General features: G+C 66.8%; 50 protein-coding genes (1 of these 50 running past the window's edge). 27 read left to right on the forward strand and 23 right to left on the reverse strand.

All coding sequences use genetic code 11. From position 1 onward, the window contains the following. Positions 1–32: 32 nt before the first annotated feature. Entirely contained in the window at positions 33–3,182 is a 3,150-nt protein-coding gene (locus QPK27_RS22240; RefSeq protein ID WP_290420368.1) for a penicillin-binding transpeptidase domain-containing protein, read from the reverse strand. Positions 3,183–3,367: 185 nt separating this feature from the next. Here QPK27_RS22240 and QPK27_RS22245 point away from each other — a divergent pair, with 185 nt between their 5' ends. Next, on the forward strand, positions 3,368–3,637 hold the full coding sequence (locus tag QPK27_RS22245) for a hypothetical protein (RefSeq protein WP_290420369.1): 270 nt from the start codon (positions 3,368–3,370) through the stop codon (positions 3,635–3,637). 95 nt (positions 3,638–3,732) lie between these two features. Further along, positions 3,733–4,308 (forward strand): YXWGXW repeat-containing protein, encoded by a 576-nt coding sequence (locus QPK27_RS22250; protein WP_290420370.1) that lies wholly within the window; start codon positions 3,733–3,735, stop codon positions 4,306–4,308. Between the two features lie 82 nt (positions 4,309–4,390). On the opposite strand, the gene QPK27_RS22255 is transcribed toward QPK27_RS22250, so the two are convergent. Further along, positions 4,391–6,328, reverse strand: a complete 1,938-nt coding sequence (locus tag QPK27_RS22255; RefSeq protein ID WP_290420371.1) for a S9 family peptidase — start codon at positions 6,326–6,328, stop codon at positions 4,391–4,393. A 96-nt stretch (positions 6,329–6,424) separates the two neighbouring features. On the opposite strand from QPK27_RS22255, the gene QPK27_RS22260 reads away from it, so the two are divergent. The 4 genes from QPK27_RS22260 (at position 6,425) to QPK27_RS22275 (ending at position 9,977) form a co-directional block, all read left to right on the forward strand. Then, positions 6,425–7,108: a ribonuclease HI family protein gene (locus tag QPK27_RS22260; RefSeq protein WP_290420372.1), complete on the forward strand. Its 684-nt coding sequence runs from the start codon at positions 6,425–6,427 to the stop codon at positions 7,106–7,108. After that, positions 7,105–7,776 (forward strand): HD domain-containing protein, encoded by a 672-nt coding sequence (locus QPK27_RS22265; RefSeq protein ID WP_290420373.1) that lies wholly within the window; start codon positions 7,105–7,107, stop codon positions 7,774–7,776. Before QPK27_RS22260 ends, QPK27_RS22265 begins: the two co-directional genes overlap by 4 nt. Before the next feature lie 111 nt (positions 7,777–7,887). Continuing rightward, the gene (locus QPK27_RS22270) at positions 7,888–9,132 is read left to right on the forward strand and encodes an MFS transporter (RefSeq protein ID WP_290420374.1); all 1,245 of its coding nucleotides are present in this window, start codon (positions 7,888–7,890) and stop codon (positions 9,130–9,132) included. After that, positions 9,129–9,977, forward strand: coding sequence for an EamA family transporter (locus tag QPK27_RS22275; RefSeq protein ID WP_290420375.1), 849 nt, complete (start codon positions 9,129–9,131; stop codon positions 9,975–9,977). Before QPK27_RS22270 ends, QPK27_RS22275 begins: the two co-directional genes overlap by 4 nt. Here the strand turns inward: QPK27_RS22275 and QPK27_RS22280 are convergent. Then, the gene (locus QPK27_RS22280) at positions 9,974–12,142 is read right to left on the reverse strand and encodes a TonB-dependent siderophore receptor (RefSeq protein ID WP_290420376.1); all 2,169 of its coding nucleotides are present in this window, start codon (positions 12,140–12,142) and stop codon (positions 9,974–9,976) included. The two genes, QPK27_RS22275 and QPK27_RS22280, sit on opposite strands and share 4 nt — an antisense overlap. 336 nt (positions 12,143–12,478) lie before the next feature. On the opposite strand from QPK27_RS22280, the gene asd reads away from it, so the two are divergent. Next, positions 12,479–13,285 carry an archaetidylserine decarboxylase gene (gene asd / locus QPK27_RS22285; protein WP_290420415.1) on the forward strand — a complete coding sequence of 269 codons (807 nt, stop codon included), beginning with the start codon at positions 12,479–12,481 and terminating at the stop codon, positions 13,283–13,285. A 10-nt stretch (positions 13,286–13,295) separates the two neighbouring features. On the opposite strand, the gene QPK27_RS22290 is transcribed toward asd, so the two are convergent. Further along, a complete protein-coding gene (locus QPK27_RS22290) occupies positions 13,296–14,231 on the reverse strand; it encodes a LysR family transcriptional regulator (protein WP_290420377.1) in 936 nt (311 codons plus the stop codon). Positions 14,232–14,341: 110 nt separating this feature from the next. Between QPK27_RS22290 and QPK27_RS22295 the strand changes: the two genes are divergently transcribed. The 4 genes from QPK27_RS22295 to QPK27_RS22310 all read left to right on the forward strand — a co-directional run bounded on the left by QPK27_RS22295 (position 14,342) and on the right by QPK27_RS22310 (position 16,993). Then, the gene (locus QPK27_RS22295; protein WP_290420378.1) at positions 14,342–14,938 is read left to right on the forward strand and encodes an FMN-dependent NADH-azoreductase; all 597 of its coding nucleotides are present in this window, start codon (positions 14,342–14,344) and stop codon (positions 14,936–14,938) included. Between the two features lie 135 nt (positions 14,939–15,073). Then, positions 15,074–15,943: a pirin family protein gene (locus QPK27_RS22300; RefSeq protein ID WP_290420379.1), complete on the forward strand. Its 870-nt coding sequence runs from the start codon at positions 15,074–15,076 to the stop codon at positions 15,941–15,943. Between the two features lie 96 nt (positions 15,944–16,039). Next, a complete protein-coding gene (locus QPK27_RS22305) occupies positions 16,040–16,510 on the forward strand; it encodes a hypothetical protein (protein WP_290420380.1) in 471 nt (156 codons plus the stop codon). Between the two features lie 99 nt (positions 16,511–16,609). Next, positions 16,610–16,993, forward strand: coding sequence for a nuclear transport factor 2 family protein (locus QPK27_RS22310; protein WP_290420381.1), 384 nt, complete (start codon positions 16,610–16,612; stop codon positions 16,991–16,993). A 28-nt stretch (positions 16,994–17,021) separates the two neighbouring features. Here QPK27_RS22310 and QPK27_RS22315 read toward each other — a convergent pair whose 3' ends face one another. Then, the gene (locus tag QPK27_RS22315; protein ID WP_290420382.1) at positions 17,022–17,219 is read right to left on the reverse strand and encodes a hypothetical protein; all 198 of its coding nucleotides are present in this window, start codon (positions 17,217–17,219) and stop codon (positions 17,022–17,024) included. Positions 17,220–17,485: 266 nt separating this feature from the next. Between QPK27_RS22315 and QPK27_RS22320 the strand changes: the two genes are divergently transcribed. The 6 genes from QPK27_RS22320 (at position 17,486) to QPK27_RS22345 (ending at position 24,440) form a co-directional block, all read left to right on the forward strand. Continuing rightward, positions 17,486–18,151: a hypothetical protein gene (locus QPK27_RS22320; protein WP_290420383.1), complete on the forward strand. Its 666-nt coding sequence runs from the start codon at positions 17,486–17,488 to the stop codon at positions 18,149–18,151. Between the two features lie 111 nt (positions 18,152–18,262). Next, positions 18,263–19,249, forward strand: coding sequence for a succinylglutamate desuccinylase/aspartoacylase family protein (locus QPK27_RS22325; RefSeq protein WP_290420384.1), 987 nt, complete (start codon positions 18,263–18,265; stop codon positions 19,247–19,249). Positions 19,250–19,363: 114 nt separating this feature from the next. Then, positions 19,364–19,660 carry a helix-turn-helix transcriptional regulator gene (locus QPK27_RS22330; protein WP_290420385.1) on the forward strand — a complete coding sequence of 99 codons (297 nt, stop codon included), beginning with the start codon at positions 19,364–19,366 and terminating at the stop codon, positions 19,658–19,660. Positions 19,661–19,669: 9 nt separating this feature from the next. Beyond that, complete coding sequence (locus QPK27_RS22335; protein WP_290420386.1) at positions 19,670–20,725, forward strand: alkene reductase; 1,056 nt, start codon at positions 19,670–19,672, stop codon at positions 20,723–20,725. A gap of 270 nt (positions 20,726–20,995) precedes the next feature. Further along, positions 20,996–23,674 (forward strand): aminopeptidase N, encoded by a 2,679-nt coding sequence (gene pepN / locus QPK27_RS22340; protein ID WP_290420387.1) that lies wholly within the window; start codon positions 20,996–20,998, stop codon positions 23,672–23,674. 7 nt (positions 23,675–23,681) lie between these two features. Then, a complete protein-coding gene (locus QPK27_RS22345) occupies positions 23,682–24,440 on the forward strand; it encodes a hypothetical protein (RefSeq protein ID WP_290420388.1) in 759 nt (252 codons plus the stop codon). 5 nt (positions 24,441–24,445) lie between these two features. On the opposite strand, the gene QPK27_RS22350 is transcribed toward QPK27_RS22345, so the two are convergent. After that, positions 24,446–24,820, reverse strand: a complete 375-nt coding sequence (locus QPK27_RS22350) for a hypothetical protein (protein WP_290420416.1) — start codon at positions 24,818–24,820, stop codon at positions 24,446–24,448. A 137-nt stretch (positions 24,821–24,957) separates the two neighbouring features. Here QPK27_RS22350 and QPK27_RS22355 point away from each other — a divergent pair, with 137 nt between their 5' ends. Beyond that, on the forward strand, positions 24,958–25,845 hold the full coding sequence (locus QPK27_RS22355; RefSeq protein WP_290420389.1) for an endonuclease/exonuclease/phosphatase family protein: 888 nt from the start codon (positions 24,958–24,960) through the stop codon (positions 25,843–25,845). 103 nt (positions 25,846–25,948) lie between these two features. Then, a complete protein-coding gene (locus QPK27_RS22360) occupies positions 25,949–26,395 on the forward strand; it encodes a thioesterase family protein (RefSeq protein ID WP_290420390.1) in 447 nt (148 codons plus the stop codon). 44 nt (positions 26,396–26,439) lie between these two features. Here QPK27_RS22360 and QPK27_RS22365 read toward each other — a convergent pair whose 3' ends face one another. Continuing rightward, on the reverse strand, positions 26,440–26,988 hold the full coding sequence (locus QPK27_RS22365) for a GNAT family N-acetyltransferase (RefSeq protein ID WP_290420391.1): 549 nt from the start codon (positions 26,986–26,988) through the stop codon (positions 26,440–26,442). A 364-nt stretch (positions 26,989–27,352) separates the two neighbouring features. Here QPK27_RS22365 and QPK27_RS22370 point away from each other — a divergent pair, with 364 nt between their 5' ends. Further along, entirely contained in the window at positions 27,353–28,567 is a 1,215-nt protein-coding gene (locus tag QPK27_RS22370) for a right-handed parallel beta-helix repeat-containing protein (RefSeq protein ID WP_290420392.1), read from the forward strand. A gap of 127 nt (positions 28,568–28,694) precedes the next feature. Here QPK27_RS22370 and arsC read toward each other — a convergent pair whose 3' ends face one another. Next, positions 28,695–29,048 carry an arsenate reductase (glutaredoxin) gene (arsC, locus tag QPK27_RS22375; protein ID WP_308633601.1) on the reverse strand — a complete coding sequence of 118 codons (354 nt, stop codon included), beginning with the start codon at positions 29,046–29,048 and terminating at the stop codon, positions 28,695–28,697. Between the two features lie 175 nt (positions 29,049–29,223). Here arsC and QPK27_RS22380 point away from each other — a divergent pair, with 175 nt between their 5' ends. Then, positions 29,224–29,853 carry a 1-acyl-sn-glycerol-3-phosphate acyltransferase gene (locus QPK27_RS22380; RefSeq protein ID WP_290420393.1) on the forward strand — a complete coding sequence of 210 codons (630 nt, stop codon included), beginning with the start codon at positions 29,224–29,226 and terminating at the stop codon, positions 29,851–29,853. 113 nt (positions 29,854–29,966) lie between these two features. Here QPK27_RS22380 and QPK27_RS22385 read toward each other — a convergent pair whose 3' ends face one another. The 11 genes from QPK27_RS22385 to QPK27_RS22435 form a co-directional block, all read right to left on the reverse strand. Beyond that, entirely contained in the window at positions 29,967–31,745 is a 1,779-nt protein-coding gene (locus QPK27_RS22385) for a DUF1302 domain-containing protein (protein WP_290420394.1), read from the reverse strand. 134 nt (positions 31,746–31,879) lie between these two features. Beyond that, positions 31,880–33,610: a SulP family inorganic anion transporter gene (locus QPK27_RS22390; protein WP_290420395.1), complete on the reverse strand. Its 1,731-nt coding sequence runs from the start codon at positions 33,608–33,610 to the stop codon at positions 31,880–31,882. A gap of 95 nt (positions 33,611–33,705) precedes the next feature. Continuing rightward, on the reverse strand, positions 33,706–34,287 hold the full coding sequence (locus QPK27_RS22395; protein WP_290420396.1) for a HupE/UreJ family protein: 582 nt from the start codon (positions 34,285–34,287) through the stop codon (positions 33,706–33,708). A gap of 33 nt (positions 34,288–34,320) precedes the next feature. Continuing rightward, positions 34,321–34,953, reverse strand: a complete 633-nt coding sequence (gene ureG / locus QPK27_RS22400; RefSeq protein WP_290420397.1) for an urease accessory protein UreG — start codon at positions 34,951–34,953, stop codon at positions 34,321–34,323. 22 nt (positions 34,954–34,975) lie between these two features. Then, entirely contained in the window at positions 34,976–35,641 is a 666-nt protein-coding gene (locus tag QPK27_RS22405) for an urease accessory protein UreF (protein ID WP_290420398.1), read from the reverse strand. Beyond that, a complete protein-coding gene (gene ureE / locus QPK27_RS22410; RefSeq protein WP_290420399.1) occupies positions 35,638–36,156 on the reverse strand; it encodes an urease accessory protein UreE in 519 nt (172 codons plus the stop codon). The genes QPK27_RS22405 and ureE overlap by 4 nt, the downstream gene beginning before the upstream one ends. 11 nt (positions 36,157–36,167) lie before the next feature. Next, positions 36,168–37,868: an urease subunit alpha gene (gene ureC, locus QPK27_RS22415; protein ID WP_290420400.1), complete on the reverse strand. Its 1,701-nt coding sequence runs from the start codon at positions 37,866–37,868 to the stop codon at positions 36,168–36,170. Next, complete coding sequence (locus tag QPK27_RS22420; protein WP_290420417.1) at positions 37,868–38,191, reverse strand: urease subunit beta; 324 nt, start codon at positions 38,189–38,191, stop codon at positions 37,868–37,870. Before QPK27_RS22420 ends, ureC begins: the two co-directional genes overlap by 1 nt. A gap of 12 nt (positions 38,192–38,203) precedes the next feature. After that, complete coding sequence (locus QPK27_RS22425) at positions 38,204–38,506, reverse strand: urease subunit gamma (protein WP_290420401.1); 303 nt, start codon at positions 38,504–38,506, stop codon at positions 38,204–38,206. A gap of 10 nt (positions 38,507–38,516) precedes the next feature. Continuing rightward, positions 38,517–39,359, reverse strand: a complete 843-nt coding sequence (locus tag QPK27_RS22430) for an urease accessory protein UreD (RefSeq protein WP_290420402.1) — start codon at positions 39,357–39,359, stop codon at positions 38,517–38,519. Positions 39,360–39,495: 136 nt separating this feature from the next. After that, positions 39,496–40,968 (reverse strand): GGDEF domain-containing protein, encoded by a 1,473-nt coding sequence (locus QPK27_RS22435; RefSeq protein WP_290420403.1) that lies wholly within the window; start codon positions 40,966–40,968, stop codon positions 39,496–39,498. Between the two features lie 157 nt (positions 40,969–41,125). Between QPK27_RS22435 and QPK27_RS22440 the strand changes: the two genes are divergently transcribed. The 4 genes from QPK27_RS22440 (at position 41,126) to QPK27_RS22455 (ending at position 45,149) form a co-directional block, all read left to right on the forward strand. Further along, on the forward strand, positions 41,126–42,112 hold the full coding sequence (locus tag QPK27_RS22440; protein WP_290420404.1) for an SDR family oxidoreductase: 987 nt from the start codon (positions 41,126–41,128) through the stop codon (positions 42,110–42,112). A 45-nt stretch (positions 42,113–42,157) separates the two neighbouring features. Beyond that, entirely contained in the window at positions 42,158–43,270 is a 1,113-nt protein-coding gene (locus QPK27_RS22445) for a Ku protein (protein WP_290420405.1), read from the forward strand. Positions 43,271–43,272: 2 nt separating this feature from the next. Then, entirely contained in the window at positions 43,273–43,509 is a 237-nt protein-coding gene (locus tag QPK27_RS22450; protein ID WP_290420406.1) for a hypothetical protein, read from the forward strand. Positions 43,510–43,685: 176 nt separating this feature from the next. After that, complete coding sequence (locus QPK27_RS22455) at positions 43,686–45,149, forward strand: catalase (protein ID WP_290420407.1); 1,464 nt, start codon at positions 43,686–43,688, stop codon at positions 45,147–45,149. Positions 45,150–45,412: 263 nt separating this feature from the next. On the opposite strand, the gene ligD is transcribed toward QPK27_RS22455, so the two are convergent. After that, complete coding sequence (gene ligD / locus QPK27_RS22460; RefSeq protein WP_290420408.1) at positions 45,413–48,109, reverse strand: DNA ligase D; 2,697 nt, start codon at positions 48,107–48,109, stop codon at positions 45,413–45,415. A 227-nt stretch (positions 48,110–48,336) separates the two neighbouring features. On the opposite strand from ligD, the gene QPK27_RS22465 reads away from it, so the two are divergent. Next, complete coding sequence (locus QPK27_RS22465) at positions 48,337–48,681, forward strand: hypothetical protein (RefSeq protein ID WP_290420409.1); 345 nt, start codon at positions 48,337–48,339, stop codon at positions 48,679–48,681. Between the two features lie 164 nt (positions 48,682–48,845). Then, the gene (locus QPK27_RS22470; RefSeq protein WP_290420410.1) at positions 48,846–49,787 is read left to right on the forward strand and encodes a D-2-hydroxyacid dehydrogenase; all 942 of its coding nucleotides are present in this window, start codon (positions 48,846–48,848) and stop codon (positions 49,785–49,787) included. A gap of 88 nt (positions 49,788–49,875) precedes the next feature. Here the strand turns inward: QPK27_RS22470 and QPK27_RS22475 are convergent, their stop codons facing one another. From QPK27_RS22475 to QPK27_RS22485, 3 genes are all read right to left on the reverse strand, one after another. Continuing rightward, entirely contained in the window at positions 49,876–51,198 is a 1,323-nt protein-coding gene (locus QPK27_RS22475; RefSeq protein WP_290420411.1) for an McrC family protein, read from the reverse strand. Further along, positions 51,176–53,425: an AAA family ATPase gene (locus tag QPK27_RS22480; protein ID WP_290420412.1), complete on the reverse strand. Its 2,250-nt coding sequence runs from the start codon at positions 53,423–53,425 to the stop codon at positions 51,176–51,178. Before QPK27_RS22480 ends, QPK27_RS22475 begins: the two co-directional genes overlap by 23 nt. 257 nt (positions 53,426–53,682) lie before the next feature. Next, on the reverse strand, positions 53,683–57,230 hold the 3' portion of the coding sequence (locus QPK27_RS22485; RefSeq protein ID WP_290420413.1) for a two-component regulator propeller domain-containing protein. It continues 319 nt past the right edge of the window; 3,548 of the gene's 3,867 nt are visible here — the last part of the coding sequence; the start codon falls outside the window, past its right edge; its stop codon occupies positions 53,683–53,685.

Below are 57,230 nucleotides of genomic sequence, written 5' to 3' on the forward strand. Positions count from 1 at the left end.
TGCATATGTTCGAATGAGTTCCTCGCTAACTGTTAGAACCCCTTCAGTTCCGGCGATGGCGCCGCCAGGCCGCGCAGCACGGCCGCCACCACCGGCGCCGCATGGCCGCCGCCGCTCGCCGCCGAATGGCTGACGAAGGAGGCAAAAGCGAGACGGCGGGTCTGGCCCGGCAGGCTGCCCGGCTCCAGCCAGCCCATGAACCAGACCGTGGCCAGGCCGTCGGCGCCCACCGGCGCGGTGCCGGTCTTGCCGTACAGGCCGGGGCGCAAGCCGTTGAAGGCCGGGTCGCGGAAGGCGCCGGCTGCGGTGCCGCCGTCGACCACGCCTTTCAGGCCGGCGCGGATGCGGTCCAGGCGCACGCCCAGCGCTTCGCCGCGCTGCGCCTTGGCGCTACGCCCGTCGAGCGACAGCAGCAGGCGCGGCGTCACCGTGCGGCCTTGCGCCACCGCCGCCGCCACCAGCGCCATCTGCAGCGGCGTGGTCTGCATGCGCAGGCCGATCGCCATTTGCCGCAATTCGTGGCGGCTGTGCACCGGGTCGAGGTTGGAGGCGCTGCCTTGCAGCGCGTCCCACTGCGACCAGCGGAACTCCGGCGGCAGCAGCCCGCCGTCGAGGCGCAGCGGCTCGCCGAAACCGAGCCGGCGCGCCATCGCCGCCACCGGACGCGCCGTGTCGAGCGCCCCGCTTTCCAGCTCGCGCGCGCCGGGCATGCCGCCGTCGGGCTGGCCGAACAGGGTGCGGTCGCTCAGTTCCGCGGTCCAGGCGAACCAGGTATTCACGCTGTGCGTCAGCGCCTGCGCCATGCCGAGCCGGCCGTCGGCGGCACGGGCGCCGGTGATCTGGTCGCGGAAGTTGGTGATGTGGGCGCGGCCGGTCTCGAACGGGTAGCTCGACGCGTCGGTGCGAAAGCCGTAGCCGCCGTCACGCGCCATGCGGTCGACGCTCGCCAGCGGCAGGCCGCCCAGCAGCGCGTCCAGCCGCGCGTCGTGGCGCGCGGCCTGCTCCAGACCGAGTGCGCTGACCACCTTGAAGGTCGATCCCGGCGCCCGGTGCGCGCCGCCGTCGTGCTGGAAGGCGGCGATGCGCAGCAGGCTGCGCGCCGGGTCGGCGCGGTCGAAGTCGCGCACTTCGCCCCACTGCGCCGGATCAACCGCGCCGGCGCCGCTGGAAGCCGCCGCCAGGATCTCGCCGCTGCCGGCGTCCAGCAACACCAGGCCGGCGCGCCGTTCGGATGCCGGGGCGGCGCCGCCGTGGCAGGCCTTGCCATCGAAGCTGCCGCCGCGCAGGCCGATGCAATCCAGCGCGGCCTGGGCGCGCGCCTGCATGGCGAGGTCGAGGCTCAGCGTCGCCTCATGTGCGTTGCCGCCCAAGCGCGCCAGCATGCCGGCCACGCTGTTGTCCTGGGCGCGGTGTACGCCCAGCAGCGGCGCCAGGCCGGCTTTGGCTGCGTCGCTCGACGGTGCGCCGTCCGCCCACAGCGCATTGCCGTCGCGATCCAGAAGGCGCACCGGCACCGCGGCAGGCCGGACGCTGTTGCTGCCCGCGGGCAGCGCCTGCCACGCCAGGCGACCGTCGACCAGACGCAGGTGGCGGTAAGCGGCATCCGCGTTGCCCGACAATGCGGCCAGGTCGAGCGGCTCGACCCGTACCGACATCGAGGTCGCCCCCGGCAGCGGCGTCAGCACCACGCGGCGCACGGCGGCGCCGTCGGGACAGGCGCGTCCGTCGCAGGCGCCCTGCACCATCGCGCTAGCTCCATTGGCGCTGCGCACCCGGCCCGCGACCAGCAATTCGACCGGGCCCTGGCCGGCTTTCACCGGTGCGCTCAGGGTCACCAGTCCACCGTCGCGACCGCCTTCCCAGCCGCCGACCCGGTTCCACGCTTCCCAGCCCTGCGGCAGGCGCGCGAACAGGCGCATCGCCGCCAGTGGCAGTCCACTCTCTCGCGGCGCCGGCGCGCCGGCCACGCTGGCGTGCCAGCCGGCGGCGCTGCCGGAACGTTCGCGCCATGCCACCAGCCGCCGCTCGCTGTTGAAGATACGTACCTGTTCGCGCACGAAGGCGCCGTCGGCGCGGTGGTGCAGGCGTTCCAGCAGGCGGCGGTCGCCCGCGTCCAGATTCACCTGCGACCAGCCGGGCAGCGGCGCGCGCGATGCCGGCGACGCCGCGTGCCAGGCCAGCAGGTCGCGCGGCGCCAGTTCGATCAGGCCATCGCGGCCCAGGCGCAGCAGGCCGCGGGCGCGCAGCGCTTCGAACAGGGCCTGGTCTTCCATGCCGGGGCCGGGAGTCAATGGCACCTGGTAGCTGCCGGGCGCGAGGCGCAGCGACACCGGGTCGCCCGCCGTCGGGAAAGCCTGCACCAGCGCCGGCGCGACGGTGAGCGCGTTGTCCGGCTTGCGGTAATGGGTCAGCACCAGTTCGCCGGCCTGCGGGCAAGCGCTGCTGGCCTGGCGCGCGAAGCGCAGCGCCTGGCCATTCCACACCAGCCAGCCGCCGCGGCCCAGCGCTGCCTCGCCCTGGCGCGCGCGGGTGACGCGTCCGCCGGAGGCATCGCCGGTCCAGCCTGCGGTGCCGGCGCCGGCGTCCCAGTTCAGCTTCAGGCCTTGGCCCGGCGCCGCGTTGCCGGTCACCTGCACCCGTGGCATGTCGGAACCCGGCCGCGCCAGCAGCACCGCGCGCGGCGGCGCATTGCGCGATTGCGCGATCGCGGCGGCGTCCCCGAACGGGTAACCGATGCGCAGCGGCAGCAGCACGGGTTGCGCCGGGTCGAGCGTCTGCGTGCACAGGTCGACCCGCAGCGCCGGGCTGGCCGTCATGCCGCCGGCCACCACCAGCGCAACGCCGGCTTCCTGGCTCAGCGAGACGCCCGGCTCGCGCGGCACCACGAAGTGCAGGCCGGGGGTCAGCGGCTGCAGCGCGGTCAGCGCGGCCGCGCCGGGCAAGCCGTCCTCGCCTGACGGCAGCGCGCGCGCATGCAGCGCCAGCGCCACCGCGCCACCGGCCGCCAGCACCAGCGCGCCCCATACCCAGCCGCTGGCAAGCCAGGACAAGGACGGCAGGCGGGCGGCGTGGCTGCCGGCGCCCGCTGTGCGGCGGCTGCCCGCGCGCAGGTTGCGCGCGCGCCGCCGCGCCGTCTGGCTGGCGGCCAGGAAATCGAACAGGGTGGTGAACGTGCCTGGCATGTGCTGGTCCGGATAGAAAAGTCGGCGGGCGCCCGCGCGCCCTTCGCGCAAGGCTAGCGGGGGGCATCGGAAAAGCCGCGCGGGACGATCCGGAACGAAGCTTCGGCCGCGATTTTGCGCAGGTCATGCCGCATTTTTCGCCGCCCGTCGCACGCCGCTGGAGGCCTGCCCTCACCCGGAATACAGTGACTACATCGACCACCCACCCGCAGGAGAACATCATGAACATCCTCAAGCACATGGAAGCCGCCTTCCTCGTCGCCGCCCTGGTGGCGGTGCCGGCCAGCTACCTCGGCGGCGGGATTCCAGATGCACAAGCTGACGTCAATGCCGCTGTCAAGGGCCAAGCCTATGCCGACGCGGTCGCGACGTCCGGCAAGACGGCAGTGGTAATAGTCAGCGCCAAGCGCCTGGATGCGGAAGAAAAACGCGAGATCCTGTTGGCGGCGCGCTGATCGTGTATCAAATGTAAGAACTTGCTTCAAATTCCGTCTTCGGGAATCCGGATTGCTATATTGGCGACATCCGCTTTTCGGACCTGGAGACAAACATGAAAACCGCCCTCACCATCGCAGCCCTGGCCCTGGCCGGCGCCGCTGCCTACGCTCCGCTGCCGTCACTCGCCCAGCCGCACGTGTCGGTCGTGATCAGCAGCGCGCCGCCGGCGCCGATCTACGAACGCATCCCCGGCCCGCGCCACGGCTACGTATGGGCGCCGGGCTATTGGGAGTGGCGCGGCCACCGCCACGCGTGGATCCCGGGCCACTACATCGCGGCGCGTCCGGGTTACGTATACGCGGCGCCGAGCTGGCACCAGCGCGGCGGGCGCTGGTACATGGAACCGTCGCGCTGGAACCGGCATCATGGTCCGGCGCCGGTGTATGTGGGCGGTTACCGCGGGCCTGACCGCCACGATCATTACGACCGCCACGACCGGCGCGGACATGGTCATGGCCATGGTGGGCGCGACGGACGCTGGCGCGACACCGACCGCGATGGGATTCCGAACTATCGCGATCGTGACCGCGACAACGATGGGATCAGCAACCGGCGTGACCGCGACCGCGATGGGGACGGTGTGCGCAACCGGCACGACCGGCGGCCGGATAATCCGTACCGCTACTGATAACGCAGCTGTCCACCGCAAGCCGGTAAACCGTCGCTCCTGCAAAAGCGGGAGTGGCGGTTTTCAGGGGTTTGGCTGATGGTCAAGGCTTCAGGTGCTTGTCCAGAAACGCCAGTATCTTCGCACTGGCCTCGGCCTGGTTCTTCTTCTTCGAGAACCCGTGCCCTTCGTCGCCGAACACGACGTACTCCACCTCCACCCCCTTCTTGCGCACCGCCTCGACGATCTCGTCGCTCTCGGGCTTGATCACGCGCGGGTCGTTGGCGCCCTGGATCACCATCAGCGGCTTGCGGATCTGGTGCGCATGGAACAGCGGTGAGGTCGCAATCAAGAACTCCTTGTCCTTGACCGGGTCGCCGATCTCGTCGTACAGCGCCTTGCGCTGCGCTTCCCAGTACGGCGGAATGCTCTCCAGCGTGCGCACCCAGTTGCTGACGCCGAAGATGTCGATGCCGACCTTGAACGCCTCGGGACGGAACGCCAGCGCCGCCAGGGTCATGTAGCCGCCGTAGCTGCCGCCCATGATGCCGATCCGTTCCGGATCGATATAGCCCTGGCTGGCCAGCCAGGTCTTCGCTTCGACGCAATCCCACAGCGGCTCCATGCCGTGCTTGCGGTCGTCGGCGCGGAAGAAGGTCTTGCCGTAGCCCGAGCTGCCGCGGTTGTTGATGCCCAGGACCGCGTAGCCGTGGTTGACCAGGTACTGGATCTGGGCGCTGTAGCCGCGCATGGTCTGCCCGCCGGGGCCGCCGTGCACGTACACCACCGCCGGCACTTTCGCGTTCGGCGCCGCGCTCTTCGGCTTGTAGTAGATCGACGGGATCACGGTGCCGTCGAACGAACGGAAGCGCACCACCTCGGCCTCGACCAGGTCGTCGGGGTCGATCTCGGGGCTCAGGCTGCGCGTCAGCTGGACCGTCTTGCCGCTCTTGAAGTCATGCACGTACAGGTTGTTGGGGGAGCGGTCGCCGTTCAGGTAGAAGGCCATCATGCGGCCGCTGCCCGAGAACGTCACCTGGCGCATCTCACCGCCCGGCAGCTTGGGCAGCGCCACGGCCTTGCCGCTCTTGTCATGGATGCGCACGTCGATGCTGCCGTCGCGGTTGACCACGCTGACGCGATGCTGGCCATTGCGCGAATAGCCGGTGCCGAGCAGGTCCCAGTCGGCCTTCTCGACCTCAAGCGTGGCGCCGGTGGCCAGGTCATACGCCATGATGCGCGTGAACTCGCCATCGGTGTTGGTGGTGTACAGCAGGCGCTTCGATTCCGGGTCGAAGTCGGCCGCGCTGTGGCTGGCCGGCTCCTTGTGCGGCGTGATGTGCTTCATCTGGCGCGTCTGCAGGTTGTACAGGTAGACGTCGCTGTCGGACGTGGTGTTCGGCTTGCCGAAGGCCAGCCAGTTGCCGTCGCGGCTGATGGCGCTCGGATTCATGCCGCTGTCGTTCTGGTACACCATGCTGCGCTTGTAGCTGGCGGCGTCGTACAGGTAGAGGTCGAAGAATTTCGGATCGCGCTCGTTGGTGACGACATAGAAACCGCTGCCGTCCGGCTTCCAGCCGGCGAACGACGCCTTCAGTTTGGCGCCCGGCGTCAGGTCGCGTTCCGTGCCGTCGAGTTCGCGCACGTACAGGTGGTTCTGCTCGTTGCCGCCCTGGTCGCGCGTGAACAGGATGCGGTCGTCGTTGTAGAAATAGTCGACCGCATAGGTGGTGTCGGTGGTGGAATTCGTGAGCGCGCGCGGCGTCCCGCCGCCGACCGGCATGGTGTAGGCATTGAAGATGCCGGACTGGTTGCTGCTGAACAGGATCTGCTTTTCGTCCTTGCTGAACGAGGCGCCGGTGACGGACGTCGTCGCCATGAACTGCTCGATGGTATAGCGCTTGAGAGCCTTGGCAGCCGGCTTGGCAGGCGCCGCTTTCTGTACTTTGGCGGCTTGCGCCGAGGCGAAGCCAGGGGCCAGCATGGCCCCTGCGAGCGCGGCGAACAGGGACAGTCGTACTGCATGGCGAGACGGATGCATGGATTCTCCTGAAATGAAACACGATGGACACGACCGGATGAGTGTTTCAAAAGTCTTAACTCCTGTCAATATTCTGGAATCGGTTATGCTCTCGCCATGAACGACCTCGCCACACTGCACGCCGCCGCCTTCAAGGCCGAACTCGCCGCCAGCCGGCGCCTGGCCGAGCGCGGCGGCTTGAGCGAGGCGGACGCACTGCGCCGGGTCCTGACGCTGAGCGCGGGCGTGGCCGGGCTCGAGCACCTGCTGGCCGAGCGCAGCGCGCGCCGCCTGCACGCCGAGCTGCAAGCGGCGCGGCGCCAGGCCGATGCGGCGGCGGCGCGGCTGCGCAAGGCATCTCCCGCCGCTGCTACGGCCGCTGCTACGGCCGCGTGGCGCGCCTGGTTCGATGGCTCGGCGCGTCCCAACCCGGGCCGCTGCGGGCTCGGGGGCATGCTGACCGGTCCCGCTGGCCAGCACATCGAACTCTCGCTCGACGGCGGCCATGGCAACAGCAGCGAAGCCGAATACCGCGCCCTGATCGCGGTGCTGCGCGCGGCGCTCGAACACGGCGCGCATGCACCCGTGGTGGCTGGAGACAGCCAGGTCGTCATCGACGACGTCAATGGCCCTGACTGCGCCGGCGCGCCCGCCCTGCAGCTTTACCGCGAACAGGCACGCGCGCTGCTGGCACGCCTGCCGGGAGCGACGCTGCGCTGGATCCCGCGCCACAAGAACCTGGAAGCGGACGCGCTGTCGCAGCGCGCGGTGCCGCCACCGATCATGGAACAGACAAAATGACTGATGGTAGAAACGATGTAACTGCGACCGATCTCGCCACGTGGCGCAGCAGGCTGGTGGCGATGGCCGCCGCCGGCGCCGACAACGACGGCGCCCACGACAGCGCCCACCTCGACCGTGTCTGGCGCAACGCCCGGCTGCTGCTGGAGCAGCATCCTGAAGCCGACCGCTTGGTGGTGCTGGCCGCCAGCTACCTGCACGACCTGGTCAACCTGCCGAAGAACGATCCCGAACGGATCCAGGCGTCGCGCCGCTCGGCCCAGCTGGCGCGGCATCAGTTGTCGCACCTCGGCTTCCCATCCGAGAAACTGGACGCGGTGGCGCATGCGATCGAAGCGCACAGCTTCTCGGCCGCCATCCGCGCAGAAACCATCGAGGCGAAGATCGTGCAGGACGCCGACCGCCTCGACGGCCTGGGGCTGGTCGGCCTGGCGCGTTTGTTCTACATCGCCGGCAAGATGGACAGCAGCCTGGCGCATCCCGACGACCCGCTCGGCAATGAACGCGACTTCGACGACCGCCGTTATGCGCTCGACCACATCATGGTCAAGCTGGCGAAGCTGCCGGACATGATGCAGCTGGAAGCGGCGCGCACGCTCGGGCATGAACGCCTGAACCAGCTGCTGGCGTTCCGCGAAGACTTCGCACGCGAGTGGAGCGGCGCCTGATTTCACTGGCATTCCGGCCTGCGCGCATGCTCTGCGGGTAACTGCTGCGGCGCCATGCGCAGTGACTGATGGTAGTGCTAATATGAAAGACCGCCACCAGCCGAGAAGTCCATGACCAGTCCGAGTACGCTATCGCCACCCGCCGCCGGCAAGCTCAATTTCGTCCTGGTCTGCATCTTTATCGACATGCTCGGCATCGGGCTGTTGATTCCGGTATTCCCGCTGCTGGTCGGCCAGTACGTCAGCGCGCCGGACGAGCAGGCGCTGTGGTACGGCGTGATGGCCACCGTGTTCGGCACCTTGCAATTCCTGTGCATGCCGGCGCTGGGCGCGCTGAGCGACCGCGTCGGCCGCCGCCCCGTGCTGCTGTACTCGATGGGCGGCATGTGCCTGAACTTCCTGGTCACCGCGTGGGCGCCGAGCCTGGCCTGGGTGTTCGTCGGGCGGGTCATCGGCGGCATGTCCTCCGCCAGCATGTCGGTGGCGGCCGCCTATGCGTCCGACATCTCGACCCACGCCGACCGCGCGAAAAGCTTCGGCAAGATCGGCGCCGCCTTCGGCCTCGGTTTCATCTGCGGCCCGATGCTGGGCGGCCTGCTGGGCGAAGGCAATGTGCGCCTGCCGTTCTACGTGGCGGCGGCGCTGTCGGCCGCCAATCTGCTCTACGGTTACCTGCTGGTGCCGGAGTCGCTGCCCCCGGGCCGGCGCGAGCCGCTGCGCCTGGCGCGCCTGAACCCTTTCACCGCCCTGCTGCGGCTGCTGCGCCGGACCGACATCCGCGGCCTGGTGGTGGTCATCGTGCTCACCACCTTCGCCCAGATGATGCTGCAATCGACCTGGGTGCTGTACACCACCTTCCGTTTCGGCTGGACCCCGCGCGACAACGGCATCGCCATGTTCTGCGTCGGCCTGGCCTCGGTGGTGGTGCAGGCCGGGCTGCTCGGCATGCTGATCCGCCGCTTCGGCGAGGTGCGCCTGTCGCTGCTGGGACTCGGCTCGGGCGCCCTCACCTTCGCCGCCTACGGCCTGGCGACCCAGGGCTGGATGATGTACGTGTTCATCCTGTGTAACATCCTGGCCTTCGCCGCCGGCCCGGCGCTGCAGGGGATCGTGTCGACATCCTCGCCGGCCGACCAGCAGGGCGAGCTGATGGGATCGCTGCAGTCGATCGCCAGCCTGGGCGTGATGTTGACGCCGATGATCGGCACCGGCATCCTGAGCACGGTCAGCCACCTGCCGCCGGACGACTGGCGCATCGGCAGCAGTTTCTTCCTGTGCGCGGCGATGCAGGGCGCGGCATTGCTGTGCGCGCGGCGCTACTTCCGCAATCACAAACAAGTTGGACGGGCAGCATGACGGCGACCATGCCGCCGCTGGTGCTCGCCGCGGTGCTGCTGGCGGCCTTGATGCACGCGTCGTGGAATGCCGCTCTCAAGGCGCAGCCCGACACCACGCTGGCGGCGCTGGCCGTCAGCGGCGGCGCAGGTTTGCTCGGCGCGGTGGCGCTGCTGTTCCTGCCGCCGCCCGATCCCGCCAGCTGGCCCTTCATCGCCGCTTCCGGCGCGATCCACGTCGTGTATTACCTGCTGCTGGCCTGGGCCTACCGCCACGCCGACATCAGCCACGCCTACCCCTTGATGCGCGGCTGCGCACCGGTGCTGGTGGCGCTGGCGGGGCAGCTGGTGGCCGGCGAGCGGCTGCACGGCGCGCAGTGGGCCGCCATCGGCCTGATCGGCGCCGGCGGCGCGGTGCTGACCTTCGGCGCGCGCCAGCCGGCCGGCGCCAAAGCGACGGTGCTGGCGCTGCTGGCGGCAGTGCTGATCGCGGCCTACACGCTGGTGGACGGCATCGGCGTGCGGCGTTCCGGTTCGCCCGCCGCCTACACCTGCTGGATCCTGATGCTGGGCGCAGTCGGCGCGGTGGCGGCGTCGTGGCGCTCGACCGAAGGCCGGCTGCCGGCCTACGTCTTGCGCCGCCCCGGCCTGGTGCTGCTGGGCGGCGTCGCCACCACCGGCTCCTACGCCATCGCGCTGTGGGCCATGACGCTGGCGCCGGTGGCGGTGGTGGCCGCGCTGCGCGAGACCTCGATCGTGTTCGCCACCGCGATCGCCGCGCTGGTGCTGCGCGAGCGCATGACCCGCGCGCGCGTGGCCGGCGCCGGCATCATCGCGCTGGGGGCGGTGGCGATGCGGCTGGCCTAGAAGTTCATTTCATAGGTCGCCTGCGCGCGCACCGTCCCCGGATAGGTCCAGCGGCGCCGTTCCAGGCCGGTGGCCGGATCGAAGTACGACGGCTCGAAGCCGCTATCCTCGCCGTGCAGGTTCGACAGCGCCAGGCGCAGCTCCTGCTTCGGCGTGAATTTCCAGGCCGCGTAGGCGCCGAGGTCGGTCATCGCTTCGGAATAAAATCCGCGGTTGGCGGCGACCCGCACGAAGCCCTTGCGCGTGAACGAGACGCTGGCGCCGGCGCTCAAGCGCCCCGCGCGCCAGTCGATGCCGGCCGTGGCCGACAGCGGCGACTGGCGTTCGAGCCGGTTGTCCGGCCCCGGCACCGATTCCACGCGCGACCAGTGGCGGCTGACGCCGGCGCGCAGGTCGATCGCCGGCGCGCCCTCGAACAGGGTCTTGAGCGGGAATTTGGTTTCCAGCTCCAGCGTGCGGGTGACGGCGCGGCCGTCGTTGACCGGCGTGAAGATCCAGCGGTAGCCGTCGAAGTAGATGCGGTTGCTGGTGTAGTCGTCGATGCGGCGCACCGACGCATTCACCGCCACCATCGCGCCTTCGGCCCAGTAGTGCTCGTAGCCGGCGTCGAGTCCCAGCGCCAGCTCGGGTTTGAGCTCGGGATTGCCTTGCGGATCGGCCTCGGTGGCGCTGTTGTTTTCCCAGGTGAAGCGGCGCGGGATCAGGTTGTCCACGGTCGGCGCCTTGTAGGTGCGGCTCAGGGCCAGGCGCAGCTGGTCGCTGGCGCCCGAGCCTGCTTTTCCCGGGAGTTTGTACAGCGTTTGCAGCACCGGGCTCCAGACGCTGGAGCGGTGGTCGACCGGCCCGATGGTGTCACCGGTCACGCGGGTGCGGATGCCCTCCCAACGGGCGCCCACGTACATCGACCATTGCGGTGTGATGTTCCACTCGTCCTGGCCGTACAGCGCCAGTCGCGTCACCCGCCCCTCGAAGTGCTCGTCCAGCGGCAGGCCGGGTGGGAACACGCGTACCCGGTCGCGTTCGTGGCGCGCGTCGTTGCGCCGGTTCGAGCCGCCGTCCCAGCCGAAGGCCAGCACGTGACCGGCCTCGAGCTTGCGCAGGTATTTGCCGGTGGAGTTCACTTCGCGCATGCGCTCGCGCGTGTCGACCACGCCGTCGGTGGCCGGTGCGCCGGCCGGGTCAAGGCCGGCGCGCCGCAACAGGTTGTCGCTGTTTTCGCCCACGACACCGAGCTTGGCCTCGACGCTGGCGCCGGACGCCAGTTCGCGCGACCAGGCCAGGTTGGTGGTGACGTTCTCGGCGTCGACCCGCATCGCGGTGGTGACCGTGGGCACCGGTGGCGGCGTGCCGATCAGCGTGTCGACCGTCGATGGCGCATGGTTGCGGAAGCGATTCACATTGACCAGCGTCTCGAGGCTCAGCTTGTCGCCGCGCTCGAGCGTCCATTCCACGCGCGGGGTCAGGTTCAGGCGGTGCATGCGGCCGCGTTCGTGCGTGGTGGTCAGTCTCAGGCGGTCGAGCGGGCCGTCAAGGGCAGTGTTCCGCTCGACGCCGCTCCATACGCGGCTGAAGCGCTCCAGCTGCAGGTCGGCCGCCAGCGAATACGCCAGGCGGTCGCTGCGTTCGCTCAGGCGCCAGGTGGCGCTCGGACCGCGGAACAGCGACGATTGCAGCATGCCGAGCTTGAACTGGCGCTCGGCCTTGCCCGACAAGCGGCGCATGACGATGTTGATCGTGCCCGCCACCGACTGGGTCGGCAGGTCGGCCGTGGCCGCGCGCAGCACCTCGATACGCTCGACCACCTCGGGCGACAGCCTGTCGAAGTCGAAGCCGGCCGGGGCACGCTCGCCATTGATCAGCACCTGCGTGTAGCTGCCCAGGCCGCGCATCTGGATCGCGCCGCCGCGCCCGCCACTGGTGTCGACCGTGACGCCGGGTACGCGCTTGAGCACGTCCAGTACCGAGCGGTCGCCGTAGCGCGCGATCTCGTCGCGCCGGATCACGATGCGGCTGGCCGTGTCGTCGCGCCGGGCGTTGTAGGCGGCGCCTCTGACCTCGATCTGATGCGTGTCTGGTGCGCCCTGCTCTTCCTGGGCGGCGGCGTGGCTGGCCAGGAAAAGCGCGACCAGCAACGGGATGGATCGGTAAGACGAATGCTGGTGCATGGCAACTTCTCTCCCTGGTTATTGAACACGTGTGGAGAGAATGTATTCCAAGTAATGGCAGAATGTAAACGTATCTATGGAAGGTTGAATTGCCATGCATGAGAACGTAAATATTACTTGTGCGAGCAATAATTATTTCCAACCCATGAGCGCGTACCGGTCGTCCGCCACGGCCGTGCGACCTGGAGTACACTCGGCCGGTGCGTCCCTGGGAAATGATCTTTCCAATAAGCATTCCATCTGGATCACGCTTTATAATGCGCACTTTTCCATGAAAGGCGATCGACCGTGTCCCGCATAAAAGTCCTGCCCCAATACGTGATGCCGAAGCAGGCAATGACCACCTTCGCCGGCCGCGTGGCGGGTGCCAAGGGCGGCTCCATGACGACCAGCCTGATCCGCTGGTTCGTGGGCAAGTACGGCGTCAACATGGACGAAGCGGCCGACCCGGACATCGCCAGCTACCCCAGCTTCAACGAGTTCTTCACCCGTCCCCTGCGCGCCGGCGCGCGTCCGCTGGCGCAGGCCGACTACGTGTGCCCGGTCGACGGCGCGATCAGCCAGTTCGGCGACATCGACGACCACCAGATCTTCCAGGCCAAGGGCCACAAGTTCACCACGGCCGAACTGGTCGGCGGTGACCAGACCCTGGCCGCGCACTTCCAGCACGGCCACTTCGCCAACCTGTACCTGAGCCCGAAGGACTACCACCGCATCCACATGCCGTGCGACGGCCGCCTGACGCGCATGATCTATGTGCCCGGCAAGCTGTTCTCGGTGAACCCGACCACGGCGCGCGGCGTGCCGGGCCTGTTCGCGCGCAACGAGCGCGTGGTGTGCGTGTTCGAGAACGATGAGTTCGGGCCGTTCGTGATGACCCTGGTAGGCGCGACCATCGTCGGCAGCATGGCGACCGTGTGGCACGGCGTGGTCAATCCCCCGCGCATGCCGCGCATCTGCGACTGGAACTACGAACCGGGCCAGGTGACCTTGAAAAAAGGCGAAGAGATGGGCCGCTTCCTGCTCGGCTCCACCGTGGTGATGCTGTTCAAGCAGGGCGCGATCTCCTTCAATGACGAATGGGCGCCGGAACGCGCCGTGCGCCTGGGCGAAGTGATGGGCAACCGCGCCGCCGCCCGCTGATCGCTTCTGCCTAGACGGCGTGGACCGCGCTGGCGGCCGGCGCCGGGCCGTGCCCCTGCTCGTGGCAGGCCTGCTGCATCATGTCGAGGAACACCCGGGTCTTGGCCGGCATCAGCTTGCGGCTCGGGAACACCGCCCAGCCGTTCGCGCTCGGCATCTCCCATTCCGGCAACACCCGCACCAATTCCCCCGCCTGCATGTACGGCTGCGCGAACAGCGACGAACTGAGCGCGATGCCGGCGCCGCGCGCGGCGATGCGCGCCAGCAGGTCGGGCGAATTGGCCGTCAGGCGCGCCGGCAGCGCCCGCTCCCAGCGCACCTTGCCGCGCGTGAGCACCCAGGGCGCCGCGCCGCCGCTGCGGCTGAGGATGCACAACAGGTCGTGCGCCGATAAATCGTCCGGGTGCTCGGGAATGCCGTGCAGCGCCAGGTAGCCGGGCGCCGCGTACAAGCCAGGCTGCTCGAGCGTGATCGGGCGCGCGCTCAGGGTGGCGTCGTCGGGCAAATCTCCCATCCGGATCGCGATGTCGAAATTCTCCGCCACCAGGTCGACCCGGCGCGGCGACAAGTCCAGTTCCAGCGTCACTTGTGGGTAGCGCGCCAGGAAGCGCGCGATGACTTCGTTGAGGTTGTTGGCGAAGTCGCCCGGCGCCGAGATGCGCAGCTTGCCGCTTGGCGTGCCTTGCCGGTGCTGGGCCAGCGCGCCGGCCGCGTCGACCTCGTCGGCCAGGCGGCGGGCATGCTCGTACAGGCTGGCGCCAAATTCCGTCACCACCAGTTTGCGCGTGGTCCGCTGCAGCAGCCGTTCGCCGAGCGTGGTTTCCAGCAGCGCCAGGCGGCGTGAGACGGTCGACTTGGGCAGCTTGACGCGCTCGGCCGCGCGGCTGAAGCTGCCCGCCTCGACGATACGGGCGAACAGCAGCAGGTCATTCGGTTCCACATCCATGATTGTCCCACCAGCAGAATAATGTTATCCATTTTACTGGCTTCCGGATCGTTTTTGGAATTGCTAAAGTGGCTCCATCGAAACTTGATCAACCAACGAAGGGACCCACCATGAACATCCTGCAGATCACCACCAGCGTGCGCGGCGACGCATCGGAATCGACCCGCGTCACCAACCAGATCGTGGCCAGGCTGGTCGCCGCCAACCCGGGCGCGACCGTCGTCCGGCGCGACTTCGGCGCCCAGCCGCACCCGCTGCTGGACGGCGCCGCCTTGGGCGCGCTGTTCACCCCGGCCGACCAGCGCACCGCCGAACAACTGGCGCGCGTGCAGCTGGATGACGCCCTGATCCTGGAAGCGCAGGCGGCCGACGTGATCGTGCTGGGCGCCCCGATGTACAACTTCGCGATGCCGGTGCAGCTGAAAAGCTGGTTCGATGCGATTGCCCGCGCCGGCGTGACCTTCCGCTACACCGAGACCGGTCCGGAAGGCCTGCTGAAGAACAAGAAGGTCTATGTGGCGGCCGCGCGCGGCGGCGTCTACGAAGAAGCCAACGACCCGCAAGTGCCGCAGATGCGCGCGCTGCTGAACTTCCTCGGCCTGACCGACCAGACCTTCATCTACTCGTCGGGCATGGCGATGGGTCCGGACGCCGTGGCCAACGGCCAGGCTGCCGCCAACGCCGCGATCGAGAAAGCACTGGCATAACACGTAGGGTTGGCGGCTCCGCCGCCGACGCGGCGATGGTTGGCGGCTTCGATATCGCGCCGGATGATCTTGAAGCAAACAATCACCGCGTCGGCGGCCGAGCCGCCAACCCTACGCTACCTCCAGGAGAACACCATGAGCAGCACCTTGAGCGACACTACCCTCATCAAGACGCGCGGCGTCGAACGCATCATCAACGGCCAGTTCGTGATGGACGGCGCCGGAGTCCGGATCAACCGCGTGCTGACCGGTCCCCTGCAGCGCCGCCTGGATCCGTTCCTGATGCTCGACGCCTTCGGCAGCGACAAGCCGGGCGACTACATCGCCGGCTTCCCGGAACACCCGCACCGCGGCTTCGAGACCATCACCTACATGCTGGCCGGCCGCATGCGCCACCGCGACAGCGCCGGCAACGAAGGCCTGGTGACCGATGGCGGCGTGCAGTGGATGACCGCCGGACGCGGCGTCGCCCACTCCGAGATGCCGGAGCAGACCGAGGGCCTGATGGAAGGCTTCCAGTTGTGGCTCAACCTGCCCGCCACGGACAAGATGATGGCGCCGTGGTACCGCGACATCCCGCGCGAGGAAGTGCCTCGTTTCACCACGCCTGACGGCGTGACGGTGCAGGTGATCGCCGGCAGCACCCATGGCGTGGCCGGCGCCGTGCAGCGCGCCCGTACCGAGCCGCTCTACCTAGACCTGCATATCCCGGCCGGCGTCACCTTCGAACAGCCGCTGCCTGGCGGGCACAATGCCTTCGTGTACGTGTTCCGCGGCGAAGCCGTGATCGCGGGCAAAGGCGTGCCGCAGACGCGCATGGCGATCCTGGACAATGCGCCGGGCGCCGACGGCGTGCGCATCAAGGCGCTGGCCGACACCCGCATGCTGGTGCTGGCCGGTAAGCCACTGGGCGAGCCGATCGCGCAGTACGGGCCGTTCGTGATGAATACCCAGGCCGAGCTGGTGCAGGCGGTCGAGGATTTCCGCAGCGGGCGCTTCGCCTGAGCCGGCATCCGCGTCGAGCGAGGCGCCCCGCCGCTGTGCGGATGCAGGCGCCTTGCGCTACACTCGCGGGATGACACAACCGCAACACACCTGAACATGGCCCTGCTGGACACCCTGGGCGCGCTGCTCTCGCGCGCCAGCCACGCGCTCGGCCTGGAAAACGCCGACCGCTTCCCGCGCGGCCAGATCAATCCGCACACGCGCTGGAACAAGGCCTATTTCGACATCGCGTCCGACCTCAAGGCCGATCAGATGGAGCACATCATCTGCGCCGCGATTACCAATACCCCGCACGTGTTCGGCGAGATCCGCAATCCCACGCCGCGCATGCAGCGCGCCCTGCTGGCCGTGATCGAAGCGCAGCTGCGCCGCGCCGGCGGCCCGGTCGACCTGGTGCACCTCTTGATCCGGGCCTACCGCAGCCCGCACACGCCCGACATCGTCCCCGGCCTGCGCGACCAGATCGCGGCCAACGCGCAGTACGACGCCAACATCCAGGCGCATGCGGTGCTGGCCTTCCTGGGCGACGCGCCAGCGGGTTTTGGTGTGATCGAGGCGCGTAGCTAGCAGGCGTCCTGGCGTGAGAATCGGTGAGTGTTGGACCGGACTGCTTCGGCTATGCTTTCCCGATAACAGCCCTCTCCCCTACCTGCCAGGAGTTCGCCAATGCAGCCTCATGATCCGCGCGCCATCGTCAACGCCTATCTTGCCGCCTACAACAGCTTCGACCTGGAGCGCATGTTCGGCGTGCTGGCCGACACGGTCCGGTTCGAAAACTATTCGGGCGACGAATTGACGGCGCAGGCCAGCGGACTGGCCGAGTTTCGCCAGCTGGCGGAACAATCGAAAGGGATCTTTTCGGAACGCGAGCAGCGCGTCACGAAGTGGGAAATCGGCGACAGCGGCGTCACCGTCGACATCGCCTACCGCGGCACGCTGGCTCAGGACATCCCCGGCGGCCCGGCGGCCGGGACGGTCCTCGAACTGAACGGCGTGAGCGAATTCGCGTTCGAGGACGGCAAGATCAGCAAGATCGTCGATCGCGCCTAGCCGGCACGTTCGACGGCCGATCGACCTGTCAGGCCAACGCTTCCTTGGCCGCTTCCTCGGGCGTCAAGCCGTCGTAGAACTGGTCGGTAAACCATTCGATCTGTTCTTCGATGTGGTCCTGCGCCTGCTTCACGGTGGCGCCGCCGGCGACCAGGAAGCCTTCGACTTCGATGCACCAGTTAATGAGCGCCATCGTCTCTTCGTCGAGTTCTTCTTTCTTGGCCATATTGTTCCTTTTACACGTTCATGAGCGGCGGGTCGACGCGACCCGCTTCATCGCCATTTTACCGTGTCGGGACATTCCGGAGCCTCGCGGGTTCCGCTGTAACCCTTGGCCGCAGCCGCTTTACGGTTTCGACGGCATCGTAGAATCGGTGTTTCGCAATGACATTGAAGGAACGATGAATGGCCGACCCAGCAATCAAGGATCCAGGTGCACCGCCCGATATCGCGGCATTGAGCCTGCTCGACAAGGCGAGCCAGCTGCAATGAATGCTTCAAATCCTGTCGCTTACACTGTTCCTCGACTGCGCCCTCGTACTCACCAGAGGCCAGAACGTCCTGACGTATGCTTGGGAACAATTCAGCTGGTCGGCGTCGTTCGGCTTGATCGTCGTTGGAGTGGTTGCCTATTCGGTCCTGATATCGGTCGTAATACCGATTGCCGACGTTGCGCTCGGGAAGATGGTCGAGACGCTCCATATCGCCTACCCGGTATTCGATAGCCATGACCCGCACAAATATACGCGCTCGCAGCACCAAGTCACGCCGTATGAACTGCACGAATACGCGGATCGGCAGCAAAGTGATTACGCGCTCGCGAAATACAAGGAATACGTCGCCAACAGGGAGCGCACCAGCGACACAGCCGCCCAGCTGGCACGCCTGGCGCTCCAGACATTCGCGTTCCTGATCACGAACGTTTCTCTGGGCGCGTCCGGTTCGGACTCGCTGTTCAAGCATGCACTCATGTCGCTCGATGTGGAATGGGTCACCATGGTGACGCTCATGGCAGGGATCCTGCTGACAGGCTTATGGCTGGCGTATTGGTGCCGCAGCATGCCGTTTGGGTGGATTTATTTCGCGCCGCTCTACGATGAGATCGAAGCGAAAAGAAGAGCAGAGCGAATGAGATTCGAAGAGCATGCCGAGCGCTAGGTAAGCAGATGTCGGGCATGGCTGCGTTTCCCGATAAAATACCGGCACCCGAGTTACCTACTCCCACTTTCCTGCCTCGCTTTGCGAGCGCACTCACCGGCTTTGCGATCCATGACCACCACCCCAGCGCCATCACGCCAGTTCCAGTTCAAGTCCATCAACTACACCGCCATGCAGCCCGGCCCGCGCGTCATCATCATGGGCGCCACCCACGGCAACGAAGTCTGCGGCACGCTCGGCATCCGCCGCGTGATGGAGGAGATCGACAGCGGCAAGCTGCACATCGCCGCCGGCAGCGTGACCTTCGTGCCGATCGTGAATCCGCTGGCCTACCAGCAAGTGACGCGCAACGGCGACCGCAACCTGAACCGCGACCTGTTCCCGAAAGAGAACCCGCAGGACTTCGAGGACCACATCGCCAACTGGCTGTGCCCATTGCTGGCGCAACATGATGTGCTGCTCGACCTGCACTCGTTCGCGGCCCACGGCGAGCCGTTCGTGATGGTCGGTCCGCTCGACAACGACGGCGCGCTGCAGCCATTCAGGCACGCGGAAAAAGAGCGTGCCTGGGCGCGCCGCCTGGGCGTGCGCCGTTTCGTCGACGGCTGGCTGGCGACCTACGGCGACGGCGTGCAGCGCCGCAGCCGCAACGCCCAGGAACTGGAAACCGTGCTGCGCTACGGCGTCGGCACCACCGAGTACATGCGCAGCACCGGCGGCTATGCGCTGACGCTGGAATGCGGCCAGCACGACGACCCGGGCGCGCCCGACGTCGCCTATCGCGCCATCATGAACACGCTGGCGCACCTGAAACTGATCGTGGCGCCGGACCCGGAACCGGTGCCGTTCGAGGACATGGAAGCGCTGTCGATGGTGGTGGTGCACGACCGCCTGCACGCCGACGACAGCTTCGCGCGGCCGTGGAAGAGCTTCGATCCGGTCGCCGAGGGCGAGCAAATCGGCACCCGCGCCGACGGCACGCCGGTGACGGCCGAGTTCGGCGGACGGATCCTGTTCCCGGCGCCAAACGCGGCCGCCAACACCGAGTGGTACTACCTGACCCGTCCGAATCCGCAGTTCGGCCGCGAGCACGAATAAACCAGGCCCCAGTCCAATGCGCGGCGGTTTTTGGGCCGCCGCCAGCAAAGTTTTTTTGAATATCGTAAGATGACGATATTCGGATCGAGAAACTCCGATACAAGACAAAGACCCATGGACATCGACGCGATACACAAGGCGCTGGCCAATCCGGTGCGCCGCCAGATCCTGCAATGGCTCAAGGAGCCGCAGCAGTATTTCGCCGAGCAGGAACATCCGCTCGACTTCGGCGTGTGCTGCAAGCTGATCGACAAGCAGGCCGGCCTGTCGCAGTCGACCGTGTCGGCGCACCTGGCCACGCTGCAGCGCGCGGGCCTGGTGAGCACGCGCCGCGTCGGCCAGTGGGTCTTTTACCAACGCAACGAGGAGGTCATCTCGGCCTTCCTCGCACAACTGAACGACGGACTTTAGGAATACCCGATGACTACTTTGTTTGATCCGATCAAGGTCGGCGCCCTCGAATGGCCTAACCGCATCGTCATGGCCCCGCTGACCCGTGCCCGCGCCTCCGAAGGCCGCGTGCCGAACGCCCTGATGGCCGAACACTACGTGCAACGCGCCTCGGCCGGCCTGATCCTGTCGGAAGCCACCTCGGTGACGCCGATGGGCGTGGGCTATGCCGACACCCCGGGCATCTGGTCGGACGAGCAGGTCGAAGGCTGGAAGATCGTCACCGACGCCGTGCACAAGGCCGGTGGCCGCATCTTCCTGCAGCTGTGGCACGTGGGCCGCATCTCGGACCCGAGCTTCCTGAACGGCGAACTGCCGGTGGCCCCGTCGGCGGTCAAGCCGGCCGGCCACGTCAGCCTGCTGCGCCCGATGCGCGACTACGTCACCCCGCGCGCGCTGGAAACGGATGAAATCCCGGGCATCGTCGCGGCTTACCGCAAGGGCGCCGAAAACGCCAAGAAGGCCGGCTTCGACGGCGTCGAAGTGCACGGCGCCAATGGCTACCTGCTCGACCAGTTCCTGCACAGCTCGACCAACCAGCGTACCGACGCCTACGGCGGTTCGGTCGAAAACCGCGCGCGCCTGATGCTGGAAGTCACCGACGCCTGCATCGACGTCTGGGGCGCCGACCGGGTCGGCATGCACCTGGCGCCGGGCGGCGACCAGCACGACCTGAGCGACGCCAATCCGGCCGAGACTTTCGGCTACGTGGCGCGTGAGCTGGGCAAGCGCAAGATCGCCTTCATCTTCACCCGCGAAGTCGACAGCCCGAACGCGCTGGGCCCGATGATCAAGAAGGAATTCGGCGGCGTCTGGATCGCCAACCAGCAGCTGACCAAGCAGCGCGCCGAAGAACTGGTCTCGAGCGGCACGGCCGACGCGGTGTCGTGGGGCCAGCTGTTCATCGCCAACCCGGACCTGCCGAAGCGCCTGCAGCTGGACGCGCCGCTCAACAAGCCGGTGCCGGAAACCTTCTACGCCAAGGGCAGCACGGGCTATACCGACTACCCGGCGCTGGCCGCTTAAACAGCACTCACGCACGGCACCAGAGCAAGTTTCGCCAACGCTTCGCCCGCCCCAGCCGGCGAAGCCGCGGCGCCCCTCCCGCGCAGGACCGCCCGGTCCTGCGCACCTCCTCTTCCATTCGTATTTACGGCGTTCGCGCAGCATGCATATACCGTGCATATGCCCCGCGGAAGAACGACATATCCTCGTGTCAACTCACTTCAGTGCATGCTATTCTTGCGCGATTACTACGTCGCGCACACAGATGCGCCCACCAAGAGGAGTTGTTCCGTGAACTTTCCAGCACATCGCGTCATGGCGCTTGCCATCGCTTCCACGCTCGCCTTCGGCGCCGCCGTCCAGGCTGCAGTCCAGGCCGCTCCGGCAAAATCGACCGCCGCGCGCGCCGACAATCCATTCCTGTCGCAGGAAGACGCCTTCGCCCGCTCGGCGCGGGTCTCGAACGTGGACTACGCGCTGGACTTCACCCTCACCGGCAAGGAAACCTTCGCCGGCACCACCACCGTCACCTTCGACCTGAAAGACAACGCATCGGATATCACGCTGGACCTGAACAAGGCCACCGTCAAGTCGGTCAGCGTCAACGGCAAGCCGGTCCAGACCCGCTACAACAACGCCTTCATCACCCTGGCGGCCGCCGATCTGGCCAAGGGCCGCAACACCGTGGTGGTCGCCTACGAGCGCGTGCACAGCACCAACGGCGAAGGCCTGCACCGCATGGTCGATCCGGCCGACGGCCGCGTCTACACCTACTCGCACTTCGAGCCGGCCGCCGCCCAGCAGATGTTCGCCGTGTTCGACCAGCCCGACCTGAAAGCCAGCTACACCGTCAGCGTCACCGCGCCCAAGGACTGGCACGTGGTCACCACCACCCGCGAGACCGACATCCAGGATGCCGGCGCCAACCGCCGCTGGACCTTCAAGCAAACCAAGCGCCTGAGCCCCTACAACTTCTCGCTGCATGCCGGCCCCTACCAGGTGTGGGAAGACAATAGCGGCAAGTACCCGATGCGCCTGTTCGCGCGCCAGTCGGTGGCCAAGCAGGTGGTCCCGGCCGACTGGTTCCGCTACACCAAGAGCGGCATCACCTTCTTCGAAGGCTACTTCGGCATCCCGTATCCGTTCGAGAAGTACGACCAGCTGGTGGTGCCGGACTTCCTGTACGGCGCCATGGAAAACGCCGGCGCCATCACCTTCGCCGAGCGCAGCTTCCTGGGCGAGACCATGACCGCGGCCGAGAAGCAGCGCCTGGCCGAAGTGATCATGCACGAGATGGCGCACCAGTGGTTCGGCAACCTGGTCACCATGAAGTGGTGGAACGGCCTGTGGCTGAACGAAAGCTTCGCCTCCTTCATGGGAGTGCTGGCCACCGCCGAATCGACCGAATTCAAGGACGCCTGGCAGAACTTCTACCAGGGCGGCAAGCAGGCGGCCTACATCCAGGACCAGAAGGCCAGCACCCACCCGATCGAAGTGCCGGTGCCGTCGTCGGCCAACGCCTTCGACAACATCGACGCCATCACCTATTCGAAGGGCGGCTCGACCCTCAAGCAGCTGCGCCACCTGCTGGGCGAGGAAACCTTCCGCAAGGGCGTGCACAACTACCTGACCAAATACCAGTGGCAGAACGCCACCCTGCAGGACTTCATCGGCACGCTGGGCCAGGCCGCAGGCCGCGACATGAACGGCTGGACCAAAGAGTGGCTGTACCAGGCCGGCGTCAACACCATCGCCGCCAACTACAGCTGCAGCAACGGCAAGATCACCGGCTTCAAGCTGACCCAGAGCGCACCGAAAGACCTGCCGACGCTGCGCGAACAGCGCGTGCAGGTGGCCGCGTTCAAGGTCGACGGCGACAAGCTGACCCTGGTGAAGAACGTGCCGGTGACCTACAAGGGCGCGTCGACCGCCGTGCCGGACATGAACGGCGCCGCCTGCCCCGACCTGATCTACCCGAACTACCAGGACTGGGGCTACGCCAAGGTGCAGATGGACGGCCGCTCGTTCGCCACCGCCAAGACCAGCCTGGCCAAGGTCGACGATCCGCTGCTGCGCGCCATGCTATGGCAAAGCCTGTGGGACGGCGTGCGCGACGCCCAGCTGCCGCTCAACGAATTCATCTCGGTTGCCCTGAACAACGCGCCGCTGGAGAAGGACTACACGCTGCTGGGCGATACGCTGGGCAAGGTGACCGGCGCCAAGCGCTACCTCGACGCCATGAATCTGAGCGACGCCAAAGGCAGTGCCTACACCCGCGAGACCGGCAAGGCGCTCGAGCAGATGGCCTGGAACGGCGTCGCCGCCAACAAGGGCAATGCCGACTTCCAGCGCCGCTGGTTCGGCACCTACATCAGCGTCGCGAGCAGCCCGGAAGCGCTGGCGCGCCTGGCCGCGGTATTGGAAGGCAAGGACAAGGCCGAAGGCCTGGCGATCAACCAGGACCTGCGCTGGAGCATCATCGCGCACCTGAACCGCTATAACTACGCGGGAGCGACCGGCCTGGTCGACGCCGAACTGGCGCGCGACAAGTCGGACGCCGGCCAGATCGCCGCCGTGGCGGCGATGGCGGCGCGTCCGGACGGCGCGGCCAAGACCGAGTGGCTGGGCAAGATCGAGGACCAGCAGACCAAACTGCCGTTCTCGCGCCTGCGCACCGCGATGGGCAGCATCTATCCGGCCGAGCAGAAGGCGCTGAATGAAGCCACTGCCGACGCGCGCCTGGCGCGCCTGCCGGCGATCGACAAGGCGGCCGGCCCGGTATTCATGCGCGCCTACGCGGTGACCATGATCCCGGCCACCTGCACCCCGCAGAGCGTGGCGCGCCTGCAGCGCGCGGCCGACACGATGAAGGATCTGTCGGCCTTCACCCGCCGCTCGCTGCTCGACACGCTGCAGGACGACCAGCGCTGCGTGGCGATCAAGGGAGCGATGACCGCGCCGAAGGGCTGAACGGTCGATGGGCGCGGTACCGATCCTGATGCCGCGCCGCGCGCCCGGCTGGCCGCTGGCGGCCACGCTGGGCGCGCACGTCTTGCTGGCGTGGTGGTGGCTGCAGGCCAGGCCGCCGTTGCCGCAGGTGTTGCCGGGGCTGCGTGAATTCATGGTGGTGCCGGTGTTCACAACGCCGGAGCCGCCGGCGGCTCCGGCGCCGCCTCCTTCCGCTGCTGCCGCATCGCGGACGCCCCCGCCGCGCGCAGCCGGGCCGAAGCCGCGTTCCGCGCCTGCTGCTGCGGCGCCGGAGGCGGTGTTCACCGAACCGGTCGCGGCGCCCTCCTCGCCACCCGCGGCTCCTTCCGCCGCAACCGGGACTGATCCGTTCGCAGCGCCTTCACCGGCCGCCACGCCGTCCGGCGAGAGCGCCGCGGCGCGTGCCAGGCGCGAAGCCGGCGCCATTGACCGTGGTCTGCGCGACGGAAAAACGGCCAGCCTGCAGCCCGGCGACACGCCGTGGCGGCGTTTCACGGGCGCACTCGACAACGCGCACAACGATACTTCGCGCACGCTGAGCAGCGAGAGCTACACCACGCCCGATGGCGTCACCATTTACCGCTTCCGTCGCGGTAACCGCATCTATTGCCGCACCGGGGGCCACGTTCGCCCAGGCATCGGCAACCTGGCCGAGGGCGGCGGCATCGTCAACTTCGACCGCTTGGGCGGCGCAGGCGCGGCCGGCCTGATCGAATGCCCGGCCCAGGCCGCGTTCAAACGCGACTAGCACGATTAGCGCAAACCGCGCTTCCCGACATCGCCATCACGGGTCGGATCGGCTGTCCCGCCCGGTCCATCCGACCGATGCGGGCCGCACAACTCCACCACGCGGCGCCAGGCGCCGGTCGCCTCGCACACCGTCGGCGGCCGCCCTTCCAACAGCTTGCCCAGGTCGACCGGCTTGCCGTCGTTGACCGCGACGTCGCGCGCGATCGGCACGCACAGCACGTCGTGCCAGGCTGCGGCGTAGCCATCGGGCGTCGGCAGCGGTCCGCGCAGGCGCACGGCGGCCGCCTCGCACGCCGTCTTGCTGTCGAACTCGCCGCGCAGGCTGCTGCTCTCGAGCGTCACGTCGCGGTACTGCTGCAGGTACAGCAGCAAGATCATAGTGAACAATTTCTCTCCTTTATTGCCGACCAAAGGCGTCGATCCGGCATCGGCTCGACATTGGCGCACGCCTGCGCTGCATCAGCCTGCGCGCGGCGTGGCGGCGCTAGCCTTGCCAGTCATCGGAAAGGACACCCATGTTCAAGCTCATTACCTGGAATATCCAGTCCGGCCGCAGTCCGGACGGCAAACCCGATCTCGGCCGCGTGGTCGCCTGTCTCGACCGCTTAGCGCGCCACGACGTCGTCTGCCTGCAAGAAGTCGCTTCCGGTTTCGACCCCGGCGGCGAAGATCAGTTCGCGGCGCTGCGCGCATGCATGCCGGGGCATGCGGCAGTCAGCGCCATCGCCTGCGACCTGGCCGCCGATGCCGACCGCCCCGGCGCGGCCGACGGCCCGCGCCGGCGCATCGGCAGCATGATCCTGTCGCGCCATCCGGTGCTGCAGGTATTGCGCCACTCGCTGCCGTGGCCATTCGATCCCGCCGTGCCGAGCATGCCGCGCATGGCGCTCGAAGTCACGCTGGCCACGCCGGGCGGTTTGCTGCGCGTGATCAGCGCGCACCTGGAATATTTTTCGTACCAGCAGCGGCTGGCGCAGGTGGAACGGCTGCGCGAACTGCAGCGCGAAGGGCGTGCCCACGCCGTGCGTGCGCGCCCGGGTGGGGACGGCCCGTTCGCCGCGGTGCCGCGCGCCGCGCCGGCGCTGCTGGCCGGCGACTTCAACATGCTGCCCGGTTCGCCCGAGCACGGGCGCCTGCTGGCGCCGTTCGGCGACGATACCCCGTCCTGGCGCGACTGCTGGCACGTGGTGCAGCCCGGCCGCCGTCACGCGCCGACGGTCGGCCTGCACGACCTGCGGCCGGACGCCGCGCCGCCATTCACCTTCGACTACGTGTTCGCCAGCGCCGATCTCGCCGGCCGGGTGCGGCGCATGCGGGTCGACGCCAGCGAGCAGGGATCGGCGCACCAGGCGGTGCTGGTCGAACTCGACTGGCCGCCGCAGCAGCACCAGCACCAGCATTAGCACTGGCGCCAGCGCGGCGGCTGCGCACGCGACGCACGCCATGGATGCGGCTGCCGTACAATGCCCCGGTTCGCGGCCACGCCGCGCCCCACGAGGAACAACATTGGACTGGGATTATCCGCAACCGTTCGTCCTGCCGGTCACGCCGGCCGCCGGCGACATCGATGGCCTGAATCACACCAACAACGCGGTCTATGTGCGCTGGTGCGAGCAGGCCGGCTGGGCCCACTCGGAACAGCTCGGCCTGTCGCTGGACGACTACCGGCGTCTCGACCGCGCGATGGCGATCCGGCGCGGCGCGTACGACTACCTGCTGCCGACGCTGCCCGGCGAACCGCTCAGCCTGGCCACCTGGCTGGTGGGCGGCGACGGCAAGCTGTCGATGGCGCGCTGCTTCCAGCTGGTGCGCGACAGCGACGGCGTCACCGTCCTGCGCGGACGCTGGGACCTGGTCTGCATCGAGATCAGCAGCGGCCGGCCACGGCGCATGCCGGCCGAGTTCCTGGAGACCTATATGCCGGTGGTCGTCACGCCCGCACAAGGGCAGTGATCCCGCCGCAGCCGGGCTCACGCGGGAGACCTTCCCGGGATAGGTCAGTCTTGCGTCCGCACCGGCTGCCGGTCGACGCTGCGCGATCGTTGATAGATGCCGACCGCCTTGCCGTACACCTCGGTGTCCGCTTCATAAGTCAGGCCAAGCCGCCCGGCAACGCGCAGCGATGATTCGTTGCCTGGAGCGATGAGCGCCCGAACTGCTGGTTCGCGCCGGATCTCGAGCGCATGATGCAAGGCTGCGGCTGCCGCTTCGTTCGCGAATCCCTGGCCCCAGAAGGGACGATAGGTATTCCAGCCAAGCTCCATCACAGGGAATTCCTCGCGAAAGAAGGCGCCGACACACCCGACGAGTTGACCGGTCGCCTGTTCCTCGACCGCCCACCAGCCGGCGCCGTGGATCAGCCATAGTCCTGCCTGGTAACAAAAGATGCGCCAGGCACCCTGGCGGTCGGACTGGACCAGATGGGCCGCGCTTACCGGGTCGGCCAGATGCGCTGCGAATACATCGAAGTCCGCGCGTCGATATTCGCGAAGCGTGAGCCGTTCCGTGTGAAGGTAGGGAACACAAGTGATGAACTCGCTATGCATGCGCTGGATTCCTTGGTCCGGTGTCGGACGAGCCGTCGTTGTGGAGTGCTGGCTCGTTGTTGCGAAAGCCTGTATCCAGGCAATAGCAGACGGTCAATACAGCGGAGTGTACTCGGCGGTTGCAGTCAGAGCAACCAGACGGTTTTGTCAGGCGTTGTCAGCTGAAATCAGGGCTGGCCGCAGCCAGGCTCGGCGCGAATACGAGTGCACGCGGCGCGTCATCTAATTGCTCTTGTGCTCGCTTGCCGTCAGGATCGCCTCGTCCACCTTGAGCACGCTCAAGGACGATATTGAGCCAACCGGTGTCCGGCCCGCTTGTGGACGGCCACACTGAATCGTCACTGCCACCTACGACGAGGAAACGATGGTCCGTATTCCGTCTCTCGCACGCTTGCTGCTGCTCTGGATGCTGGCCGTGTTGGCCGTATTGGCCGCTACCGCGCTGGCCGGCTGCCGCCTGCGCGACGGCGGCAACGAGCGGCTGGTGGTGGCCGAGCTGGTGCGCACCCACCTGTACGTCGCGCCCGGCGGCTCGGACAGCAATCCCGGCACCCGCGCCGAACCGTTCCGCACCCTGATGCGCGCGGCCCAGGTGGTCACGCCCGGCACCACGGTGCACGTCGCGCCCGGCATGTATTCGGGCGGCGTGCGCACCGCCACCAATGGCACCGCGGAGGCACGCATCATCTTCCAGAGCACCGAACGCTGGGGCGCACGCATCGTGCCGCCGCTCGACGCGCGCCAGGGCGCGGCCTGGGACAACCGCGCCAACTACCTCGACATCATCGGCTTCGAGATCGACGGCACCCAGTACCAGAGCGGCATGAAATGGGTCAGCGGCATCTACAGCGGCGGCTCGCACAACGGCATCCACGACAACCACATCCACCACATCGGCACCGACGTGCCGTGCGAACCGAAGGGCGGCGCCGGGATCGGCGTGGACAGCTACTACAAGGGCGTCGACGCCACGGTCAGCGGCAACCGCGTGCACGACATCGGCCCGCCCGGCTGCCGCTTCATGCACGGTATCTACGTCAGCACCACCGCCAACGTGCGCAACAATGTCGTGTACCGCATCTCCGGCGCCGGCATCCACCTGTGGCACGACGCCAGCCACGTGACGATCCGCGGCAATACCGTGGCCGCGTCCGGCAGCGGCATCGTGGTCGGCGGCGGCGACTTCTATCACGGCAAGGGGCCGAACGACCACACCCACGTCAGCAACAACATCGTCTACGACAACCGCCACGGCATCCTGGAACAGGGCGCCACCGGGCGCCACAACAGCTTCCGCAACAACCTGGTGTACGACAACGACGAAGGCGACTGGAAGCTGGCCGAGGGGCGTGAGCACAGCGGCAGCGTCAGCGCGCCGCCGCAGTTCGTCGAGTACAGCGCGGGCGGGACGCCCGACTTCCGCCTGCGGCCGGGCTCGCCGGCGATCGGCAGGGGCTTGCCGGCCGAGGGGCCGGCGCCGGCCAGCAAGGGCGGCAATGGGGGCGGTCCGGCCGGCAAATCGGCGGATCAATCCGCGGGCAGGCCCGATATCGGTGCGCTGCCGCTTCCGGCGCTGTAGGGTTGCTTGCAGGCGCGCTGAAAGGCTTGCTCGCGAGCTTGCTCAAGTCTTGTTCGACAGCTTGCTTAAAAGCTCACGTGTAAGCTTGCTGACGGGGCTTCTTTACAGGCTTGTCAACAGGCTTACTTCACAGGATTTCCTGCACGCGCTCGAACGGGCGGCACAGACGCACGCCTTTCGGCGTCACCACGAATGGGCGATTGATCAGGATCGGGTTGGCCACCATCGCATCGAGCAAGGCGGCGTCGTCGACTTCGGGACGGTCCAGCTGCAGTTCGACGAAGCGCGCTTCCTTGCTGCGCACCGCGTCGCGTACGCTCAGGCCGGCGTCAAGAATCATTTTCTGCAGCGCCTCGCGCGACGGCGGATTGGCCAGGTAGTCGACCACCTGCGGTTCGTGGCCCGCTTCGCGGATCGCGGCCAGGGTGTTGCGCGAGGTGCCGCAGCGCGGATTGTGGTAAATCGTGATGTCAATTGTCATGACGGTTGCTCTACATTATCTTTCAGACAGCGGCATCATAACCACAGCACCCGTCCCCCGCCAGTTTTTTTGCTTGTCCGCCCCGGTGCATGCCGCTAGAATTGCCCGCTTCTTTTTCTACAGCGCAAATGCCTTCAATCCTGACGAGATGGCATCGCGCTGCCCCGGAGACTCGATGAGCAATTACCTGGTGCAAGCGTCAGAGCTGCCCACCCTGCGCCAGCGTCTGGCGTTGCGCGCCTTGCGCCTGGTCGGCTGGAAGCTGCACTACAAACCGCTGCCGGGACCGCATGGCATCGTGGTCGTGTATCCGCACACCTCGAACTGGGACTTCCCGATCGGCCTGGTCGCCAAGTGGGCGCTCGATCTCGACTTCCGCTGGCTTGCCAAGGATTCGTTGTTCCGCGGCCTGATGGGCCGCATCATGCGCTACTGGGGCGGTATCGCCATCGACCGCAGCGCGCCGATGGGCGCCACGCGCCAGATCGCCCAGAACATGCTGGCCGAGAAATGGTGCTGGGTTGCGATCACGCCCGAGGGCACGCGCGGCTACCGCCCGCACTGGAAGAGCGGCTTCTACCACCTGGCGCAAACCGCCAACGTGCCGCTGCTGCTGGTCAGCTTTGACTATGGCAAGAAAGAGCTGCGCGTGGTGGACAGCCTCACGCTGAGCGGCGACATCGAGCGCGACATGGACGCGATCCGCGCCGTCTACAAGGACGTGCAGGCGCTGCATCCGGAAGACGCCGCCCCGATCACGCTGGCACCGCGCGACAGCGACGAGCCGCGCCGCAAGCGCGCCTGACGCCACGGGTGATCCGGCACGACGGCAGACGCCGTCCGCAGGATCGACCCGCTCGGCCACGCGCTTGTACTACCGGCGCGCCGAGCGCCGCCTGCGACACCCGCCGCGCCGCGCTAGAACCGCACCCCCAGCGCCAGCGACGCCGTATCCCGGTCCGCCGCCGGGTGGTACTCCCCGCCCCATGACGGGTTGTACCCGAATTCGGCCAGATAGCGCTGGCGGTACTCGAAGCGCAGCGCCAGCGCCACCGACTTGCGTCCCTCGTTGAGCAGGAAGTCGCCCGACCAGCCCTTCACGTCATGCACGAACAGCAGGCTCGCGCTGCCGGTCAACTGCGGCGCCAGCGCCGGCAGCCGTGCATCCAGCCGCACCCGGTATCCCCATGAGCGCGGCGTGTTGTAGCCGCGCAGGCTGCACTGGCGCGCCGCGTTGCCTGTGGTGATATTGCAGATGCTCCCCACCGGCCCCACGCCGAAGATGTCGGCCCGCCCGTAGCGCAGCAGCGCCGGATCAGGCAGGTCGCGCACGTGCTTGCCCACCGCCTCGATCGTCTCCGCCAGCGGCACGCCGCGCAGGGTCCATTCGTGACGTGCGCCGAGTTGCGCCTGCCACATCGCGTACAGGTCGTAGCCGTGGAAGATCCCGCCCGGCGGCACGGCATTGGCGCGTGCGCGCAGCAGCGCCGGCGCAGTGGCGCTCAAAAACGGCGGCAGCACGTCGCCCGGCGCCAGCATGAATGGCGTCTGCGGCCGGTACGACACCTCGCCGTAGATCGTGGTCGGTCCCCGCTTGCGCGAGAACGTCGCGGCGCTGATGCGCAAGCCTTCCGGGTACTCGGTGAAATAGGCCATGTTGCGGCCATCGGGATCGCCGGGGATCAAGGCTGGTCCGCCGGCACGGGTACTGCGGCGCAGCGACGGCAGCGCGGCGCGCGCGTTATAGCGCGCGTGGTACAGGCCCAGGTCGAGGTCGAGCGCCTTGACGCGCCAGGTGGCGCCGACGCCGAATTCGTGGGTCTGCGGCTGCGGCGTCGGCAGTCGCTTCTGGAACGCGCCCAGCTGGACGCGGGCGCGGTCGCTCACCATCGGCGGCCCGCTCATGACCTGGTCGCAGCCGTCCGCCAGGTAGTCGCTCATCGACCACAGTGATCCGCACAGGTCGAGCGCGGTGGGCCGGAAGCTGGTCTGGTAATACGCTTCCAGCGCCAGCCCCGGCATGGCTTCGATGCGGCCGAACAGCATCGGCCGCGGCACCAGCGTCTCGGGCGGTACCGTCCCCGCGCGCCGCAGCCCCGGCAGGTCGCGCGGATTGAGCGCTTCCAGTCCACCCTGGTGCAGCGTGCGGCCGCCCCACTCCAGCGACTGCTGGCCGACGCGCGCCAGCAGCGCGACGTCATTGATACGCCAGGTACGCTGCACCCAGGCCTCGGCCAGGGCGACGCCGTCGAAGCGCGTCCGTCGCGCCGCGCCGGCGTCGCTCAGTGGCGCGCCCGCTGCGTAGCCGTTGACGACATTGCCCCATGGCCGCTCGTCGTGCAGCAGACCGAGGTCGCGCCAGGCCTTGACCCGCAGCGCCGCCGACCACGGTCCCTCGCTCGCGCTCAGTTCGAACAAGCCTTTCACGGCGCGCGACGCCGCGTCCCAGCGGGCGTAATTCGTATTGGCGTCGTCGGCGTTGCCACCGCTGCCGAACCCGGCCAGGCCGATGGTGGACGCGTTCACGCCCGTCAGCAGGTCGGGATCGCGATCCTGGACCCGGATCACTTCGCCGTAGGTGATGCGGCCGCCGAACTTGACGTCGGCGCCCGGGACGGCGCCGGCCCAGCTGGCCAGCAGCAAGGCGGCGCAGCTGCGGCGCAGCAGGAGTGGACGGGTGCGGCGCTGGCAGGACATGGTCTACCTCGACGTGATCGGCCCCGGTGCGGATGCAGGCATTGTCGTTACAATGCCGCGCCGAAAGATCGTAGTAGAACGGTAACTTTCAGTCAATAAAAAGATTGCTGATCAGGCACGCTTATGCCGCGTGCTTATACGGCTTGCTCAGGGCTACCGCCTGCAACGGGCGTTCCTGCGGCAGGCGATCCTGCGGCAGGCGTCCCTGCGGCAGGCGTCCCTGCAGCCGCCGAACCCGCCAGCCGGTCCCATGCCATCGCCGCGCTCAGGAACACCTGTCCGCTCAGCGCCTGCAGCAGGTCGCTGTCCTTCAGGCGGTCCATCACCGGCCCTTTCACTTCGGCCAGGTGCAGCACCACGCCGCGCTGGCGCAGCGAGGCGTTCAGTTCGCCCAGCCCGAACAGAGCCGAGGTATCGATCGCGTTCACCGCCGACAGCACCAGCACCAGGTGGCGCGTGCCCGCGTGGTCGAGCAATTCTTCGTCGATGCGTTCGTTGACCGCTTCCACGTTGCCGAAAAACAGACCCGCATCGACCCGCATCATGAGCAGGCCCGGCGTAGTCTCGGCCGAATAGCGGTCGATGTTGCGGAAATGCTCGGTGCCGTGGATGCGGCCCAGCACCGCGATGTGCGGCCGGCTGGCGCGCCAGATCAGCGCGCCCATCGACAGCGCCACCCCGACCACCACGCCCGCCTCCACGCCCAGCGCCAGCACGCCGCCGGCGGTGGCCAGCAGCGCCGCCGCGTCGGCGCGGTCGTAACGCCAGGCTGTGCGCAGCGTGGACAGGTCGAGCATGCCGAGCACGGCGACGATGATGGTCGCCGCCAGGGTCGGCAGCGGCAGCAGCGCCAGCCAGCCGGTCGGCGCCACCAGCGCCAGCGCCAGCAGGCCGGCGGTGATGATGCTGGCCAGCTGGGTGTTGGCGCCGGCCGCGAAATTCACCGCCGAACGCGAGATGCTGCCGGTGACCGGGAAGCCGCCAGAGAGCGCGCTGCCGATATTCGCCGCGCCCAGCCCCACCAGTTCGCTGTTGCTGGCCAGCTTCTCGCCGCCGCGCTTGAGCGCCAGCGCCTGCGCGCCGGACATGCTGATCAGGAATACCATGAAGCCGATCAGCAGCGCCGGCTGCAGCAGCGCCTGCCAGTGATCGGCCGACGTCGCCAGGTTCAGTCCCGGCAGTCCGGACGGCACCGCGCCGGTGATCGCCACGCCGCGCCCGGCCAGGCCAAGCAGCGGCACCAGCGCGGTCGCGCCCAGCACCACGAACATCGGGGCCAGCTTGGCGCCGATGTCGGCCGCCACCGGCTTGACGCGCAGCGCGCGCAGCAGTGGCGCCAGGTACTGGCGCGCCGCCACCAGCAGTGCCAGCGAGCCAAGGCCGAGCAATGCACTGGGCAGGTGCGGCGCGGTCGGCGCGCCGCCGACCAGGGGCCGCAGCTGGCCCCAGGCGATCACCAGCGCCGAGCCAATGGTGAAGCCGCTCATCACCGGGCGCGAAAAGAAATTGGCGAGAAAGCCGATGCGCAGCAGGCCGCACACCAGCAGCACCACGCCCGACAGCAGCGCCAGCTGGGCCGCCAGCACGCCGTACAGGGCGCTGCCCGGTGCGGCCAGCGGCGCCAGGGTCGACGCCGTCATCAGGGAAATGATCGCCATCGGCCCCACCGACTGGGTCGAGCTGGTGCCGAACAGCGCGTACAGCAGCGGCGGAAAGATGCTGGCGTAGATGCCAACCACCGGCGGCAGGCCGGCCACCAGGGCGTAGGCCATGCCCTGCGGGATCATCATCATCGCGACCACGATGCCGGCGCTGATGTCGCCCGGCAGCGCGGCGCGGCGGTATTGCCGCAACCACTGAAGCATCGGTATGTCTGGCTGGATTGCCGGATTGGAAAGGCCGCTAGCGTAGCATATTTACCGTCCCGCCGGCCCGCCAGGCCCGTCCGGCCAGCAGCTTCTCACGCCGCCAGCGCCACCAGCCACACGCCGGCCGCGCCGATCGCCGCGCCCAGCGCGCGGCGCAGACGCTCGACCGGCATTGCACCGGCCAGCATCACCAGCGCGCTGGCCAGGATGAAGCCGGCGCCGCTGCTCATGCCGCCCAACTCGCCACTCAACTCGTTGCCGTGCGCCAGGCCGTGCAAGAAGGCGCAGGCACCGACCGTGATTACTGCCAGTTCCGGCGGCACGCGCCGCTGCAGCGCCGGCGCGCAGGCCGCCAGCACGCCCAGCAGCAACACTGAAGCGGCGATCGACAGCTCGAGCGCCGGCACGACGATCCGGCTGCCGGCGCTCGCCGCGCCCAGCGCCATCAGGACCAGGAAGGTCGGCGCCAGCACCACGCCGTGACGCTGCTGGCGGCTCCACAGGCCGACGGCGAGCAGCGCCAGCAGGTGATCGACGCCCGTCACCGGATGCAGCAGGCCGTTCACGAAGCCGCTGTCGGCGCCGTGGCCCGGATGGGCGGCGGCCGGCAGCGCCATCGCCAACACGCCTGTCGCCACGGCTGCCCGGCGCATCATCGTCATCTTCTTCGTCATCCCTCGTTCTCCTTGCGCCACAGCGCATTTCCGTCAATGGTCCAGCAAACCCTGTTCGCGCACGAACGCCACCACCCGGTCCACGCCTTCGCCAGTGCGCAGGTTGGTGAACACGAACGGCCGCGCGCCGCGCTGGCGGCGCGCATCCTCGGCCATGATCCCGAGGTCGGCGCCGACGTGCGGCGCCAGGTCGGTCTTGTTGATGATCAGGAGGTCCGAGCGCGTGATGCCTGGCCCGCCCTTCCTCGGGATCTTCTCGCCGCCGGCCACGTCGATCACGTACAGCGTCAGGTCCGACAATTCCGGGCTGAAGGTCGCCGCCAGGTTGTCGCCGCCCGACTCCACCAGCACCAATTGCAGCGCCGGGAACTCGGCCTGCAGCCGCGCGATCGCTTCCAGGTTGATCGAGGCGTCCTCGCGGATCGCCGTGTGCGGACAGCCGCCGGTCTCGACGCCCATCAGCCGCTCGGGCGGCAAGGCGCCGGCGCGCAGCAAAATCTCCATGTCCTCGCGCGTATAGATGTCGTTGGTGATCACCGCCATGTCGTACTGCTCGCGCATGCGCCGGCACAGCATCTCGCACAGCGCGGTCTTGCCCGAGCCGACCGGCCCACCGATGCCCACGCGCAGCGGGTTGGATGGCCGTGGGTTGGAAGCTGCAGTCATCTCGTGATCCTCGGTTGCTTGGTTACGAACGGTACAGCCGCCCGTGCTGCACCTCGTGCCGCATCGACAGCATCGACAGACCCGGCGCCCAATTCGACATGCCCTCATCGGGCAAGGTACGCGCTATCGATGCCGCTGCCTCGATCGCCGGCCGCAGCGCCAGCAGCAGGCGCTGCCCGGCCACCTGCCCCAGCGGCACCGACTTCACGCACACCAGCACCTGATTCTCGGTCCAGGCGAAGATCGACGCCAGTAGCGCTTCCTCGTGCGGGATGTCGAGGCCGTCGACCGCGCAGGCGTAGGCCAGCGGCAGCGTCACCTCGCCGTCCAGCGCCGCCGTGTCGGTTATGCCGAGTTCGGCCACCAGCCGCGCCAGCGAATAACCCATCTGCACGCTCTCGGCGCGCAGTTCGGCCGTGTCGCGCGAGGCCAGGAAGCGTTCGCCCAGCTCGGCCACCGCCGCGCCGTCGCGCGCCGCGAGCGCCGCCATCAGGCGCCACAGCAGCGGCGCTTCCCAGCGCGCCACGACTTCGTCCAGGCAGCGCGCAATCCAGGCGTGGGCGCTGGCGGCGTCGTGCACCAGCCCCGCTTCCAGCGCCGTCTCCAGGCCCTGCGAATAGCTGTAGCCGCCGATCGGCAGCGCCGGGCTGGCGAATTGCAGCAGGTGCAGCAGCGCGGCGGCGTTCATGTATTCGACGGATCCGATGGCCGGTGGATCTTCTGCCGCAGCGGCACCGGCGCCAGCAAGCCTCCCGCCCCATGCTCGTGACCATGGCCATGTCCACCGCCATAGGCGCCTGACTCCGGCTCGAACGGCGCCAGCTCCTCGTCGACAACGCCGCCGAGTCCCTCCAGCATGTCCTTGAGCACCGGATCGACGCGGATGCGCAGCCAGCCGTCGCCCACCTGGGTCCGGGTATGCCGGTTCCCGAGGTGGAAGGCGCAGCGCGCCAGCAGCACGGCGTCCGTGCAGCGCACCACGTAGGTCGGCTCCGGCGCGGCGACGATGCGCACCACACGCCCGTCGTCGCCCGTCAACAGTTCGCCGTCGCGCAGCACCGTGCCGCGCACCACGAACAGCGCCGCCTCCTCGCCCGACTCCAGCCGCACGCGCTGGCGGCAGCGCTCGCGCGCGTCGAACGGCAGCCGCAGGCGATCATGGACCGTGTCCGCGCTCGTGATTTTGGTATGCAGCGACAGCATGCGCGGCTCCTCTAGAACAGAAAATAACACTGCGCCAGCGGCAGCACGGCGGCCGCTTCGCACACCAGCAGGCGGCCGTCGGCCCGCACTTCGTAGGTTTCAGGATCGACTTCCATGTGCGGCAAGGCGGCGTTGTGGATCATGTCGCGCTTGCGCAGGCCGCGCGTGCCGCGCACCGGCATCACGGTTTTCAGCAAGCCCAGCTCGCGCCCGATGCCGGTATCGAAAGCACTCTGCGAAACAAACGTGAACGACTTGCGCAAGCCGCCACCGAAGGCGCCGAACATGGGCCGGTAGTGCACCGGCTGCGGCGTCGGGATCGAAGCGTTCGGGTCGCCCATCAGGCTGGCTGCGATCATGCCGCCCTTCAGGATCATCGACGGCTTGACGCCGAAAAAGCCTGGGCGCCACAGCACGATGTCGGCGATCTTGCCCGGCTCGATCGAGCCGACCGCGTGCGCGATGCCGTGCGTGATGGCCGGGTTGATCGTGTACTTGGCCACATAGCGTTTGACGCGCAGGTTGTCGTTGCGGCTGGAGTCGCCCTCCAGCGGCCCGCGCTGGAGCTTCATCTTGTGCGCGGTCTGCCAGGTGCGCAGGATGGTTTCGCCCACGCGGCCCATCGCCTGCGAGTCGGACGACATCATCGAGATCGCGCCCAGGTCGTGCAGGATGTCTTCGGCGGCGATGGTCTCGCGCCGGATGCGCGATTCGGCGAATGCCACGTCCTCGGCGATGGCCGGGTCGAGGTGGTGGCACACCATCAGCATGTCGAGGTGTTCGTCGAGCGTGTTGACGGTGAACGGGCGGGTCGGATTGGTGGACGACGGCAGCACGTTGGGCAGGCCGACGGCGGCGATGATGTCGGGCGCATGGCCGCCGCCCGCGCCTTCGGTGTGGAAGGTGTGGATGGTGCGGCCCTTGAACGCGGCCACGGTCGACTCGAGGAAGCCGGCCTCGTTGAGCGTGTCCGAATGCAGCGCCACCTGCACGTCCATGCGCTCGGCCACCGCCAGGCAGCAGTCGATCGCGCTCGGGGTGCTGCCCCAGTCCTCGTGCAGCTTGAGGCCGATGGCGCCGGCTTCGACCTGCTCTTCCAGCGCGCGCGGCTGGCTGGCGTTGCCCTTGCCCATAAAGCCCAGGTTCATCGGAAAGGCGTCGGCCGCCTGCAGCATGGCATGGATGTGCCAGGCGCCCGGCGTGCAGGTGGTGGCGGCGGTGCCGACCGCGGGGCCGGTGCCGCCGCCCAGCATGGTGGTCACGCCCGACATCAAGGCTTCCTCGATCTGCTGCGGGCAGATGAAGTGGATGTGGCTGTCGACGCCGCCGGCGGTGACGATCAAGCCTTCGCCGGCGATGATCTCGGTGGCGGCGCCGATCGGGATCGTCACGCCGGGCTGGATGTCGGGGTTGCCGGCCTTGCCGATGGCCGCGATCAGGCCATCCTTGATGCCGATGTCGGCCTTGACGATGCCCCAGTGGTCGAGGATCACGGCGTTGGTGATCACGGTATCCATCACGCCGGCGCGCGGCAGCTGCGATTGGCCCATGCCGTCGCGGATCACCTTGCCGCCGCCGAACTTCACTTCTTCGCCGTAGATCGCATAGTCGCGCTCGATCTCGATCACGAGCCCGGTGTCGGCCAGGCGGATGCGGTCGCCGACCGTGGGACCGTACATATCGGCATAGGCCTGGCGCATGATGGCGGCCATCAGGCGTCTCCCTCGGGCGCCAGCGGCCCCATCACCCGTCCCTGGAACCCGACCACGACGCGCGCGCCGGCCAGTTCGACCAGTTCCACCGTGCGGCGCTGGCCCGGTTCGAAGCGCACGGCGGTGCCGGCCGCGATGTTCAGGCGCATGCCGCGCGTTGATTCGCGCTCGAACTGCAGCGCGTCGTTGACCTCGTAGAAATGATAGTGCGAGCCGACCTGGATCGGCCGGTCGCCGCTGTTCGCCACCGTCACGCTCAGGGTAGGACGCCCGACGTTGAGCGCGATGTCGCCGTCTTCGAGAAAGTATTCGCCCGGGATCATCTTGTGCTCCATTCAGGGAATCGGATGATGGACGGTCACCAGCTTGCTGCCGTCCGGGAAAGTCGCTTCGACCTGGATCTCGGGGATCATCTCGGGCACGCCCTCCATCACGTCGGCGCGCGTCAGGATGGCGGCGCCCTCGCTCATCAAGTCGGCCACGCTGCGGCCGTCGCGCGCGCCTTCCATGATCGCGGCGCTGATCAATGCCACCGCTTCCGGGTAGTTGAGCTTGAGGCCGCGCGCACGCCGCCGTTCGGCCAGCAGCGCGGCGGTGAAGATCAGGAGCTTGTCCTTTTCGCGCGGGGTCAGGTCCATGGCGGCTCCGTCAGGTGTTCCAGATGCGCGGCACGCAGGCCGGGCGCCCCAGCAGGTGCGGGCGCAGCGCCTGCCACACGCGCAGCATCGCCGCGCGCGCCGCCTCGGCGTCATCGCCCAGGTGGCGCGCCACGAAGACCGATTTCACCTGGCTCACGCCCAGCTGCGGATCGGCCGCGCGCAGGCTGGCCTGCAGCGCCGCCGGCACCGCCTTGCCAACCGCGAGGAAGGTGGCGCACACCGTGCGCCCGTTCAGGCCGAGCGGACTGGCCAGGCCCTGCGGCGTCAGCGCGCCCTGCTCCCACCACAGCATGCGCCCACCCTGGCGGATGCGGGTGCGTTGGGTGATGCGTCCGGCGGTGAAGCTTTCGCCGGCGGCGCGCCGGCCGAAGCACAGGATCTCGCTGCCGAGGTAGACGGCGTCCGGCGCCAGTTCGACCTCGTGCTCCAGGTCGACGCGGGCGGCGTCGTAGAAGATGGTTTCCTGCGGCAGCCACTCGAGCGCGGCGCCGGCCGCGGCGCGCAGGCGCACCGCTTGACGCGACGTGCGGCCGTTGGCGCGGTACCACTTGCCGGCGCCGGGGCTGGTGACCAGCACATGGCAACCGGCGCCGGCGTCGAGGTCGACCTCCAGTTGGTCGCCGCCGACCACGCCGCCGGGCGGATGCACCACGATCACGTGGCACACGCCCGGGCCTTCCGGATACAGCGCCTTCTGCACCCGCAGCGGGCCGCAATGGGCGCGCCGGGTCAGGCGCGTGACGCTGCCGTCGCGCGCGAAGCCCAGGCGCAGGCTGGCCTGCCAGGGCGGCGGCAGTGCGATGGTGGTATCGGAATCGAGGCTATCACGCATGCTTATCGAAATAGCACGATGCATGCCAGCGCTGCGTCAGACGACGCGGGGAAGGTAACTCAGTCAGTGCGGGTAAAAACCGCACCAGCACGGATCAAACGCACCGCGCCAGTGCCGCCATGCGCCAGCACATCCACTACTGCATCGCCAGCTCGACGCAATTGCGCCCGGCGCGCTTGGCGCGCGCCAGCGCCGCGTGCACCCGCACCGCCAGCGAATCGCCGCTCTCGGATTCGCCCAGCTGGGCCACGCCGAGGCTGATGGTGACGTGGTCGCAGCCGGGAATCTCGACCTGCTCGACCGCGGCGCGCAGCTTCTCGGCCATCTTGAGGCCGTCGATCGCGCTGGTGTGCGGCGCGATCACCTGGAATTCCTCGCCGCCCGAGCGGATCAACACGTCGCTCGAACGCAGCAGCGCGCGCGCCGTGTCGGCCACCGTGCGCAGCGCGATGTCGCCCACCGGGTGGCCGTAGCTGTCGTTGACGGCGCTGAAGCGGTCGATGTCGAAGGCGATCAGGGCCAGCGGCAGGCGGTAGCGGCGCGCGCGCTTGATTTCCGCTTCCAGCAGCTGCTCGCCATGGCGGCGGTTGGCGACGTCGGTCAGGGCGTCAATCGTAGCCAGGTGCGTCACGCGCGCCAGCAGGGCTTCGTTCTCGCGCGCCGCCTCGGCCATGCGCAGGCCGACGCCGGCCAGGCGCGCCAGATGGTCCAGCGCGCTCAGCTGCGCATGCGAGAACGGCCGTGCATGGTCGAACAGCAGCGACAGCGAACCGCGCGGCCCGCCCGGCCCCTCGCCCGGAATCGGCACGCCCATCACGCTGCGCACGCCATAGGCGTCGAGGCGCTCGGCCAGCTCCGGCTCGCCCGCCTTGGCGGGGGCATCGAGCAGAATGAACTCGTCGGTCGTCGCCGCAAGCAGGCCGGGGAAGGCATGGCGCAGCGGCGACTGCAGCAGGCGCGCGCCGGGTTTCAGCAACGCGCCCAGGCGCAGGCCGGGCAAGCCGTGTTCGGCTTCCAGGTGCAGGTCGCCGTCGCGGTGCTGGAACAGCGCCGCATGCGCCACGCCGGGCCAGGCGGCCAGCACCGCGCACAGGCGCTCGGCGAAGCGTTCGCTGTCGTCGGCGTCCTGCAGCGCTTCCTGGCCGGCGCCGTGCAGCGCCAGCAGGCCACGCAGTTCGTCTTCGCCCGGGGTCGGCGCCGGGCGCGGCGCAAAGCCGGCGCGCAGGCGCGCGTCGAGCAGCGAGCGCAATTGCTGTTCGCGCAGCGGGCCGATCGCGTAGTCGATGGGACCAAAGCCCATCAGGGCCGGCAGCCAGCCGGCGTTGGTGAACGGGCACAGCACCAGCACCGGCGCCTTGATGGCGGCGCGCGCCGCCACCAGCGCGCCCAGCGGCGCCAGGTCGAGGCCGATCTCGCAGCGTTCGAGGTCCAGGATCAGGAGGTCGGCGGCTTCGCGTTCGAGCAGGCTGGCCGCCTGCTCGGCGCCGGCGGCCACGCGCAGCTGGGCGAACAGGCCGCCGCAGGCATGCTGGAAGTCGGTGCGGCGCTGGCCGACCGGATTGACGAACAGGCCGGTGGTATGTTCGCGCGGGCCCTCTTGTTGCTGCATCCTGGTGTCTCCACTATTCCCTTGCGGGCAGTGTGCCATAAATCCGGCGTGCGAGTGGCCTGCGGCAAAGTCGTTGCTGTGTGTGGAAGCGCACCGTCGCCCTGGCGTGCGCGTCCAATACTTCCCAGATCGGATGAACGTTTATGGGAGAAGCACCATGACTCAGCAGGACGAAGCAGCAAACAGCGTGGCAAACAAGCAAAAAGCCATTCAAAGCCGCCAGGACCAGGCCGACGGCGCCAAGCAGGAACAGCAGGACCAGGGCGGCGAAGACCAGGCAGTGCAGACCGGCGTCGAGCAGCCGGAAACGCCGATGCCCGACCAGCACCTGGCCAAGCCCGGCATCGAAGCCCAGATGGAACTGAAACCCAAATTCATGGCCGAGCAATACAAGGGCAGCGGCAAGCTGGAAGGATTCAGCACCATCGTCACCGGCGCCGACTCGGGCATCGGCCGCGCGGTGGCGGTGTTGTTCGCGCGCGAAGGCGCCGACGTCGCCGTGCTGTACCTGAACGAACACGAAGACGCCGAGGAAACCAAGCGCTGCATCGAGGCCGAAGGCCGGCGCTGCATCACCATCTCGGGCGACGTCAAGGATGCCGCCTTCTGCAACGACGCGGTAGCCAGGGTGGTGGCCGAATTCGGCAAGCTGGACGTGCTGGTGAATAACGCCGCGTTCCAGGAACACGCCGACTCGCTGCTCGACATCACCGACGAGCGCCTCGACGAGACCTTCCGCACCAATATCTACGGTTACTTCCACATGGCGCGCGCCGCCCTGCCGCACCTGAAGCAAGGCTCGTCGATCATCAACACCGGCTCGGTCACCGGCCTGAAGGGCTCGAAAAAGCTGCTCGATTACTCCAGCACCAAGGGCGCGATCCACGCCTTCACCATGTCGCTGGCGTCCAGCGTGATCGAGCAAGGCATCCGCGTCAACGCCGTGGCCCCGGGCCCGGTCTGGACGCCGCTGAACCCGGCCGACCAGACCCCGGAACAGATCAAGGAATTCGGCGCCAGCACCGACTTCAAGCGCCCGGCGCAGCCGGAAGAACTGTCGCCCGCCTACGTGTTCCTGGCCTCGCCGGTGTGCTCGGGCTACATCAGCGGCATCATCCTGCCGATCACCGGTTCGGTAGGCTGACACGTACTTGAAGCACCCGTAAAACGACGAGAGAGAGGAGACGCCATGGCGCGCAGCATGTGGAAAGGGGCGATCAGTTTCGGGCTGGTCCATATTCCGGTCGATATGTATCCCGCGGTCGAGAGCAAGGGGCTCGACCTCACCATGCTCGACCGGCGCGACTTCTCGCCCGTCGGCTTCAAGCGCTACAACAAGGGCAACGGCAAGGAAGTGTCCTGGGACGACATCGTCAAGGGCTACGAATACGAGAGCGGCGAATACGTGGTGCTGTCGGACGAAGACCTGCGCCGCGCCAATCCGGAAGCGACCCAGACCATCGACATCCAGGCTTTTGTGCAGGCCGAGGACGTGCCGCTGATCTACTACGACCAGCCCTACTACCTCGCGCCCGGCAAGGGCGGCGCCAAGGTCTACGCGCTGCTGCGCGAGACCCTGCGCGAAGCCGGCAAGATCGGCATCGCGCGCGTGGTCATCCGCGTCAAGCAGCACCTGGCGGCGCTGGTGTGCGTGGGCGACACCATCGTCCTCAACACCCTGCGCTTCCCGGACGAGATGCGCGATCCGGACGAACTCAAGATCCCGTCGCCGAATTCGAAGACCGCCGCCGTCACCGTCAAGGAACTCAAGATGGCGATGGCGCTGGTCGAAGGCATGAGCGAGGACTGGGAACCCGGCCAGTACCACGACACCTACCGCGAAGACGTGCTGGCGATGGTCAAGAAAAAGATCAAGGCGCGCCAGACCAAGACCATCACCGAGCCGGAACCGGAGAAGGAAAAACGCTCGACCGGCAAGGTCATCGACCTGGTGGCGCTGCTGCAAGCGAGCCTGGGCAAGAAGCCGGCCAAGGCCGCGCTGGCGGCGATGGCGGAAGACGATGACGACGACGATGACGATCCGCCACCACGCAAGTCGAAGAAGCCGTCGGACGACGAGGATGACGACGACGACGAAGTCCATACGCCGCGCGCACGCAAGGCCCCTGCACGCGCACCGAGCCGCCTGAACGCGAACGCCGCCAAGTCGACCCGGACCACGACGGCCAAGTCTGCAGCCAAATCGCCCGCGAAGTCGGCAGCCAAGCCGGCGGCGAAGAAAACGGCCACCAAGGCCGTCGCGGCCAGGAAAGCCCCGGCGCAACGCAAGAAAGCGGCGTGAGGATGGAGGAACTCATCGACTTCCTGCAATGGCCGGCGATGCTGGTCACCCTGTTCGCCGCTTACCTGATCGGCTCGAAACGCGCCAAGCGGCGCGTGTTCGGGTTCACGATGTTCATACTCAGCAATATCCTGTGGATCATCTGGGGCTGGCACGACGGCGCCTGGGCATTGATCACGCTGCAGCTGGCGCTGATGGCCATGAACATCCGCGGCATTTTCAAGAACGAAACGTCGTGAGGAACTAGCATGGTTTCGATTTTACTAATTGTAAAATCCTGCTATTTCTGATTTGACTGATTTAAAATATATATCAAAATCTATCGAATCCATAAAATCAATTAACTTTTCCTTTTACGCATTGCTCCGTAGAATCTCTTTCATTGAAGCTTTACACACAAATGAAGGAGATTCAGATGAGCAATCCCCGCCTGACCACCGCTTCCGGCATCCCGGTCGCCGACAACCAGAACTCGCTCAGCGCCGGCCCGCGCGGCCCGCTGCTGTTGCAGGACTTCCACCTGATCGAGAAGCTGCAGCATTTCAATCGCGAGCGCATCCCCGAGCGCGTGGTGCACGCCAAGGGCTCGGGCGCCTACGGCACCTTCACCGTCACCCACGACCTGCGCGCCTTCACCAAGGCCAATCTGTTCAACGAGATCGGCAAGAAGACCCCGGTGTTCCTGCGCTTCTCGACCGTGGGTGGTGAAAAGGGCTCGGCCGACACCGAGCGCGATCCGCGCGGTTTCGCCCTGCGCTTCTATACCGAGGAAGGCAACTGGGACCTGGTCGGCAACAACACGCCGGTGTTCTTCATCAAGGATCCGATCAACTTCCCGGACTTCATCCACACCCAGAAACGCGATCCGCAGACCAACCTTAAGTCGGCCAACATGATGTTCGACTTCTGGAGCAATGCGCCGGAAAGCCTGCACCAGGTGACGATCCTGTTCTCGGACCGCGGCACCCCGGACGGCTACCGCCACATGGACGGCTTCGGCAGCCACACCTACAGCCTGATCAACGACAAGGGCGAGCGCTACTACGTGAAGTGGCACTTCAAGACGCGCCAGGGCATCAAGAACCTGAGCGCGGCCGAAGCCACCCGCATCGCCGGTACCGACCCGGACCACGCCCAGCGCGACCTGTTCAACGCCATCGCCGCCAACGACTTCCCGCAGTGGGACGTGCAGGTGCAGGTGGCCAGCGCCCGGCAACTCGCGGACTGGAGCCAGCGTACCGGCTGGAACCCGTTCGACCTGACCAAGGTGTGGCCGCATGGCGACTTCCCGAAGCTGCCGGTGGGCGTGCTGGAACTGAACCGCAATCCGGACAACTACCACGCCGAAGTCGAGCAGGCCGCGTTCTCGCCGGCCAACGTGGTGCCGGGCATGGGCTACTCGCCGGACAAGATGCTGCAAGGCCGCCTGTTCGCCTACCACGACGCCCAGCTGTACCGCGTCGGCACCAACCACCAGCACCTGCCGGTGAACGCCCCGCGCTGCCCGTTCCACAACCAGCAGCGTGACGGCACGATGGCGATCGCCAACGGCGGCTCGGCGCGCAACTACTACACGCTGAACTCGGTCGGCGCCGGCGCCACCGGCATGGGCCACGGCGAAGGCGAACTGGAACTGGACGGCAACGCCGGTCGCTTTGATTATCGCGGCGCCGAGGACGACTATACCCAGGCCGGCAACCTGTTCCGCCTGATGGACGAACAGGCGCGCCAGAACCTGTTCGACAACCTGGCCGGCCCGCTGAGCCAGTGCGACCTCGACATCGTCGAGCGCCAGCTGCGTCACTTCGACAAGGCCGATCCGGCGTATGGCCGTGGCGTGCGCGCTTCGCTCAAGGCGCTGGGCCGCAATATTGATTAAACGTTTCCGTTCCTTCAAACTTACGTAAAACTATTTACAGCTAGCTTTACCGTTGAATTCCTGCTTCGTCGAAGCTGGTTTCACCCTGCAATTTTGCAGGGCCAGAGCCGTCTTCTCCACAGGCTGACACGGTGGAACTCACCGCCGTATGATAAGACTACGCAAGTTTGAATGAGTTCCAAGCTAACTGCTAAAACCCTTTGCCGCCATCCCGGACCGCCAGTTCCGGTCTGGCGGCTTTTTTGCGTGGGTCCCGCCCAAGCTCAAGGCTTGAAGCCGAGCGTCTTCATTGCTTTAGTCAAGGTCTTGGCCGCCTTGCTGTAGCCATCCCACGGCGCATTGCCTTCATCCAGCCGGGTATGCACGTTGGTCACGTTCCACTGCGTGCTCGACGTCAGGCCCTGCAACTCGCCCCAGCGCAGTGGCACCGAGATGCCCAGGCCCGGGCGTACGCGCGCCGACCAGGCGCACACGGTGGTCGCGCCCTGCCCGTTGCGCAGGTAGTCGATGAAGATCTTGCCGACCCGGTTCTTCGGGCCGCTCTTGAAGGCGAAGCGGTCGGGCAGCGTGGTGGCCATGTGGCGTACCACCTCCTGCGAGAACGCCTTCACCGTGTCCCAGTCCAGCCCGCCTTTGATCGGCACCACGACGTGCAGCCCCTTGCCGCCGCTGGTCTTCAGGAACGCGGGCAAGCCCAATTCTTCAAGGAAGGTGCGCATCAGCAGCGCCGCTTCCTGCACCTCCGGCCACTCGACGCCTTCGCCCGGGTCGAGGTCGAACACCATGCGGTTTGGCTTGTCGTAGGCGCGGCCGGTGGCGTTCTGCGTGTGGAACTCGACCACGTTCCATTGCGATGCCGACAGGATGCCCTCGATGCTCGCAATCTCCAGCATCGGCGGATGATCCGGATCGAGCGCCGGGTCCATGTTGCGCACGCCGGGCATCTTGCCCACGTTGGCGTGCTTCTGGAAGAACAGCTCCTTGCCCACGCCCTCGGGCGCGCGTACCAGCGAGACCGGACGACCCTTCAGGTGCTCCATCATCAATTCGCCGACCAGCGCGTAGTAGCGGATCAGTTCCAGCTTGGTGGTGCCGGTCTCGGCGTCGATGACGCGGTCGCCGTTGGTGACTTTCATCGTGGCCGGCATGCGGCTCGGGGCCTCTTGCGGTTCCTCCTGCGGCTTGGATTTCGGCACGGCTTTCTTCCCCTTCGGTTTCGCTTCGTCGGACTCGGCCTCGACGTGGCGCGGCCGCTCGCGCGTGATGCCCTTCGCCGGCTTGTCCTCGCGCAGGCCCTGGAACACCGGATGGCGCACGGCGCCGGCGCTGGTCCATTCCGAAAAGCTGACTTCGGCCACCAGCACCGGCTTGACCCAGTGGTGCTTGCGACCCGGCACGGCACGCGGCGGGAACGGACTCTCGTCGGTCAGGATCGCATCGAGCCGCTCCTTGATCGCCGCCAGCGAGGAATGGTTGAAGCCGGAACCGACGTTGCCGGCGTAACGCAGCACACCCTCATCGTCGTAGGTTCCCAGCAGCAGCGAACCGATGCCGGTACGCGAACCCTTGGGATCGGTGAAGCCCCCGATCACGAACTCCTGCCGCAGGCCGCACTTGAGCTTGATCCACTCGGGCGAGCGGCGCGACACGTAGCGCGAATCGCGGCGCTTGCCGATCACGCCTTCCAGGCCGATCTTGCAGGCGGCCACCACCAGCTCGTCAGGCTTGGTCCCGAACTCGGCCGAAAAACGCACGCGCCCGGATTTGGACTTGGCGTTCTCCAGCACCTGCTCGAGCAGCATGCGGCGGTCGACCAGCGGCATCTCGCGCAGATCGTGGCCGTCGAAGTAAGGCACGTCGAACAGGAAGAACACGATGTCTTCGGAGCGGGTCTCGTCGAAGGCCAGTTGCAGGCGGCCGAAATCGGGCTTGCCGGTGTCGTCGTGGACCACGATCTCGCCGTCGTACCAGCCGTCCGGCAACTTCATGCGCTCCAGTTCGCGCTTGAGCGACAACAGGCGGTCGGTCCAGTCGTTGGTGTTGCGCGTGATCAGGCGCACCTCGCCGTTGTCGATGCGCGCCAGCATGCGATAGCCGTCGAACTTGACTTCGAATACCCAGTTCTCGGGGTCGGGCGGCGGCGCGTCAACCAGCGTGGCCAGTTCGGGCGCGAATTTCTCGGGCAGCGCGACCTTGTCCATCACAGTATCGGCCAGCTTGGCGGACGACTTTCCTGCGGCGGCCTTTTTTGCCGCCGGCTTGGCGGCAGTTTTATCGGCCGACTTCGTCGTGGACTTCGCCGCCGCCTTGTTTGCCGGCGCTTTTTTAGCGGCGGCGCGCTTCGGCGCCGAGTCCTGTTCCTCTTCCTCTTCCTCGCGCAGAGCCTCGACCTTGCGCTCGGCCGGCGCCGGCATCGGCAGGCTCTTGACGCTGTCCGGCATCTCGTCGACCACCGAGAATTCTTCCGATGAGCGCGCGTACTCGTCCTTCTCCTTGACCAAGAGCCACGCCTCCTGCTTTTCGCCGCGGCTCTTCATGCGCACGAGCGCCCAGCGCCCGCGCATCTTGTGGCCGTGGATCTCGAACTTGATGCTGCCCTTGGCGAAGCCGGCGTGCGGATCTTCGAGCGGGGTCCAGGTGCCCTTGTCCCAGATGATCACTTTGCCTGCGCCATATTGCTTGGCCGGAATCGTGCCTTCGAAATCGGCGTATGAGATCGGATGATCCTCCACATGCACCGCCATGCGCTTGTCGCGCGTATCGTAGCTCGGGCCTTTCGGCACCGCCCAGCTCTTCATGGTGCCGTCGAGCTCCAGGCGGAAGTCGTAGTGCAGGCGCGTGGCCCAGTGTTTCTGGATGACGAAGGTCAGCGCATCGACACCGGGATCCCCGCCCTCGGCCGGTTCGCTGGTGATGGCGAAGTTGCGTTTCGATTTATAGAGCTTGAGTGCATCTGGCATGGCGGCACCTGTGTGGAACTCGATGTCCCAGCGTATTCCTGCGCCGCGCGCCGGACTGTACGGCAGCGAACAAAGAGTGTGGTCGAAAGCGCAAATGTAAGCGGATGTAAGACCCGTCAACTGGCCGTCGAGCGGTCGCGTTATCAGCTCAGTAACCCGACAATATCCCGGTTACCCGAAGCACCTCTAGGCAACAACTCGTTTAACTAAAGTGAAGGAATGAAACCATGAGCAAAATCGTCGCCACCCTGATCGCCGGCCTGTTCGCTACTTCCGTGTTTGCCCAGACCCCAGCCGCCACCAGCACCACGGCAACCACCAGTGAAGCCAAGGCCGACGCCAAGGCTGCGAAAGACGTGGCCAAGGCCGATGCCAAGCACGCCAAGGAAGTCGCGAAAGCCGACGCCAAGGTAGAGAAGGCCAACGCCGAAGCCAAGGCCGACGTCGCCGAAGCGAAGGCCGATGCCGCCGAGAAGAAAGCCAAGGCCGACCACAAGCACGCCGACAAGAAAGCCGAAGCCAAGGCCGACAAGGCTGAAGCGAAGGCAGACCACACCGCCAAGACCAACTAAGCGAACTGATCCCCGACCGCTCAGGGCCGCCACCTTCCGCATCATCGTTTCGATAACAGCCGGCTCGAGCCCCACCTATCCGCCTCCGGGTTATCCCGGAGGCGCGCCCGCTTCGGGTCCTCTAGAATACGGTGTTCCATCATGCTCCCGGCACAAAGGACACCATGCACCGAATCGTCTTCCTCGACCGCGACAGCCTGCAAGCCGAGGTACGCGCCCCCGCCTTCCCCCACGCCTGGCAAGACCATGACGCCACCCGCGAAGACCAGGTGGTCGAGCGCCTGGCCGGCGCCACCATCGCGATCAGCAACAAGGTGCCGCTGCGCGCCGCCGCTCTCGAGCAACTGCCCGACCTGAAGTTGATCGCCGTCGCCGCCACGGGCACCGACAACGTCGATTTGGACGCCTGCCGCGCGCGCGGCATCGCGGTGGCCAACATCCGCGATTACTCGGTGGTATCGGTGCCGGAGCACTGCCTGACCCTGATGCTGGCCCTGCGCCGCAACCTGCGCGCCTACGCGCACGACGTCGAGGCCGGGCAATGGGAAACCTCCAGCCGCTTTTGCCTGCTCGGTCACCCGATCGGCGACCTGGCCGGCAGCCGGCTCGGCATCGTCGGCTACGGCGCGCTGGGACGCAAGGTGGCAGCGCTCGGGCGCGCCTTCGGGATGGAGATATGCGCCACCTCGCGCTCGCGCATCGACGATGCCGGCGTGACGCAGCTGGAACTGGACGAGCTGCTGCGGCACGCCGACGTGGTCAGCCTGCATCTGCCGCTCAGCGAGCAGACGCGCTACATGATCGGCGCGCGCGAACTCGGCCTGATGAAGCCGGGCGCGCTGTTGATCAACACCGCGCGCGGCGGCCTGGTCGACGAGGCGGCGCTGGCGGAGGTGCTGGCCACCGGCCGCATCGGCGCCGGCTTCGACGTCCTGAGCAAGGAACCGCCCTCGCCCGACAATCCGCTGCTGCGCCTGCGCCTGCCGAACTTTATCCTGACGCCGCACGTGGCCTGGGCCAGCGCCGGTGCGATGCAGACCCTGGCCGATATGCTGGTCGATAACATCGAGGCCTGGGCCGGCGGCACACCGCGCAACCTGGTTTAGAAGCGCCTATCCAAAGCTTTCGAAGACCTCCAAAAAAGTGATCGATGAATCGGTGTTAAGCGCCTCCTCTTACGTCTGGCCGACGAATCTAGCCGCGGTCGGCGCCGGTGGCGTTGGCCACCGTCACAACGTCGATCAGCGTGCGCAGCCGTTCGGCAAGGCCGACTGCAGTAGAGATATCAACAGTAACTGTTTCTAGTCTGCGATCCGACTTGGTGATGCGATGCGTCGCCTGTATACCGTCAAATTCGCCAAGTCCTGCATGATGGGGATACAAAAGCGTCAATCGTTGACAATCATACAAACTGCCGTAAGCCATCAGCTGGTAGACATCCGACTGCGAAACACCTCGTTTCTTGTCGTCGACTTGCAGTGCAATCCGCTTCCACTTCGTATCGATCACTTGCACCACGGTGTCACCGTTTTTTATCAGAATGTCTGGTTTGGTCTGGAAAAGGCCCCCACTCTCACCTTCCAGGCAATAAATTCTTCCTCCCTGCCGCACCACGTTTAGATGGCTGCCCGAGAGTGCACGCGTCACGCTGCGCCCGACGTATTCTTCGAACAGGGTGTTCATTTCGAACAGCAGCGAAAAGCCAGTTCCTTCTCCAGATGAGGTTGTCTGGAATCGTTTGCCCAACAGCAGCCTAGCCATGTTCAGCAATTCCCGCCAGCGTGCGTTGGTGCGATCCAAAACGACATCGCCCCATCTCAGTGCCGGTACCGACTCGGTTGCGATATCAGCGAATGCGAGCGAGAGGTCCCTCAAACGCGACAGGTTTGCAATCGAGCGAGAAATCCTGGTTAGACGCTCGACAGCGGCCTTCATGATGCGGTTTAGCGCGATGTCGGCTGATAGTCCGTCATAGCGGCAGGCTAGCCGCGAAGGATCCGCGGCAAACTTGGTGAACTGCCGTACTACGTCAAGTCGTCCGCGCATCGATGGCAAGTCTTCTTCGTGACCGGCATAACGACGTGGCATACCTTGGCGCAAGGCATCGACCAGCTTTTCGGAAAAAATTCGAATCAGTATCTCAAGCAAGGTCTCATTCTGCCAATCGAGGTGAGCTACCTTGCCAACGTCAATCTTGATGTCGATAGCCAACGCGAGCATGTGGACTAGGCGGCGCCTGATTTGCACAATGCGGTCGGCTTCACCGCCACTTTTTGCATCGATCTTGGGCAGAATTTCGAGCGAACATCCCTCGGCCACGAGCACTCCAACAATCCCGCGCGCGCGCAGAGCGTTGCGGCCGTGCTCCAAAACACCACCACCGCCACGTCCCGCCAGTGGAGACGCGGCAGCGACTTTTGCAAGCCGGTCAGCGAGGTGCGACGGAATGACGCTTAAATCGGCTGGATCATCGCCATAGCCGATGGATTCCCATTCAAGAACGGTTCGGCGCATCATTACTTACTAGTTTCGAGAAGTCGAATTTCTCCTGCACACTCCATCGGAAGCGAATAGGCGCTTCGTCATCGCTTCCCATGCCTGGAGGACATACCAATCGCTCACGCTTGAGAAACCCACCTGAATGATAGTTCTCCCCGTCTTTTGCATCGCCGAGCACGGCGGCTACCTTGTTCCAGTCTTCGTAAAAATACTCAGCAAGAAGCGGAATGACCTTGTGTCGCATGACCTCTTCGATATCTTGGCGCGACTGGCAGCCGATGAAATACGCATGACCAATCTGGTGTTCTCGGTCGAAAAGGAATTCAATGCGCTCGTTTAAAGTCGCCAGCACTTTTGCCAGATCGACACCGTCGACCCGACTGAGCAGAGATGGTTGCGGCATTAGTTCGCGAAACTTAAAGCGCCGCCGCAATGCCGTATCAAGGAGGGCAATCGAACGATCAGCAGTGTTCATCGTGCCGATGATGTGCAAATTGGATGGCACGCCAAAGGACGATCGACCAGAATAAGGTAGCTGAACCCTGATTTCATTGGTTTCGCCAAGACGCTTGTCAGGTTCTAGCAGCGTGATTAGCTCACCGAACACCTTAGAAATGTTGGCGCGATTGATCTCGTCTATGACCAGCACGTAAGGCCTGGCGGTGGTGACTACCTGCTGTGCGGTTTTACCGAAGACTATTTCTTCAAGTCCGTCCCAATCGACAATATCGCGATTCAGGCGGTAGATAGCGTGTTGCCTAAAGAACTTCTTGTAAAAAACATCACGCCTCACGCCGGCAACATCTTGCCATAGCCACTCGACTTCGCGACGATGAGGGTGGTAAGACGCCGAAGCATCGTAATAATAGTGACCAGTTACCTTACCGACAGCGCGGATGGCATCGCGGCCGTCCGAGAGCACAATATAGTCTCCTACCTGCATGTCGCTGCGCAGCGAAAAAATCATTTCGATGTTGGAGTCCTTACCAGTTGCCCCAGGGTCCTTCTTCGTGTTCCATTCGCGCTTGATTGCATCGAAATTGTCGAAGCTTTCAGGAGACCAGTCAATATCGCCACCCCAACCCAAATGGACGAGGTTGTTGTCGAGCCCATCGGAAATACGGTCTTCTTCCTGTCCCCTGCGGCCGAGCGAAACCTTAAAGATTCGACGTTGGCGGTCGAGTCCAGTTTTCTCGTTCGCGCTACCTCGGTCTAGTCGCGCACGCTCGCAGATACGCTTGAAAATGCCATCTTCACAGCGCAACCGGAAACCACTCGTGGATACGTCCCGCGTTTCATCCACTGGCTCCAGCGAACCGTCGTCCATTTCCGTTGTCGGCCGCAGTCCTTCCACGAAGTCCTCGTAAGAGTATGACTGATGGAAGGTTACAAAGTCGATACGACCCGCTGCAACGAGGTCGCGATATGAGAGCATCAGCGCTTCGCGCTGTTCGGGCACGAGGAGTGGTGCCGCCTGCGCCTCCCCGAGACACAGTCGCACTGCTTCGGCTGCAGAGGCATACGTCTTGCCGGTCCCCGGTGGGCCATATAAGATCAGGTTGCTGGCAATTGTCGACTTCTGGGGCATGGGAATCGCCTGATTTTCAAAGTGATAGGTAAACGTCGTAGCAGAGCTGCCGGCAGCGCCACTGCGCTGTACTGTCGACAGATTGCACTGCTTGAGGAAAATCTTTCCCGTAAGTGCTTGGTCGACATTCGGAAAGTTTTTCGACAGGCCCAAGTCATTGTGAATTTTGCTTGCGAGGATTGTGACGCTCGATTCTCCTCGTTGCCGTGCTGGCAGGATGTAACGCGCTAAAGCATGGGCTCGGATTTTATCTGCGTTAGCGATCTGCGCATGGTGTGTGACGGCATACCATGCAATCAGATCCTGCAGTGACTGTGGAGATCGGACCACCACTGACATTTGCTTGCCCGGCTCGAGATTGCTACCTTTTGTTTGTAACGCACTACTCTGAAACTGAAGATCGTTCAGCTGACCATCGAACTTCGAGGCGGCGGACGGCCAGTCGAGTTGCACCCCGCCGGGGGCGCGTTCAAAAACCAGCTTGACCTGTACAGCATAATTACGCGATTGGGTATCGTTAATCTCAACAGCGAAATTCCGGCCCGTTAAAGTTTTGAAAATGATGGCCTTTGTCGTCCGCTCCGCAGAACTGACGCGAATTAATTCACCTCGCTGGACCATTTCCTCTACAAGATTCAGTGCTTCTCTGCTGTCCAAAATGGTCTCTGCGCTTTCTATCCCGTTAATAAATAAAGATTTGGCATTTGCCTGAAATTGATGGGTAATTTTAAATCATAGTTGGCCGACTGATGGCTGATAGCGATATTTGGATGACACGCGAATACGTCATGGAGTAAGCGATCATGCGACAGCGTCTGTACTTAGACCGTCAAGATCGCGCTATTTCAACCGTAGCGCATTACCTGGAACTATTTTTTTCACGATCTGTGGTGTAGGCTCATTCACGAGTGACGCTACGCATCCGGCGCCACCAGCGGCAGCTCCAGCACGAAGGCGGTGCCGGCGCCGGGCGCGCTCTCGACCCGGATGGTGCCGCCCAGCAGCGTGGTGACGATGTTCCAGGCGATGTTGAGTCCCAGTCCGGTGCCGCCCTGCCCCATGCGCGTGGTGTAGAACGGATCGAAGATGCGGCCCAGGTGCTCGCTCTCGATGCCGCGGCCGTCGTCGCGGAAGCTCAGGCTTACCCCACCGTCGAAGCGGCTGGCCTGCAGCGTCATGACGCCGCCCGGCGCCTCGAAGGCGTGCAGCATGGCATTGTTGACGAAGTTGATGATCACCTGCCCCAACGGCCCGGGATAGCCGTCCATCACGATACCGGGCGGGACGTCCAGCAGCAACTGGTGGCCGGCGCGGCGCACCGTGTTCATCATGGTCGCGGCGATCTCGTGACAGGCCTGGGCCAGGTCGAAGCGGCGGCGCTGGTCGCTGGCCTGGTCGACCGACACCTGGCGGAAGCTGCTTACCAGCTCGGCCGCGTTGTGCAGGCTGCGCGCGATCAGTTCGGATGCTTCGATCGAGGCCGCCATATACCCTTCCAGGTCGGAACGCTTGAGGGTGGCCGTCTCGAGGCGCCGCGCCAGCGCGCCGGTGCGCTCCTGCAGCGTGCTCGCCATTAACAGGCTATTGCCGATCGGCGTGTTCAGCTCGTGCGCCACGCCCGCCACCAGCGAACCGAGCGAGGCCAGCTTCTCGTGCGCCGCCAGCTGGGCTTGCGTTTCCTTGAGCTGGTGGTAAGCGCCGGCATTGTCGATCGCCACGCCGACGTAAGCCGCGAGCGTGCCCAGCATGTCGAGGTGCACCTGGGAATAGGCGTACGGCGCCAGGCTCTGCACCGTCAACCCGCCCAGCACCCGTTCGCCCACCGTCACCGGCACGCACAGCAGCGAGGCCGGACGCAGGCGCGGCTCGAGACCCGGCAGCGTTGCAAGCCGGGCGGCATCTCCGTCGCCGAGCTCGGCCACGACGTCGCCCAGCAGGATCTCGCGCCCCTCCAGCGCGCAGGCAAGCAGCAGGTGGCGCCCTCCTTCCAGCGCCAGCTCGCCCGGCGCGGCGCGGCGGCCATCGGCCATCACGAACGGCAGCTCGAGCACCCCGCGTCCCGGGCGCAGCAGCGCCACCGCGAACACCGGCGCGTCCATCAGTTCGCCCACGTGCTGGTACAGCGTGGCCATGATCGCTTCGCTGTCCAGGTTGGCGGTCAGCACCCGCCCCATGTCGGACAGCAGCGCGATGTCGCGGTGGGCGCGCTCGACCGATTCCTTCTGGCGCTCGACGTCTTCCTTCTGCAGGCGCAGCTCGGCGGTGCGGGCGCCGACCTCGCGCTCGAGCCGGTCGGTCTGCTCGACCAGGGCGTGCACGCGCATGCGGTAGGCCAGGTACGACAGCGCCAGCACGGTCGCCCCCAGGAACGTGCGGAACCACCAGGTCTTCCAGAACGGCGGCGTGATCGTGATGGCCAGCGTGGCCGCTTCCGGATTCCACACGCCATCCTTGTTGCTGGCGCGGACCCGGAACACGTAGCGGCCCGGATCCAGGTTGGTGTAGGTGGCGAAGCGGCGCCCGGCGGTGGTGTCGACCCAGCCCTGATCGAAGCCGTCCAGGCGGTAGGCATAGCGGTTGCCGCGCGGGTCGGCGTAGTGCAGCGCCGCGAATTCGAGCGTGAACACGGCGTCGCGGTGCGACAGCGTCACCTCCTTGCGCGCCGGCAGGTCGTGCACCCCGAGCGAGCGGTTCAGCACCAGCAGGTCGGTGATCGCCACGGTCGGCGGGAACGGGTTGTCGCGCACCTCGGACGGCTGGAACGAGGTCATGCCGTTCATGCCGCCGAAGTGCATGCGGCCATCCCGACCGCGCCAGCCCGAACCGACGAAATACGAGCCGTCGATCAGGCCGTCCTTGGCGGTGTAGCTCTTGGTCTGGCCGCTGCCCGGGTCGATGCGGGTGATGCCGGCGGTGGTGCTGGCCCACAGGTGGCCGTCGCCATCCTCGAGCGCGACCCCGATCGGCGGCGCCGGCTGCTCGCCGCTGAACGGGAAGAAGCGGAAGCGCGCCCCTTCTTCCCCTTGTTCCATGCGGTGCAGGCCGCCGGCGGTGCCGATCCACAGTTCGCCGGCGGCGGTCTCGAGCAGGTTGTAGACGCGGCTGTGGCGCAGGCTGGCGGGGTCGGCCGGATCGTGGCGGTAATGGGTGAAGGTGTTGGCGGCGCGGTCGAACCGTTCCAGCCCCGATTCGGTGCCGATCCAGATCATGCCGTGGCGGTCTTCCAGCAGCGCCAGGCCGTAGTTGTCGCCCAGGCTGGTCGGATCGTCGGGATCGTTGCGCCAGCTGCGCGTGGTGAGCGCGCCCGGGCCCAGCGCCGACAGGCCGCCGCGGGTGACGATCCACAGCGTGCCGTCGCGCCCGACGCGCAGCGCCTGCACGTAGCTGGCGCCGCCGCCGTGTCCGAGCGGCACCCGGCCCGACGCGCCGTCCGGGTCGCGCCACAGCAGGCCGGTGGGCGTGCCGATCCACAGCCGCCTGCCGCCGAGCGCCAGCGCGGTCACCACACCGCCCGGCAGCACCGGTTCCCGGATCCTTTCCAGGCCGCGCGTAGCCGGGTCCAGCCGCAGCAAGCCGTCGCCGGTGGTGCCGACCCAGATGCGGCCGTCCGGATCGCCGTGCACCGCGCGCACCTTGGCCCGGCCCAGGCCGTCGGCGGTGCCGTAGCGCGCGAAGCCGCCGCTGGCCAGGTCGGTGCGGCTCACGCCGCCGAAATAGGTGCCGACCCAGAGCGTGCCGGTGCGATCGACCAGCACCGACGTCACCTGGTTGTCCGACAGGCTGTGCTGGTCGTACTGCGAATGGCGGTAGCTGACGAACTGGCCGCTGGCCGGATCGCGCCACTTGAGGCCGCCCGTGTCGGTGCCGACCCACAGCTGCGCGCCACCGTCGTGGTACAGGCGCTCGATGCGCAGGTCGGCCATGCGCTCGGCCGCGCCTAGCGGTACCGGTTGCGGCATGGCTTCGCCGACGCGCCAGGCGGCGAGGCCGGCGGCGGTGCCGATCCACAGCGTCTCGCGCGGGCCCATCGACAACGACAGCACGTTGTCGCGCGCCGGGTTACGCCGCGCCAATCCTTTCGGCTCGACCGCGAAATGCTCGAAGCGCGCCGCGCCCGGCGCCAGCCGGTCGACGCCGGAGGCCATGCCGATCCACAGCGCGCCGTCGGCGCCCAGCGCCAGCGCGTTGATGCGCTCGTCGCGCAGGCTGGCCGGGTTGCCCGGCTCGTGGCGCCAGGCCCGGTGGCGGCCGCTGGCCGGATCGAAGCGCACCAGGCCGTCGCTGGTGGCCAGCCACAGTTCGCCGTTTGGGGCCGGCAGGATGGTGGTCACGCCGCGCATCGGCGCCCTGCCCGGCTGCGCCAGCAGGTGGCGCTGGAAGCGGCCAGTGACCGGATCGAAGCGCGCCAGGCCGCCCTTGGTGCCGAACCACAGCACGCCGTTGCCGTCCTGGTACGCGGCCG

This window comes from Massilia sp. YIM B02443 (genome assembly GCF_030411955.1).
Classification (GTDB): domain Bacteria; phylum Pseudomonadota; class Gammaproteobacteria; order Burkholderiales; family Burkholderiaceae_D; genus Telluria.

Coding starts and splice junctions, on each gene's coding strand:
- QPK27_RS22240 (WP_290420368.1), bottom strand. CDS start 3,182: ATGCCAGGCACGTTCACCACCCTGTTCGATTTCCTGGCCGCCAGCCAG.
- QPK27_RS22250 (WP_290420370.1), top strand. CDS start 3,733: ATGAAAACCGCCCTCACCATCGCAGCCCTGGCCCTGGCCGGCGCCGCT.
- QPK27_RS22255 (WP_290420371.1), bottom strand. CDS start 6,328: ATGCATCCGTCTCGCCATGCAGTACGACTGTCCCTGTTCGCCGCGCTC.
- QPK27_RS22260 (WP_290420372.1), top strand. CDS start 6,425: ATGAACGACCTCGCCACACTGCACGCCGCCGCCTTCAAGGCCGAACTC.
- QPK27_RS22265 (WP_290420373.1), top strand. CDS start 7,105: ATGACTGATGGTAGAAACGATGTAACTGCGACCGATCTCGCCACGTGG.
- QPK27_RS22270 (WP_290420374.1), top strand. CDS start 7,888: ATGACCAGTCCGAGTACGCTATCGCCACCCGCCGCCGGCAAGCTCAAT.
- QPK27_RS22275 (WP_290420375.1), top strand. CDS start 9,129: ATGACGGCGACCATGCCGCCGCTGGTGCTCGCCGCGGTGCTGCTGGCG.
- QPK27_RS22280 (WP_290420376.1), bottom strand. CDS start 12,142: ATGCACCAGCATTCGTCTTACCGATCCATCCCGTTGCTGGTCGCGCTT.
- asd (WP_290420415.1), top strand. CDS start 12,479: ATGACCACCTTCGCCGGCCGCGTGGCGGGTGCCAAGGGCGGCTCCATG.
- QPK27_RS22290 (WP_290420377.1), bottom strand. CDS start 14,231: ATGGATGTGGAACCGAATGACCTGCTGCTGTTCGCCCGTATCGTCGAG.
- QPK27_RS22295 (WP_290420378.1), top strand. CDS start 14,342: ATGAACATCCTGCAGATCACCACCAGCGTGCGCGGCGACGCATCGGAA.
- QPK27_RS22300 (WP_290420379.1), top strand. CDS start 15,074: ATGAGCAGCACCTTGAGCGACACTACCCTCATCAAGACGCGCGGCGTC.
- QPK27_RS22305 (WP_290420380.1), top strand. CDS start 16,040: ATGGCCCTGCTGGACACCCTGGGCGCGCTGCTCTCGCGCGCCAGCCAC.
- QPK27_RS22310 (WP_290420381.1), top strand. CDS start 16,610: ATGCAGCCTCATGATCCGCGCGCCATCGTCAACGCCTATCTTGCCGCC.
- QPK27_RS22315 (WP_290420382.1), bottom strand. CDS start 17,219: ATGGCCAAGAAAGAAGAACTCGACGAAGAGACGATGGCGCTCATTAAC.
- QPK27_RS22320 (WP_290420383.1), top strand. CDS start 17,486: ATGCTTCAAATCCTGTCGCTTACACTGTTCCTCGACTGCGCCCTCGTA.
- QPK27_RS22325 (WP_290420384.1), top strand. CDS start 18,263: ATGACCACCACCCCAGCGCCATCACGCCAGTTCCAGTTCAAGTCCATC.
- QPK27_RS22330 (WP_290420385.1), top strand. CDS start 19,364: ATGGACATCGACGCGATACACAAGGCGCTGGCCAATCCGGTGCGCCGC.
- QPK27_RS22335 (WP_290420386.1), top strand. CDS start 19,670: ATGACTACTTTGTTTGATCCGATCAAGGTCGGCGCCCTCGAATGGCCT.
- QPK27_RS22345 (WP_290420388.1), top strand. CDS start 23,682: ATGGGCGCGGTACCGATCCTGATGCCGCGCCGCGCGCCCGGCTGGCCG.
- QPK27_RS22350 (WP_290420416.1), bottom strand. CDS start 24,820: ATGATCTTGCTGCTGTACCTGCAGCAGTACCGCGACGTGACGCTCGAG.
- QPK27_RS22355 (WP_290420389.1), top strand. CDS start 24,958: ATGTTCAAGCTCATTACCTGGAATATCCAGTCCGGCCGCAGTCCGGAC.
- QPK27_RS22365 (WP_290420391.1), bottom strand. CDS start 26,988: ATGCATAGCGAGTTCATCACTTGTGTTCCCTACCTTCACACGGAACGG.
- QPK27_RS22370 (WP_290420392.1), top strand. CDS start 27,353: ATGGTCCGTATTCCGTCTCTCGCACGCTTGCTGCTGCTCTGGATGCTG.
- arsC (WP_308633601.1), bottom strand. CDS start 29,048: ATGACAATTGACATCACGATTTACCACAATCCGCGCTGCGGCACCTCG.
- QPK27_RS22380 (WP_290420393.1), top strand. CDS start 29,224: ATGAGCAATTACCTGGTGCAAGCGTCAGAGCTGCCCACCCTGCGCCAG.
- QPK27_RS22385 (WP_290420394.1), bottom strand. CDS start 31,745: ATGTCCTGCCAGCGCCGCACCCGTCCACTCCTGCTGCGCCGCAGCTGC.
- QPK27_RS22390 (WP_290420395.1), bottom strand. CDS start 33,610: ATGCTTCAGTGGTTGCGGCAATACCGCCGCGCCGCGCTGCCGGGCGAC.
- QPK27_RS22395 (WP_290420396.1), bottom strand. CDS start 34,287: ATGACGAAGAAGATGACGATGATGCGCCGGGCAGCCGTGGCGACAGGC.
- ureG (WP_290420397.1), bottom strand. CDS start 34,953: ATGACTGCAGCTTCCAACCCACGGCCATCCAACCCGCTGCGCGTGGGC.
- QPK27_RS22405 (WP_290420398.1), bottom strand. CDS start 35,641: ATGAACGCCGCCGCGCTGCTGCACCTGCTGCAATTCGCCAGCCCGGCG.
- ureE (WP_290420399.1), bottom strand. CDS start 36,156: ATGCTGTCGCTGCATACCAAAATCACGAGCGCGGACACGGTCCATGAT.
- ureC (WP_290420400.1), bottom strand. CDS start 37,868: ATGGCCGCCATCATGCGCCAGGCCTATGCCGATATGTACGGTCCCACG.
- QPK27_RS22420 (WP_290420417.1), bottom strand. CDS start 38,191: ATGATCCCGGGCGAATACTTTCTCGAAGACGGCGACATCGCGCTCAAC.
- QPK27_RS22425 (WP_290420401.1), bottom strand. CDS start 38,506: ATGGACCTGACCCCGCGCGAAAAGGACAAGCTCCTGATCTTCACCGCC.
- QPK27_RS22430 (WP_290420402.1), bottom strand. CDS start 39,359: ATGCGTGATAGCCTCGATTCCGATACCACCATCGCACTGCCGCCGCCC.
- QPK27_RS22435 (WP_290420403.1), bottom strand. CDS start 40,968: ATGCAGCAACAAGAGGGCCCGCGCGAACATACCACCGGCCTGTTCGTC.
- QPK27_RS22440 (WP_290420404.1), top strand. CDS start 41,126: ATGACTCAGCAGGACGAAGCAGCAAACAGCGTGGCAAACAAGCAAAAA.
- QPK27_RS22445 (WP_290420405.1), top strand. CDS start 42,158: ATGGCGCGCAGCATGTGGAAAGGGGCGATCAGTTTCGGGCTGGTCCAT.
- QPK27_RS22450 (WP_290420406.1), top strand. CDS start 43,273: ATGGAGGAACTCATCGACTTCCTGCAATGGCCGGCGATGCTGGTCACC.
- QPK27_RS22455 (WP_290420407.1), top strand. CDS start 43,686: ATGAGCAATCCCCGCCTGACCACCGCTTCCGGCATCCCGGTCGCCGAC.
- ligD (WP_290420408.1), bottom strand. CDS start 48,109: ATGCCAGATGCACTCAAGCTCTATAAATCGAAACGCAACTTCGCCATC.
- QPK27_RS22465 (WP_290420409.1), top strand. CDS start 48,337: ATGAGCAAAATCGTCGCCACCCTGATCGCCGGCCTGTTCGCTACTTCC.
- QPK27_RS22470 (WP_290420410.1), top strand. CDS start 48,846: ATGCACCGAATCGTCTTCCTCGACCGCGACAGCCTGCAAGCCGAGGTA.
- QPK27_RS22475 (WP_290420411.1), bottom strand. CDS start 51,198: ATGATGCGCCGAACCGTTCTTGAATGGGAATCCATCGGCTATGGCGAT.